The sequence below is a fragment of the Aquimarina spinulae genome (assembly GCF_943373825.1).
Taxonomy (GTDB): Bacteria; Bacteroidota; Bacteroidia; order Flavobacteriales; family Flavobacteriaceae; genus Aquimarina; species Aquimarina spinulae.
This window is the reverse complement of record NZ_CALSBP010000001.1, coordinates 173,015-230,685: the sequence shown is the minus strand read 5'-3', so window position 1 is coordinate 230,685 and position 57,671 is coordinate 173,015. Positions and strand designations below refer to the sequence as shown.

The window sequence follows — 57,671 nt, the reverse complement described above, 5'->3', positions numbered from 1 at the left end:
TTGTAGATTCACTTTCTCATAAATCAAAAGGAATCTTATCAATGGCTAATTCTGGCCCAAATACCAATGGTAGTCAGTTTTTTATTACACTAAAAGAAACTCCATGGTTAAATGGAAAACATACTGTTTTTGGAGAAATTGTTTTAGGACAAGACATTATTGATAGTATTGGTGTTGCAAAAACAGGTGCTGGAGATAAGCCAGAAGCAGAAGTAAAAATGATGGAAGTAAACATCATTCGTAAAGGTTCGGATGCTAAAGCTTTTAATACAGAAACTGCGTTTACAGACAAGATAAAAGTTCTTGAAGAAGAAAAAGCCGAAAAAGAACGATTAGAAAAGGAACGTAATGAAGCTATTGCTGCAAAGTTTACTGAACTAAAAAGTACAGCAACAAAACTAGAAAGCGGTCTTGAAATTATACACACAAATCAGGGAGATGGACAACAACCTAAGCCGGGAGAAATGGTAGGTGTAAATTATGCAGGATATTTTACAGATGGAAGAGTCTTTGATACTAATATTGCAGAAAAGGCAAAAGAACTTGGGGTTTTTAATAAAGGTAGAGCTGACGATCCAAGAGGATATGCTCCTGCTCCAATGCCATATTCTGCAGAAGCAAAAATGATTGCTGGTTTTAGAGAAGGTATATTACAACTAAAAAATGTTGGTTCCAAAGCTATACTTTTTATTCCTTCTCATCTTGCTTATGGAGAAAGAGGTAATCGAGGAATTCCACCAAATACCGATCTTATTTTCGAGGTAGAATTAGCTAATATACAAGGGCAGACAGAAGAAAAAAAATAATTCTATAGCATCACACAATAGTTAAAACAAAAAGACATCCCGACTAATTCGGGATGTCTTTTTTGTTTTTGTATACTCTATAATCGGTTCGCAAGCATTTCTTCTCCACTCTCTATAAGAGTTAAACTTTCTACTTTTCCATCATCATTTTTATTAAATCTAATATTAGCATTTATTTTTTCTAGAAAGAATTTCTCATTTGATTCTGCAAACATTGGCATCGTATCTCGACCGGTTGGCCGAACAATTAGCTTACCATTTTTATACATTACTGTTAGTACAAACCCTGGTTTAAGCTCATATTTCCCCGTATAACTTTTTAGAATCGAATGATCAACAACAACTTCTTTTTTTGCTTTTACTTCAACCTTAATACCAAACTCTGCTAAAGAATTAATTGATGCAGTTAATGAAGGATCGAGTTTATATGCTTTTTGATATGCCTTAATTGCTTTTTCTTTATCCCCTTTTTTCTTATATCCATCTCCAAGAGAGTCCCAAAGGTTACCATTATCCGAAAATAATTGAACATTTAAACTAAATAACTCTATTGCCCAATCAGGATTTTCCTCTTGTCTTAATATCATATACCCCGTATCATTAAGAGCATCACCATTTCTTAAATCAGAGCTATACTCTTTTTTGATCATTGTTGTTAAAACATTTGACTTGTTTATTTTATTTTTCTTAATGAAGTCGAGTATAAAAAAGTTAAGGTTCTTTTTAATTGGTTTTGGCTGGTAATCTGCATTAAAAATCATTTTTTCTATAGGCCATGCAAGTTCTACCTCTCTACTGGTCGCATTTGTAAAAAATATAATTACCACATCTTCTTTTGGAAGCCATATAAAATCATGGAAAAATATACGATTTCCCCCATTATGGCTTACCATTTTTGTATTTCTATCTGAATTAAAAATTGCCCATCCATAAGCATAATGACTAGATCCGCTTTCCTGCTCTGGAGTATACGGTGTAGTTAATGTTTTTGTTAGTGATTTTGATAAAATCGTATTCGATTTTAGAGCCAAATACCATTTATACATATCTTCGGGTGTAGAGTGTATTCCTCCATTTCCTTTTAGAGTCCATGATACTTTATTACCCGCTTTATGAAACCGTTCAATCATCGTTCCTACAGGTATAATAGTATTCATATAACCACTTGCAATCATCTTTTTATCCCAGTCAGGGATAAAATATCCTGTTTGTTTCATGCCTGCAGGTTTAAACAAATACTCATTTAAAAAACGCTCATACTCCTGTCCAGAAACTAATTCGATAATTCGTGCCAGTATACTATAACCAGCATTAGAATACCTGTATTTTAAACCAGGTTTCTGAATTAATTCTGTTTCAAATAATGTCTTGAAAAACTGTTCTCTTGGGATATAATCAAAATCTCCCTTACCAATTACATCAATTAGCCCCGAAGTATGTGTTAATAGTTGATGAATGGTGATGTTTTTTTTATCATTTGGCAGGTCAGTAAAAAACGTACTAAGAGGATCGGTTACCTTTATGTTATTAAACTCTACTAATTTTAATATAGCAGTTGCTGTAAATTGCTTTGTTGTAGACCCTATTGTAGCAACTGTATTAGGTGAATACAAAATATCATCTTCTCTATTCGCCAAACCATACCCTTTATTAAGAATAATTTTTCCTTGTTTTGCTATCAAAACTGCTCCCGAAAACCCATTTGAAATGTTTTCATTTAAATAATTATCTATTTTTCTAACAATAAATTTATCTTTCTCTGCTTTTTGTGCACATGAAGTCGTTCCTCCAGATAATACAATGAGACTGATTAAGGTTAAAAATGCTTTTTTCATAATTGTATTAATTTTTTCTATGTTAATATTAGGACGTATTTATCCAAGCCCTTTTAGAGAGCCATATATAAACTTGCCGTTTTTTTGATTTTAGTTTCTAAAAAGTATTACTTATCAAATCGCTTTAAATACCAGAAGTAGAGTAAAAAGCTAATCGAAATACTGATCGCCATGATAGCAAAAGAATGTATTCCTAAAGGCAGTGTATAATTAACAATGAATAGCCCAATTCCTACACTCATCAAAATGGCAAACCATTTAATATTGATGTGATGATTATCTGATTTTTTTTGTAAAATAGAAGAGACGATATTTTCAGATATTCCTTTATCTATGATCTTATTTTTTAGTTTATGCTCTAGTATTTTTCTTATAATTAATAACGCAAACAGCATTACCAAAACAATGATAAAAATAAAGACACCCATTTTAATAAAATCTGGATCTATATATTGTGTGGGAGAAATAAATATTGAGTTCATAACCTGTATCTTTTTTATGTTTATATGGGATTAGACAACTACCCTTCTTAAATGTTGCAATCCTTTTGTTAATACTTCAACATATTTATTTTTTTATAGTAAGATCTATATATATCAAGGCCAAGAAACAATGAAATGAGAATCGTTATACTAACGACAAAATAGTTTGAGATCGTAATATTGGCACTAAATATATTATTGAATACGTCTCTAAAAATATAAATGGTAAAAAAAGTAATTCCTATACTCATTATGATTATAAAAGAGAGCATATAATTATAGATTGGCTCTTTTTTAGGTAAAGTTAACCGGTCTAAGACTAATTTTGTTAAATTAAATTCTAACACGGGTTCTGGTTGAGATTTAAGTTCTCCCGACAATAACAAATAACTTTCTGAAACCTTTTTACATACTTCACATGAATTAATATGTTCAATACTATCACTACTGCAATTTGATGTATCAAAAATATATTCCTGAATATCTTTATCACACGGGTGTTGTGTTTTCATAGTTCTTCTTTTTTATAATTAAGGGATAGGTTTTCTTTTAGTTTTTTTCTAGCTCTATACAAATAATTCTTTACGGTTCCTTCTGGTAAACCAGTAATATCTGTAATTTCTGAATAACTTAATTCTTCATTATGATAAAGTGTAATCAGGGTTTTGTATACTGGAGGTAGTTTCTCTATTGCTAAGGTCAATATTTGAGAACGTTCTTTTTTAAAAATGTCTGTTTCTATCTGATTATCAAAGCAATAGAACGTATTAGTACTTATCCTTTCCCAAAGTTCTTTTTCCTCATTTTTGTCTATATCCAGAATTGGTATTTTTTTCTTTTTCAGATAGTTTAAGCAAGTATTATATGTTATGGTTGCAATCCAGGTAGATAACTTAGAATTAAATCTAAACCCGCCTAACTTATCATAAACTTTTAAATATACTTCTTGTGCCAGATCTTTTCTGTCCTCATGGTTCCTAACCATTTTATAAATGATCTGGATAACCAATCCTTTAGTATTGGAAATAATAGCTTCAAAAGCACTAGAATCACCATCTAATACTCTTTTAATCAAGTCTCTATCTATTGTTCCTCTTTGTTCCATATAGTCCAATATCAAGATTAGACAGTCTATGTAAAAAAAGGTTGCACATTATCATGTGTTTTTTACGATGCTTCAAATATTATAAGAAATTATAGCCATTATTACTTCATTAATGACTTGCCAAAATGTTCTTTTATGTCTATATCGGTCATGGGTTGTAAAACTCCATATACTATTTCTTTATAAATTTTATTGGTTAAGGAATTGGGAGACAAAAATTTTGATCCCATTATATATCGTGCTTCATTAACAATTTCTTCAGAAAAATGTGTAGAGAAATACTTTGCTGCTACAGATGTTTCAAATATTTTTTCTAATGATATCTTATTTCCTTTTTCAAAATTTGCTATTGTAGTTCCCGCATTCTCACATAGCATATATCCCGTTTTATATTTTATCATTAACTCTCCAAGGTTATCAAGAAAATTATCTGACTCGCATATTTTTTTATCATTCTTGATTTTTTTTTGACTAAAAGCTTTTAAGTGCAAAATCACACAAAATGCCGCTCCAAGATAAGAAGCAGGTACTAATGCCTGAAACCACGATCTCTGATAAACCAAAAGTTCACACCTCTCTTCATCTGTGTTATCTAGTTTAATAATATTGGTACTACTCACTATTAAATTTTTGAAAACAACTGATTTTGTAAACGACCCTTTCATAGTATCCCCAAATGCAGCATCCTCGAATTCGATTTTATTATCATTTGCTGGTAGAAAAAATACTGCTTTAGTGCTTTTGGTTAATATTGCTGTGAATACTAAATAATCTGCCACACCAGATAATGACATGTATGGCGCCTGGCCATTTATTATATAAAAATCCTTTTCTTTTTGTGCCACTATACCTTTGTTACCAGAAGCCTCTTTAAAAGTGCGTACCGAGCCTGTATTGGCAATCAATATTTGTTCTTTTTCTATCTTTTTAAGCAGAGCTTCTCTTTTCCAATATTGTATGCTTTTTTTTGAAAAAGGGAAAGAAGATAATGATGCCAGAATGTAATAATGCATAGATAACGCTACAGACACGGGAATTGATATTTCGCCAATTCTATGCAAAATTCTGAAACATTCTTGATAAACTATTTCTGTATTTTTCTCATAACAAGGAATAAAAGGTAGTCTTGTTGTTTTTATAAAAGCATAGAATTCTTTATAGTTTTTAGTCTTCTCAACTTCATAGAGTTTATCACATACTTTTTCCAGTTCAGTTTTTTTGTTGATTTCTTGATTATCTATTATCATGTTCCGATTCTTCATTTCTAAATATTGATTAGTGATTACAGATGTACTTTAAATTCGAGGAAGCCACATCCCCATGGTAGCAGCAAAAATTCCTATGCCAGTTATAATAGTTAGAAAAAAAAGAAAAGTTGTCATCGCTATTTTACCCGAAGTGCTGCTTCGATCCTGCACCCTAAGGTAGAGTTCAAGAATAGCTAATGGCACTAGAAATTGACCAAAATCCAGGAATACAAGAAATGGTCCCCGAAATGTCTCTGGATCAAAACCGACTGGGCCACCATTAACAAAAAGCCAAAACATTAATCCAATACGAAAAAACCAAACGCCATTAGACGCCAAAAACAATCTAAGTGCCCATTGCCTGTGTTTATCAAAATCACGAGCAACTGCTGTTCGCCAGGACATAATAGCAAAAAACATAATCAAAAAAGCATTAATACTAACGCTTACTTGACCAACAAGCCCACCTATATTACCGCGAGTCCAAATCATATAAAGCCCATCAACACCAATCAATAGTGCAGTGAAGATATATATACGTCCATTCCATCGATGAAAAGTGCGGGCATAGGTACGAATCTGAGGAATAAATTGAAGTGGACCGCCTACCATGATAATAATTGCTAATACAATATGTAGAGCAACCGCCAAATTACCCATGGTTTCACCAGGAATATATCCATGAGGAAGAACTTCATTCCATTTTTCAAAATCTCCTTTTACTGCAGCACTACCGTAAAATAAAGTTACATAATACACAAATATCCATTGACCAATAACGGCTATTAGAAACCAAAATGCCACAGTGGCACTTAAAGCTTTATCTGCTCTCACGGCTTTAGGTTGTACAATATTTGCCCTACTATTTTCTGATTTCATTGTATTCGTTTTTTGATTGATGATGATATGATTAACACTTGTTTTTTTAATATTTAATATGAAAGACTTTCTTTGATTATAGAATAGCAGTCATTTGTTCTTTAATAATAAGTTCGTACTGTTAGAAATAATTGATTAAGACTATTGGAAGGAATTAAATCATTCTTATACTGCGGTCAAAAATTGCCAATAAGATTATTAACCGTGTTTGTAGGATCGGTTTCTTAATCTATTCCCTTTTCATTAAAGTTAGCTTGTTCTTACCTTTTTTGATACAAGGTATAAGATACCGCCTCTCACAAGTTTGTACGTAATTACAAATATAATAGTCAATAAAACTCCTATTCCTATTGGTAGAATTCCTCCGAAAGTGTATGTCATTCCAATGATAAAACCAAGTAGGTACTCAGACCTGTATAATGGAATGAAAAATGATATTAGAAATAATCCAATCATCATATACTTTGGAAAATCCATATCAAGCGTAAAAAAGAGAGAAATCAACATTCCAAATAAAAGAGCTCCAATAAATCTATAAAGGATATTAGTCATGTTTTGGTGCACTCTCAACTTTTCGTTATTAACTATTCTTCGATGAATGCGATATAACAGATACCAGATTAGTATAGGTAGAGCAATGATACTCCACCAATTTGATATACCTGGTAAATCCGCACGATGAAGAATATGATGGGTTGGCACTCCCCCATGATAATAGTCCCAAATTAAATGTGTTCCTACCAATAGAGTTATTATTCCAGTAAAATAGATTCGAATTTCTAACTTCTTTTTTTCATTTGATTTCATAACTATTCGTTTTCTGATTGATGATGATTGATGATTGATGATAAGTTCGGTATAGATTACCTAAATCTAAAAAGTTCTTTTATGTAGTTTCTAAACACATATCCCCAAGGGATAACGATAAGGTCAATAGGAATTGCCATAAGAAATGGTTTGAGAAATTCTTCTGAGGTCGAATCTAGTTGACCAGAAGACCATAAAGGATATGCAATACCTATGGCCCATACCGACTTATAAAATAATTGCAGTAATAGTAAAGGCAGCATTTTTAAAGGATATCGTATTCCTAAGCCCATCAAAGTAGCATACGCAGCCCAAAAACTATAGGTAACTCCATCATAAGGACCCCAAACTTCGCTAGGGTTAATAATTTCTGTCCATGTACTATGCCCCAAAGTAAAAAAGGTAAGGAGATAAATAGCTCTCATAGCATACATATAGAACTTTGGTACTTTTTTAATTTTCACAGACTCGTTTTCCAACGTGTTTGTGACAGCGTCTTTTGATTTCATAATTGTTCGTTTTTTGATTGATGATGATGATTTCTTAAAACTTAAAATATTCAGGTTTTAAAAATTTTATCTAGATATATGTATTTTAGCTGTTAGATACATACGTTGATTTGTCTTTTTTTGTGCCCATGATTAGTAGCCACAGACAAGAACCTATTTCTCCTATACTGGCAGGAAGCATAACAAAGGAGGGGATTTTGTAATTAGGAAAAAGTAATTCTCCACATACCGCTATCAAGTAACTAAAACAGCCGATCATCAACAAAATACCTAACGCTTTAGGAAGAAAACCTGATTTAAAAACCAGATACCCAAAAGGAAAGAGCCAAAGTCCCCAAAATACCTCAACAATAAGAATTCCATTATGATAAGACTCCAAAAGCAGCATTACCTGTGCTTGTAACTGTTCTGTGGTGTACACTTTCAGATATTCGGCATGACCAATTAAAGAAAGGATATCAACTTTGTTTTGTATATTCAAATAAGAAATAGGAACACTAATGATAGCAAATACTACCATTAATATTGCAGAATTTTTATGAACTGGTTTAAGCAATTTGTATAAAACTATCGGTAACATTATATAACATACATAGCTAATCAATCCACTTAAAATCCCCATTCGAAATAACAGTTCTGATGTAGTTATATTGTTAAATGTAATCGAGGCATCATCCCATACTATAAGTTTTGAGGGTACATACACTAGATTAAAGATTCCACTTAATACAACACTTAAATAAACTAGTCCTGCTATTCTTGCAGTCCTATTTTGTGCATGATAATCTTCGTTTTTTATTAAACTCATAATGTTTGTTTTTTGATTGATGATAATTGCCTTTTGAAAATATTGAGAACAAAATTCCTGTAGTAAAAAGTAATATCTATACTTAATACTGCTTATTTATATAGTTAGGTTATAGAATGAAATGTGTATTCTACATCTACATAACTACTTTGATTTATTATGTATGTTGTTTCTAAACTTCTTGCTTAGGCCATTTCAAGGCATAGCGAATGATTAATAAACTCAGAGCGATTTCTATTACCCCCAAAAACATATAGTATATTGTCCAGGGTGTAGGGTTTATCATCGTAAGAACCATTATAATAGTGTAAAGGCTACCAACAATGATATTTAACCAGCGATTTATGTTTGGTTTTAGTAATAGAGACAATGAAATCATCATTGCAGGAATAGCCATACTTATTGCAAAAGCTAGAATTATAGTAGGAGTTGTCTCACCAATAGGGGTGACTTTAGCTATCATGTCTTCTATTGCTCCTGGAACGAATAAAGAGAAAAAATCTCCATAAATATAACACACAACAAGTGAGGTCCACAAGGCAGAAAGTTTTAGTTTTATATTGATTTTGTAATCTTCTAATATTCTGTTTTTTTTGATTAAATCCATAATGTTCGTTTTTTGATTGATGATGATAATTTAATTTTCTTCTCTATTGATTAGTTAGAGAAATCGATTTGATTTGTATTTCCTTTTAATTTCACATTAGATCCAGGAGTAGCAGAGCATTTAACCGATTCGTACGACAATTCTAGATTCCCATTACTGTCATCTGTAAATTCGAGTATCAAATCTTTTCCAGAAACTGTACCTTTTGTTTCAAAATATGATTCTGAGGCTACTTGTAGTGAATCCAACTGGTGATTAGAAACAAATATCCTCACGGTATCCCCTTTTTCTTCTCTCTTTGTTTTTTCTATGATTAATTTATTATGCTTCACTTCGGTTTTGATATAAGCCATCAAATTTTCTGAGGCCTCTACTTTTACTTCTGCTAAGCTATCTTGTTTAAAAAAAACTTCAATACCATGAGTAACTGATATCTTGCTAAATGCAGAGACATTTCTTGTTTCGGATATCATATTCCCTGTATATTGAATTGCATTCTCTCGAAGTTCTCCTTTCCTCACATTATCATGTATAGAAAACTGGAAAGCCAGAAAAAAAAGAATAACAGCTCCTAATGCGCCTATTACAATCCAATTACTTGTTTTCATGATCTATATTATTTAGATATTGGTTAAATGAGTCTTTTACTTCTTCAAATTTTATATCAAGTAATCTCATTTTTTTAAATATATCGGGAAGAAGATCTTCCATAAATTCTTTTCTTTTAATATCGAGAACCTTATTATACCCATTTTCTGAAACAAAATACCCTATCCCTCTTTTATTATAGATTACCTCTTGTTCTTGTAAATAGGTAAAAGCTCTTATCGCGGTGTTAGGGTTTACCTCTACCATAACAGCAATCTCTCTCACAGAAGGTATTCTTTCGCCTTCCTGCCATTTTTTTACAAGTATATTCTCGTAGAAAACATCTACGATTTGTAAATAAATAGGTTTACTGTTATCAAAATCCATTCTTAAACTTCCTTTTCTACTATCTTAAAATAACTTGCCAATAGCATTAATGGGGCAAAAACGCCCATAAAAATTCCTTTTCCTATTCCAGAAAAACCTTGTCCAGTCTTATCAAATGCCTCTGAAGCTAGCCCTTCTCCCGAAAATACATCATACCCATAATTGAGCATCCCGAAAAGCATCATATTGAGTACTATCAACCCAAAAACAAGTAATACAACTACAAGTAATGTTTTTCCCACTCTATTTTTATTAAATGCAATAGCACCATAGAGAAATACCGGCTGTATAACAAAATACACCTTAACCAACTGCCAGTAGCTTTCTGAAAATATAGGTAACAGGTGAAAATTCGTTTCAGAAAACATACTGCCAAGTATAATTGCTATTTGCCCAACCAAAAAACCAAGGAATGAAAATGCAAGAGTATATACCACAAAAGTACTAAGCCAGGCTGCAGCTATTCTTTCATAAGATGAAACGGGTAATGAAAAATATAAATGGTTTGATTTTTGGTTATGCGCTTCTTTAAAAGTTGAAAAAATAAATAGTACTCCTAGCGCTACATAAAACTTACCGAATATGCTCATAAATTCGCCACTCGAAATCTGATGGTCCCCTCGTAAACTAAACAAAAAGACAATAAAAAAAATAGCACTGGCAACAGATAAAGTAGTAAGTATTGCTCCCTTAAGAAGTATGATATCTCTATATATGAAACTGCCTATTCTCTTAATGTTAAATTGTTCCATCATGAAATGTATTTAAGGCATTATTAATTCTATTAGATTCGCTTAAAACGGCATTAAATAATAATTCGAGATCCACTTCTGTCTCATCTCTATCTTCTCTAAAAAGCATAGCTTTTCCTCCAAAAGATGTTTCAGAATAAATAATAGACTCTTTTGCATCTCTCCTAGGTTTTCCAAACCATAAATGTTCAGAAACATTAGACAATGGCTGATTAAATACTACTTTGGATTGATCCAATATCACTACATGGTTTATCAAGCTATGTAAATCCCGAACCTGATGGGTAGAAATAATAATACATTTTCCCTCATCAACCGCCAGAGCCATAATCTTCCTAAATTGACTTTTTGATGGGATATCCAACCCGTTAGTTGGCTCATCCATAAGTAAGAGTTTCGTATTTGTTGCTATTCCAAAGGCGATAAGTACTTTCTTTTTATTCCCAAAAGAAAGAGTCGATATATTTTCGTCGGCAGAAAGCTTAAACTCTTCTATTAGCTTATAAAATTGATCTCTAGAAAACCCAGGATAAAAGGGAGAATTTACTTGTTCATAAGTAGAAATTTTAAGCCCTGGTAGCTCAAAATCTTCTGGCACCATAAAAATCTCCTGAAGACATTTTACATTTCTTCCAGAAATATCTTTACCCAAAACCCTATAATAACCTGCCTTTGGAAACAATAATCCAGTCATTATCTTCATTAATGTACTCTTTCCTTCTCCATTCTTACCAAAAAGCCCATAAATGTTTCCCGGGATAAAATCTAAAGTGATATTATCCAGGATTATTTTGCTTTTTGGGTAGTAGAACCGTAAGTCTTTAATTTGAATCATGGTTAGTGTATTAGTTATCTAGTACACTGCAAATATATCTAACATAAATCAATTAACCAAAGATTTTTTATTTTATTGATTATCTGCTAGTTAACTAAATAAAATTGAAGTAACGCCCAGACCAGATATAGTAAAGCTTTACGGAGTATTACATTTTTAGAATTGTAATCCTTAAAATTGACGTATTCTTAGTTCAACACCTTGATTGTGATAAAATTTTTAAAGTAAAAGAAGGTCACTTTACTGTATTATCGCGTTTTCTTTTTTCTATAAGCACTACTTCTTTTTCCATTTTTATAAATATTTTTTTCATAAAATATCGATGAAACGGTTTTACTAAAAAGAAATATATTTTCCCTAAGGTATTATGAATTTTTACTGTGGTAGCTAGTTCCATTATCTTGTCATCCCCTTCTTCATAACTAATAAAAGATAGTTTAAAATCCAGATGTTTATCTGTCTGTCCTGTTAACAATTCTATATCATTCTTGTCCAGCACATCAAATATTGCAATACTATCCCCAATATTACCTTCAAACTCGTTCAAATATGTTTCTCTTTCTACTTGAGTTAGTTTAGTTGCCGTTTTCAGCCCTAATTTTTTGGCTATTTTCTCTCTAGAGAGTAATAGTTTTGTAAAGAATGGTGAGAATGCTTTAAAGAATGCTATCATACAATCTTTTGGCTTGGGCACTTCTTTTAGCGATGTTGTTCTTAATTGAAAAACATCAGAGTAACTTATATCCTTACTTTGTTTAGTAATCAGGTATTCTTTATTGAGTTCAATCTCTGTTATTTTCATTTTTCAAAATCTAAAATCACACTTTTTTATCCATTGAGTATTGCAATAATTTCTACTATATCTTTTTATTTAAGATACAATATCTATGTTCATTCCAAATTTTACCATTCTTAACAATTGCTTTTTGGAATATTCCTTCTTTTTTAAATCCGCTTTTTTCGAGGACATTCATCGAAGCTGTATTATATTCAATAACTCCTGCGTATATTCTGATCAGGTTTAATTTTTCAAATCCATATTTGGTTATCTGGTCTACTGCCTTTGTAGTAATCCCTTTACCCCAATAGGGTTCTCCTAACCAATACCCAATTTCTGCCGATTTTCTATACATATCATCTTGTAGCATCAGTGATATAACTCCGCAAAGTTCTCCTCCAAACTCTATTCCGAAGCTTACTGTAGGATCCTGTTGTATTGTCATCTTAATAAAGGATTTAGCATCCTCTTCGTTATAAGGATTAGGAAAATAATCTCTTAAGTTATTTGATATATTATTATTGTTGGCAAGTTTTGCCAATTGTGATTTATCTGATTCTACAAGCTGCCTTATTTTAATTTCTTTGTTATCCATGATTCATTAAGATATTAATAAACCCAAGCAATGATATGGTAATCTATAGAGGTAGTTTTCATTCTTCACTTATTTTTTTGACATTAAATATTCTTTTAAACTACTTTTGATAAAGTATTCCCAGCCTCCTATACAGCTCTCTCGTGTAAATTCTGGAATGCTTGATGGAAAACTGTGTATTATTTCGGTTATTAACCTAAGTTTAACGTGACTCTTGTTTTCAAACAATTCGAATGTTACAAATGAATCTCCGTTATATTCTTTATATCTCCAATTATATTTTATCTTTTGATTTGGTATAACTTCTGTTATCTTCCAGAGGTGAGTAAATTTTCGGTTTTCGACCTCGACAACAAATTGTGTTTCAAATCCTTCTTTAGCTTCAAACGATTCAATTTGTTCAAAAAACCATTTTTTCATTTGGTCTAATTCTGTTATGGCTTTCCAAACATTTTCTAGAGTCGTCATATAAGTTTCTTCTACTACAATTGGTGCGTCTGTATCTTTCATATGACAAAATATTTCGATTGTGCTTTTTATTTTCTTCTCTATCGAGGAGTTTTTATTTTTCGTTTTATTTTCTAATAAAATAAAGCATCCCAATTAAAAGGTTAATTACATCTAGATTCTTTAACTGTAGTCCCGGTACATACCCATTGATCCTCATAGATCGATTCGTAACATATTTTCATTTCAAAATTACTTTTGTTTACTTTTGCATAAAGAAGTTCTGCCCATATTGGGTCAACAACTTTTATCATATTTATTGATTCTCCTGCAGGTAAGACTCGATTTTGAACTTCTGCTGTCAGGTGTGGAAATTGAGTGGTTCCGAGAAGTTTAGAAAATAAGGAATCTAACACTGGAACAGATTTATTATTCAATTTTATAGCTGCTTTGTTAATTATTGCAGGACCAACGCCATTGTTACGAACTTTCAACACTACCCCATCATCCTGGTTATAAATAATTCTCCATTCTAAATAAGGCCATACCGAAGCATGTTGTTCTTTTTGCATTAGATTTGTTTGGTAGATATAAACTGCAACTGTAATAATATTAATAGTAATAGCTATAAGTCCCACTTTTACGCCACTACTTATTTTTTTATTTTTTTTCATACTATCTTTTCGTCTAGTGCATTATGATTTGTAGTTTTTATGATTTTCGTGTCTTCATAAATACGTACCTATGACAGGTTGTTATCATTTTAAACATCCTACTTTTCTATTAATGTTGGAAAATTATCAAGATCTATATCCGATAGCTTACCATTACAATTCTTTATTATTTTTCCAAGTAAATAAGGGCCCGTTTCTTTTTCGTATCCAAGTCGAATATACGTATAACAATCACTTTCTCTCTGCTCAGAAAATTCTGTTACAAAATAACTAACTCCGGTTTTCTCACTTTCATCAGATTCGTCACCAAAATAGAAACTCGAAGCTATGTCGGCTTTTCCTTTTTGGGTATGATTTGATTTTCCAAATTCTGTTATCTCAATTTTATAATCGACTGTAGTATAATTAAATCGTTTAATTGTAACCGCAATAGCAAGATTACCCTTTTTACCTGTTAATGTTATTCGACGATTTATTTTTGGAGTTTCTGGAAAATAAATTGTATCTGTATCATTTAAAATCAACAGATTATCTGAAAGTGTAATTTTCTCCTCTCCTAATTTTTTGAGTCCTTCGATGAAATTTTCTGAATAATCAGACTTATTTTTAATACTAATTTCGGTTTTCCTTTCATCGATGTTATGTCGCTTATCATTAGAAAGGTTTACTTTCTTATTAGGATATGAGTTATCTATAGCTATTGTTTTTGTTGTATCTACAAGAACCGAATGTGCTTTTTTATTGGTTTGTGAGTTACCACACCCCGACATACTCATTATAATTAGAACTACTACTAATTTTTTTATCATTATCATTTTAAGGTAACGCACAGCTATTTTATGCTAATTATATAATTAAAAAAAGACTAGAGTCGATTTCTACTGTAGTTTAAAAGTAATTAATTCAAGTGAATATGATAAGAAAATTCTACAACAATGAATTATGGAGTTATTATAGAGTGCTTTTAATGTATACTTCTATAAAACGAAAGACCTACCTTACTTATACGAGATATCATATTCTGGTATAAGTAAGATAGGTCTACATACTATCAATTTTTCAATTAACAGTTATAGTCAAAAGATGATTACTATTTATTTCTTTGGAGTTTCTTTTAAGATTTCTTTTACGAATTTCCAATATTTCTGTACCGATGAGATGCTTGTTCTTTCATCTGGTGAATGTGCTCCTAAGATTGTTGGGCCAAATGATATCATATCCATATCTGGATAATTCTGCCCCAGGATACCGCACTCTAATCCTGCATGACAGGCAGCTACATGTGCTTTTTCACCATTAAGGTTTTGATACAATTCGTCCATTACTTTTAAAATTGGAGAATTCATATTAGGCGCCCAACCAGGATAATCACCACTAGTAGTTACTTCACATCCTATTAACTCAAAAGTAGCTCTTAACTTGTTTGCAAGATCTAGCTTAGAAGATTCTACACTACTACGGGTTAGACATTCGATAGTGATATCTCCTTGTCCTATTGTTATTTTGGCAATATTATTAGAAGTTTCTACCAGATCAGGGATTGAAGCACTCATGGTATACACCCCATTATGTGCAGCATATAACGCCTTTATTACCCCTTCCTGAACACCTAACTCCATTACTTGTGCTGGCAGATCGGTAGTATTAATTTCTATGGTAAGATCAGGATCAGCAATAGAAAGCTCATTCTGGATTGTTTTTGACAACTCACCTATTTCGAATTCAAAAGCTTTTGCCTGTACTGCATCTACTACAACTATCGCAAAGCTCTCTCTTGGGATTGCGTTGCGTAGGCTTCCTCCTTTTACTTCACTAATTTGTAAACCAAAATTCTCAAAACCATCAAACAACAGTCTATTCATTATTTTATTAGCATTCCCTAATCCTTTATGAATATCCATTCCAGAATGCCCACCACTAAGTCCTGTAATAGCAATTGTATATCCTACTTTACCCTCTGCAACTGGTTCTTCTTTGTAATTTCTTTTTGCTGTAACATCAATTCCACCAGCACAACCAACTCCTATTTCATCATCTTCTTCGGTATCCAGGTTTAGCAATATATCTCCTTGTAACCATCCTCCTTCTAATCCCATAGCACCTGTCATCCCAGTTTCTTCATCTATGGTAAGTAATGCCTCGATAGCAGGATGTGCTATATCTGTAGATTCGAGAACTGCCATAATAGTAGCTACTCCTAATCCATTATCGGCACCAAGAGTTGTTCCTTTGGCTCTAACCCAATCTTCATCGATATACATTTCTATACCTTGGGTATCAAAATCAAAATCGGTATCTGCATTTTTTTGATGTACCATATCCAAATGGGACTGCATCACCACTACTTTTCGATCTTCCATTCCCGGAGTAGCTGGTTTTCTTATTAGAACATTACCAACCTTATCTATTTCGGTAGTTAACCCCAATGATTCTCCAAAATTTTTCATAAACGCAATAACACGTTCTTCTTTTTTTGAAGGTCTGGGAACTGCATTAAGATCTGCAAATTTATTCCATATCACTTTAGGCTCAAGGCTTCTTATTTCTGAATTCATAATTGATGTTTAAATATTGACAGCTTTATATTATAGATATCCAGCAAAATTCTAAATTTTAAATCAAGTATCAAAGCATAGTGCTATCAAAGTCTCAAAGTTTCTAGAATCAAACGAATAGATACTAAAAAACTCTTAATTCTTCATTCTAAATTGAGAATTGTAAATATCTTTATCCCATGCAATCTAAGACAAAACTTTATCTCACCGTATTACTTCCTGTTCAAATCATTCTGATTCAAATTCTTTCTTTTTTCCCCGAAGTTATAGAACGATTTTATAGTAACGGCTTGTTTGTTTATATCTCTAAGGCTTTGCGATATGTATTTGGATGGCTTCCATTTTCTTTTGGTGACATTTTATATTGTGTTTTGATTATTATGCTTATACGTTTTTTATTTAAAAAAGTATTTAAGAAGCGTTTGTTGTGGAAAGAAGTAGTATTGGATATTGGCGCTACTTTATCTATTGTGTATGCTTGTTTTCATATTCTTTGGGGAATGAATTACTATAGATTACCCTTACATGAGATATTAGGATTAGATGATGAATATACTGAAGAAGAGCTGATTACCGTTTCAGAAAAATTAATAATTCAAGCCAATTCTTTGCATTTGCAACTAGAATCTAACGATTCTCTACCGATACACATCCCCTATTCTAAAGAAGAAATATTTCAAAAAACAGTTCCTGCATACGATCAGTTGCATCAAATACTTCCTGTATTACAATATCACCCTAAAAGTATTAAAACGTCTATATTAAGTCTTCCTCTTACCTATATGGGTTTTAGCGGGTATTTAAACCCTATTACCAATGAAGCACAAGTAAATGGACTAATACTCAATTACAAGGCACCTACTACTAGTTGTCACGAAGAAGCACATCAATTAGGGTTTGCCAAAGAAAATGAAGCCAATTTTATAGCGGCATTGACTACAATGAATTATGATGATATATATTTTAATTATAGTGGGACTACCTTTGCCTTAAAGTTTTGCCTAAACGATCTTTATCTTCGTAATGAAGAAAAAGCAATCTGTCTTATCGAAAAGTTAAGACCTGGTATTAGAAGAAATTATATCGAAGTAAACGAGTTCTGGGAATCTTTTGAAAATCCCCTGGAACCCATTTTTAAAAGTACTTACGATAGTTATTTAAAAGCTAATAACCAACCTGATGGTATGGAGACCTATAGTTATGTTGTAGCTTTATTAGTTAATTATTATAAGACAAAGTTGTAATCATAATAATGTATTATAGTAATTTATAATTTTAACTAAATCTGATTCTTTTTTAAATTTCAATTTCTTTGAAGCAGCAAACTTTTCAAGCTCTTCTTTTTTATCTTTTAAGACACCTAAAACATCTTTCTTTTTAAGTTTTATCCTTGTTAAATCCCCTGCTCTATTTTTTATAAAATACTTATAATCTTTAATAAAACTTGGAGGAACATAATTTCCAAAACCTGATTTAGGCTCAACTGCTTCTTTGATTTTCTTTTTTGCCTTTAGGACCAGAGAAGTTTCTTTATTTTTATTAAAAATTATAAAATAACCAGTATTCCCTTTTTGATCTAATCTCTGATATTCATAGTCCTTTAAAATAGTCTTAATACCATCTCCTTTTGACAACACATATTTTTTATCGTTTGCTGCAACCTCTATTTCATCAGAATATGCGTCATACCTAACAGCACATTTATGAATTTTTTTATTATCAAGATATACTTCAGCAATCATATACTCTTCTTCGTGGTATTTACTCCCCGTAATAGATTCTTCAGAATAATTTGTTACAATAGGTTTCGCATATGCGCTTAAGACAGTAGAAGTACCATCAGAATTTAATTCAGTATTAACCTGAACTTCCTGACTAAAAAGAAAAAGATGAAAAAATAAACCAAGAACAACAACATTTTTTTTCATAAGAAATATAATTTTAATTCAATTAGATAAAGTAAATATTAAGTCTACAAGAAAAAAAAACTTACCTGTTAAATAAACCTTAATTAACAACCTTTGTTATATCAATTGTTGCTTTGCATATGATACCCCGATCAAATTGAGATTTCTGATGTATATACTCTGTCTCTATTAGAAGTTAAAAATGGAAACAATAATGGAGGGCACCTATATAATTATATAGTTTTTAAATAGTACCAAGCAAGATTCTAATAGCACTACAATGTATTGTAGTAATCTATAATTTTAATTAAATCTGCTTCTTTTTTAAACTTCAATTTCTTTGAAGAGGCAAATTTTTCAAGTTCTTCTTTTTTATCTTTCAAAGCAGTAAGAATATTATTCTTTTTTAGTCTTACTTTCTTTAAATCACTTGAATTGTTTTTTATAAAATAAGAATAATCTCTATAAAAAGCCGGTGGTTTATATTTCTCAAAACCTGATTGAGGTTTTTTGGCATCCTCAATTTTTTTTCTTGCTTTTAATACTAATGAAGTTTCTTTGTTCTTATTAAAAATAATAAAATACTCTTCTACTCCTTTTTTATTTAATAATACCCCATATTCATAACCTTTCAAAACCACTCGGATTTTATTTTCTTTAGAAAGCACAAATTTTTTATCATTTTCTATAACCTCAATTTGATCATGATAGGCATCATAACGAATAGCATATTTATGAATCATCCTATCATTAACATAAATCTCTGCTATTTTATACTCCTCATCATAATATTTATGCCCTTTTATCGATTTTTCGGTATAACTATTTCCGGTAGGGCTACTATATACGTTAAGTACTTTTGTAGTATCATATGCCAAGTTATTACTAGAATTAAAGTCGTTGTTTATATTGGTTTGACCAATCATCAAAGTATTACCAATCCATAAAAAAAGAATAAAAAAACTTTTCATTATTATACATTCTATTGTTAATCAATACAGTTATAACTCTAAAAATACAAATTTAATAGGGTAATAGCTAATGTTAAAACAATCTTAATTAACAACCTCTTTTTATTTCAACCATTATCTTTAAATCTGATTCAATTTACTTTTACACTACATTTATGAAAAAACTTCTATTATCACTTACGGTGATATTCGGAATTTTAAATTCTTACTCTCAAGATTATTTTCCAAAAAATGATGGGGTTAACACTACCAATTCTAATTACACCGTATTTAAAAACGCAACGATTCACACAACACCTGATACTGAGATCAAAAATGGAACTCTAGTTATCCAAAAGGGTAAGATTGTACAGGTAGGAAATACCATTTCAGCCCCTGCGAATAGTGTGATAATTGACCTAAAGGGAAAGCATATCTATGCTTCTTTTATTGATCTGTTTACCAATTTTGGTATCAAAAAACCTAAACGAAAAGGAGGAAGTCCTTTTAGTGGTAATCCTCAATACGAAGCTTCCCGAGAAGGGTACTACTGGAACGATCACATTCGTCCCGAAACGAATGCTTTAACATCATTTAAATATGACGCCAAAAAAGCGACAGAATATGTAAAAGAAGGGTTTGGAGTACTTAATACACATATGCCCGACGGTATTGTAAGAGGAACGGGACTATTGGTGGCTCTAAATAATGAAGGTACAGAAGGGGATCGATTATTAAGTGATCGTTCATCACAATTCTTATCTTTTTCTAAGAGTAATAAAAGTAAACAAATATACCCTACATCACTTATGGGGGCTATGGCACTTCTAAGACAAATGTATCACGATGCCGATTGGTATGCTGGTGGTAATGCAACCAACAAAGATCTATCATTAGAAGCCTTAAACAGAAATAAAAACCTCCCTCAAATTTTTGAAGCTGAAAGCCGAATAAACGGGTTTAGAGCTGATAAGGTTGGGGATCAATTTAAGACACAATATATACTTGTTGGTGGTGGAGATGAATATGCCAGAATCGACAAAGTAAAAGCTACCAATGCCAAGTATATCATTCCTCTGGATTTTCCTGAAGCCTATGATGTTTCAGATCCTTTTATGACTAATTTGGTAAGCCTCGGAGATATGAGACATTGGAACCAGGCCCCGACAAACCCTTCGGTATTATCAAAAAATGGAATTACCTTTTCTTTGACTACACATAAATTAAAAAAGATAGCAGATCTTAATGATAGAATCATAAAAGCTATTGAGTATGGTCTGGATAAAAAAACTGCCATTGCTGCTCTAACAACAGTACCTGCACAGATTTTGGGAAAGAGTAATCTTTTAGGAAGTATAAAAAAAGGAAGTTATGCCAACTTTCTAATCACTAAAAGCGAATTATTTTCAGAAGACAATATCATTTATGAAAACTGGGTACAGGGTCGTAAAAATATAGTGAATGATATGAATGTTATCGATATTAACGGTAACTATACGCTAACCGTTGCCGGAAAGACTTATGATATGTCTATTTCTGGAAAGCCCACAAAACCTAAAACCGAAATAAAACTTGGTGAAACAAAATTAGGATCCAAAATAAATTATAAAAATGATTGGGTAACTATCACTTTTACCGATACCGACACTACTAAGACCCAATATACAAGAATTGTATCCAGTATTGCTGGTACTCCTAATTTTTGGAGTGGTAAAGCTATTCTTCCTAATGGAGCACAAACTTCTTTTTCTGTAAAAAAGAAACCCGAAGAGTCTTCAGAAAAAAAGGATAAAAAATCAACCGACAAAAAAGAAAAACCCGAAGTTCTTCCTGTGGTGTATCCTAATATAGCATATGGGAACTCTCAATTACCAAAGTCAGAGTCGTTACTATTTAAAAATGCAACAGTTTGGACTAATGAAACCGACGGAATTTTAACAGAGACCGATGTATTAGTCAAAAATGGTAAAATCACTGCTATTGGTAAAAACCTTAATGATAGTAGCGCCAAAATAATAGATGCTACAGGAAAACATCTTACTTCTGGTATTGTTGACGAGCATTCTCATATCGCTGCGGCAGCAATTAATGAAGCTGGACATAATTCTTCTGCCGAAGTAACTATCGAAGATGTTGTTTCTCCAGATGACATCGATATTTATAGAAACCTGGCCGGTGGTGTAACCTCAATTCAGATACTTCACGGTTCTGCCAATCCGATCGGAGGGCGCTCTGCAATCATAAAATTAAAATGGGGAGAGAGTGCTCATAATCTTATCTATCCAAATTCGCCTAAATTTATCAAATTCGCGTTAGGTGAGAATGTAAAACAAAGTAACTGGCAAAGTTTTAGCCGTTTCCCACAATCAAGAATGGGAGTCGAACAATTGTATATAGATTACTTTTCTCGTGCAAAAGAATATCATAAACGTAAAACCAGTGGCAAACCCTATCGCAAGGATACCGAAATGGAAACCCTGGCAGAGATCATAAACGGTCAACGTTATATCAGCTGTCATTCTTATGTGCAAAGTGAGATCAATATGCTAATGAAGGTTGCCGAAAAATTTAATTTTAGAATTAACACTTTTACTCATATCCTAGAAGGATATAAATTAGCAGATAAAATGGTAGCGCATGGTGTTGGAGGGTCTACCTTTTCTGATTGGTGGGCGTACAAATACGAAGTTAATGATGCGATCCCCTATAATGCTGCAATTATGCATAAACAAGGGGTAGTTACTGCAATTAATAGTGATGACGGAGAAATGTCTCGCCGTCTTAATCAGGAAGCTGCAAAATCTGTAAAATACGGTGGTGTAAGCGAAGAAGATGCTTTGAAATTTGTAACTCTTAATCCTGCTAAACTTTTACATATCGATGACAAGGTAGGAAGTATTAAAATAGGTAAAGATGCAGATTTGGTGCTGTGGACAGATCATCCACTATCGATATATGCCAAAGCAGAAAAAACCATAATTGAAGGAGCCGTTTATTTTGACCTTGAAAAAGACAAGGCAATGAGAAAATCTATTGCTACAGAAAGAAACAAACTTTCTACTATGATGCTAAAAGCAAAAAACAGTGGCCTTAAAACCCAACCTGCCAAGAAAAAGGAAAAGCAGCATTTCGAATGTGAAACTTTAGAAACTATTAATTAAAAAGATATGTACACAAAACTTGTCCAGAATCAATTCAAGCAGCACTTCGACAGACTCAGTGTGACAAGAAAATTATACAAAACAGATATGAAAAAAATAGTATTCATAATAGCACTGTGTACCATTTTCTTTGGAAAAGTAACAGCGCAGCAAACCCCAGCAAAAGCTCAAAGCGAAGCAATAACAATTACTGGTGCTACGGCACACATAGGCAATGGAGAAGTTATTGAAAACAGCATTCTCATTTTCGAAAAAGGAAAGATAACAGCAATAGGTGCTAATGGAAGTGCTTCTGCAAAAGGAACCGTAATCGATGCTTCTGGTAAACATGTCTATCCCGGTTTTATAGCTCCAAATTCTACATTAGGATTAGTAGAAATAGGTGCTGTTCGTGCCACAGATGACGATAGCGAGATTGGAAATTACAACCCACATATTCGGAGTATTATTGCCTACAATGCAGAAAGTAAAATTGTTGAAAGCATGCGCCCTAATGGTGTTTTAATGGCACAGATTACTCCCCGTGGTGGTAGAATTTCGGGAACATCATCGATTGTACAATTAGATGCCTGGAATTGGGAAGATGCAACTATAAAAGTAGATGATGGTATCCATATCAATTGGCCAAGTTCCTTTACCAGGGGTCGTTGGTGGCTTGGTGAAGAACCAGGATATAAACCAAATAAAAAATATGTAGAACAAATAACCGAATTGGTAGATTTCATACATCAATCCAAAGCTTCTATTAAGTCAAATACAACAACAGGAAACCTTCCTCATCTTGCAATGAAAGGCATTTTTGATGGATCAAAGACTTTGTTTATACATGTAAATACCGAAAAAGAAATTTTGGACGTACTTAATTTTTCTAAAGAAAATAATATTAAGAAAATAGTTTTAGTAGGTGCCTATGAAGCTTATAAAGTTGCAGCACAGCTAAAACAAAACAATGTTCCTGTATTAACTACAAGAACACACTCTACTCCCAGACAAGAAGATGAAGATTATGATTTACCCTATAAAAATGCAAAATTATTGATGGATGCTGGAGTGCTGGTTGCATTACAGAATAGCGGGCAAATGGAGCGTGCTAATGCACGTAATTTACCGTTTCAGGCAGGAACTGTTGCTGCACATGGATTAGATAAAGAAAAGGCCTTACAACTCATTACTGGTAATAGTGCTAAAATTTTAGGTATAGATAATAGTACCGGAACTCTTGAAATTGGTAAAGATGCTACTTTATTTATAAGTATTGGTGATGCTCTGGATATGCGCACAAATCAATTAGAGAAAGCTTTTATTCAAGGACGTGATATTAGCTTAGAAAGCCATCAGACTAAGTTATGGAAACGATATAGTGAAAAATATACTAAATAATAGTTCTAAATACTCTTATTAAAGAAGTAACGCCTTTTTAGCTAAAAAGGCGTTACTTCTTTAAAAAAATATGTCCCCGATATAGGCTAATGTATACTTACTAAGAAAATACAATTAACATTAAGGTAATATTACTTTATAAATCAATTTGGGCAATATTCATCAATAATTGCTATCGATTCTATATCCCCTAATTTTACCAACTTTTTAATATCTTCACAGAAATCCGTATCTCCTTTAGCCATTTTTGCTCCTACTCTTGTTTTTAAAGCTTTTACATAGTTAGGAAAAATTAGTATTGCTTCGGTGGTATAAAAAATTGCTTTGTCATAGTTCCTTTTCTTATAATATATATCTCCCAAATTATTATATGCCATATATGAATCTTTGTTGATTTCTATACATTTTTCGTAATATATTATTGCTTTATCGTAGTCTTTTTTATCACCATACAAATTACCAAATCGAAAGAAAGCGAGACTCCAATTTGGGTACAATTTTAGAGCCATATCCAAATCTTCTTTTGCAGCATCAAAATTTTTAAGTTTTGTATAAATCTGGGCTCTATCTAACCAAGCCATTTCAAAATCTGGTCTTAGTTCGATAACTTTTGAAAAATCATCTCTTGATCCTTCTAAATCATCTAATCTTTCTTTCACACCTCCTCTAACATAATATGAAATCATTGTATTAGGGCTAAACTCAATTGATTTATCCAAATCTGATAATGCTGATTTCCACTCATGTATTACTGCTTTATATTTACCTCTTTTATAATAATGCTCGGCATCGGGCCATCTCTTTATAAAACGGGTTTCCATTTTAATTTGTTTTCTCACTGATTCCCAAGATGAAGTATCAGGTAATTTCGCAGTATTCGGAATTTCCTGTGCCTGAACAAAATTATTTGTACCAAAAGTTAAAACTAAAATTATAGTAATGAATCTGAAATGTAATGTCATATTCTCTTAATCTTATTTGATTTTAAAACTTATTTTCAATTAAGTTTTCTGGCATTACAACATACATTATTTACAAAGTCTTACTTTCTTCAATAACGGTTTTTTTGAATAATGAACCAAAAACTTTTTTCTTATTTATTTTAGCATTTACAAAATTCATTTCGCTTTTAACCTCTCCTACTACACCATCTTTATACGCTCTCCATTTAAGAGTTGCAGGAAGTAATATTCCATTTACATCATTCCAGGAAGTATATTCTATCAGGCTTATTTTTTCGCTGGATTCTTTACTAAAAAATGTAACCGTATATCCCAGAAACTTCATCTTTCCAGATACTTTATCATAATAAAGGAAATAATTGTCTTTAGGTGAATCTCCTACACCATCTCCGTAAGATATTTTATAACCAGCGTACGAAACGTCATCTATGTTAAGATCATCTACCTTTTGATATGAAATTCCGTCATCACCCAAAACAAAAGGCATTGCATAAAAATAGAACATCAAATTATGGTAGAAACGAGGATTTCCTTTAAAATAAGTAGAATCCTGCTCTAACCAGGCTTCTTTACCATCAAACCCCAAAACAAATTTATCTGTTTCTACTCGTGCATGACGAGTTTTAAGATCTATAGTATGTTTTTCGTTTCCTTCGGGTTTGGCAATCTCAAAAATCATACTATTCATTTGATCAAACACGTTGATACCTCCATGAGCTTTAAAAACAGTAGCAATATCTTCAGGAAAATCTCCAGATCTATCTGGTGTAACCTCTTCTTTTTGTTCTTCGCGAACCTTGATTTCTTTTTCTGGTTTTACTTCTTGCTTGCAAGAAATAATAGTTACAATCAAGAGTAATACTGGGATAAGGTTTTTCATGTTTAAGTTTTATAAATAAGTTAATTCTAGACAATGTAGTCGTAGTACTTAAATTACCTTACACTATTGTATCACCAGCTTTTTGATTTTTTTAAAACCTCTCCAGATTCATAAATATAGTTTTTGTCTGAAAAAGTGTAGTTTCTACTATTATATTTAAAAGTTTTAGGATCTGCACCTTTAACAATTTCTCCAAGAAAAAAAACATGATTGATATCTTTTGTGTATCCATATTCGACTTCTTCAAAAGTATCGGCATCTGCTTCTTTTAAGGGTGTTGTTTCATAATAGATCATATCATCTATTTTGATTATTTTATTACTATCAAAAAACGTTATTCTTTCAGCATTCTTAAAAGGTATACTAACTACTTCATCAACGCTTTCTCCATTTCTTCTACTGGTATGAAGGTATATATATTTATCATCACGAATACAATATTGATTTAATACAGTTACTTCTGATAGATTCGTTTCAATTTTACGCAAAGGTTCATGATATAAATAATAGTACACCCCTTTGTTATCTCTGCAAAACTCTTCATTAAGTATTTCAAAAGATGAATAGTCTACTTCTGTTAGCTTTTCATTATCCCTAAATATGTAATTCTTGTCTTTTGCAAAACTAAAATTTAACTGTTCATATGTAGCAGGGTCTGCATCTTCTAAAATTTTAAAACCTCCTCCATCTTCTAAATCATATCGATCATACAAAATGTATACATGGTTTTTATCCATAGGGATATTGTAATTAAACTTAACAGTAAAGGAAGGAACATCGATATCAAAATCTAGAAGTTTTGCTCCATAATATACATGGTTTTGATCTTTTGCATACTCTCTTCCTAAAACTTGAAAAGTATCAAAATCAACATTCATTTCGGTTTTACCTAATGAAAACCAATTCCCCATGGGACTGTGTATAATTTTATCACCATCTCGTGTATAAAAGTAAGATTCTGATTTCTCCTTATTTACTAATTCCCCAAATGGATTTAAAAAACGATACACTCCATAAATACCTAGTGTAATTAGTAATAGAAAAATCGCGGCTAAAATCATTAATACTTTTTTTATCATTTTATTTATGTCTGCTTCATCTTATCATGAATCAAAAACAAAATTATAAAAAGTAATATGTAAATTTATCCCTGTAAACCGTGATTAGGAGTACAATATTGCTATTAAGTTTTCTGCTTTTTCTTTTTTGCAGCCGGAAAGAGTACGTTGTTTAGAATTAGTCGATATCCTGGTGAGTTAGGATGTAGTTCTAGCTCTGTCTTTGGGTCACCCACCCTATGCGTATAATCTTCGGGATCGTGCCCTCCGTAAAATGTAAAGAATCCTTTTCCTTTAATCCCATGTATATAACGAGCTTCTGAATTGGTTTTATTTTCGCCCAACACTAATACATTAGATTTAATTTCATTAGGATTATATGCTGTAGTTTGTCCCATAAATCCTTTGACCAAAGCCGTATGATTTTGGCAAAGCATAGTTGGGATAGGATCCCATTTTGCAGAGAAATCCATCAGTGTAAAATAATCTGTTGTTTTAGGGATACGACGCTTTCTGGTCATATCGATTGAAGAAAACTCATATACATTTGGGCTACGTTCTAATGTAAAGTTTTTAAACGCAAAAGTTTTATTATAATCTATTTTGGACTGATATCCCGGTTCACTCGGATCTCCATCAAACATGGGTTCACAAATATCAACTCCTTCTGAAGCTATGGCAATCTCAAAACTATCAGTAGCACTGCACATAGCAAACATAAATCCGCCACCAACAACGTAGTCTCTAATTTTTAAGGCCACTGCCAGTTTCTCTTGAGAAACTTTTGAGTATCCAAGTTCATTAGCTAGTTTTTCTGCAGCGGCTTTTTCTCTAATATACCATGGAGCAGCTCTATACGAAGCATAAAACTTACCATATTGTCCGGTAAAATCTTCGTGATGCAAATGCAACCAATCATATAAGATCAGGTTATCTTCAAGAACTTCTTTATCATAAATGGTTTTGTAAGGAATTTCTGCAAATGTTAATACCATTGTAACCGCATCATCCCAAGGTTGATTCCCTTTAGGAGAATATACTGCTATTTTTGGTGCTTTTTCTAACACTACGGCTTCCATATTCTGTGAAGGACTACTAATTTCTTCTAAAATCTCATTAGTTTCTGCATCGCTAAGTACTTCGTACGAAACACCTCTAATGGTGCATTCTTTTCTAATATATTCTGTATCCGGTAATAAAAAAGATCCTCCTCTGTAGTTTAACAACCATTTTACTTTTAGATCTTTACTTAATGTCCAGTATGTAATCCCATAGGCTTTCAGGTGATTTTGCTGGCCATCTGCATCCATCGGAATTAACACATAAGATGCATAAGATTGAAATGCAAATAAAAAAACCAACGTAACTACACCAGATCGAAACCATCTTTGATGTAGTAAGAAAGATCTCAATATTTGTATTATTTTAGAAAGGTACTTCATCGTCATCATCGCTTGAGTCATTTATGCTACTCCCAAAGGCTTCATCTGCGCTAGGAAGATGACTCGTACTAAGCGGTTCATCTTCACTACCATCATTCATTTTAGAATGAAACTCAAAAGGAGTGCTAAAATCATCTAAGTTATCAAATTTACCTAAGTGACCAATAAATTTTAACCTAATATTTTCTAAACCACCATTACGGTGCTTTGCAACTATGAATTCTCCTTGTCCTTGAGTAGGTGATCTTTCATCATCATCCCACTCATCAATCTTATAATATTCTGGTCTGTAGATAAAAGATACAATATCTGCATCCTGTTCTATTGCTCCAGATTCACGAAGGTCACTAAGCAGTGGCCTTTTACTTCCTCCACGAGTTTCTACCGCCCTTGATAACTGCGATAATGCAATTACTGGTACACTTAATTCTTTTGCCAGAGCTTTCAGGTTACGAGAAATTGTAGAAATTTCTTGTTCCCTATTTCCATTTTTCCCGGTACCTCCTGCGGTCATTAGCTGCAAATAATCAATAACGATCATTTTTATACCATGCTGAGATGAAAGACGACGTGCTTTTGCCCTAAGGTCAAAAATTGAAAGAGATGGAGTATCATCGATAAACAATGGTGCTTTTTCAAGATCTTTTACTTTTACATTAAGCTGTTCCCATTCGTGTTTTTCTAACTTACCGGTACGTAATTTTTCTGAAGAGAGACCAGTTTCAGAAGATATTAAACGTGTAATGAGCTGTACCGAAGACATCTCTAATGAGAAGAATGCTACAGGAATATTCTGTCCTACAGCCATATTTCTGGCCATAGAAAGGGTTAATGCTGTTTTTCCCATACCCGGACGGGCAGCCACAATGATTAAATCACTTGGCTGCCAACCCGAAGTTAATTTATCTAGCTTATCAAAGCCAGACGGGATTCCACTTAATCCTTCTTTGTTTGAAATTTCCTGTATTTTTTTCTTTGCCTGTATAACCAGATTTTGTGCGGTCTCTGTAGAACGTTTTATATTTCCTTGTGTTACTTCATACAATCTGGATTCTGCCATATCGAGAAGGTCAAAAACGTCTGTAGTCTCATCGTAAGATTCTTCAATAATTTCATTCGAAATTTTAATCAAACTTCGCTGTATATATTTCTGAAGAATTATTCTGGCATGAAACTCTATATGCGCAGAGGAGGCTACTTTTTGGGTTAATTGTACCAAATAATAATCCCCTCCGGCCAATTCTAATTTCGAATCCTTCTTTAATTGGCTAGAAACCGTTAATAAGTCTATTGGCTCAGAGTTTTCGAATAGCTTGTATATTGCTTCAAAGATGTATTGATGTGCTTCTTTATAAAAAACATCGGGATTTAGTATATCTATAATTTCATCGACCCCTTTCTTATCAATCATCATTGCCCCAAGCACAACTTCCTCTAAATCAAGTGCTTGAGGAGGTATTTTTCCTTTTTCAAGCGAAATTACGTTCCCCCGATCGTAATTTATTTGCTTAGCTTGCTGTACTTTTTCCATGACTACGAATGTAAAAAAATTGTAAAAAGATGTACCTAAATACAAAGATACGAATGTCCACTAGTCTTCAACAAATGAACTGTTAATAACTTAAATTTATTGTTAATAAGCATAAAAAAATCTGAAGCTTACAACTTCAGATTCAGGTAGTAAGTGATTCCTTTAGGGGTTAGTCTTTGAAGACTCCCATATTTGCATATTTTTCCATTCGCTTTTCAACCAATTCTTCTGGTGATAAGTTTTTTAATTCTTCAAAAGATGCTAATATTTTATCCCGTACTGTTTTAAAGGTTGTTTCTCGATCACTATGTGCACCACCAAGTGGCTCTTTAATGATTTCATCAACCACCTTAAGTTTAACACTATCTTTGGCTGTAAGCTTTAAAGCTTCTGCAGCTTGTTCTTTCTGATCCCAGCTTCTCCATAAAATAGAAGAGCAATTTTCTGGAGAAATTACAGAATACCATGCGTTTTCGAGCATCAACACTTTATTTCCTACTCCTATTCCTAATGCTCCTCCACTGGCTCCTTCTCCTATAATCACTACAATAACTGGTACTTTAAGACGAGTCATTTCTAGTATATTACGAGCAATTGCCTCTCCTTGTCCACGTTCTTCTGCTTCTAATCCAGGATAAGCACCAGGAGTATCAATAAAAGTAACCACCGGAATATTAAATTTTTCTGCACTTTTCATTAAGCGTAGTGCTTTACGATACCCTTCTGGGTTTGCCATTCCAAAATTACGGTATTGTCGGGTCTTGGTATTGTATCCTTTTTGTTGACCAACAAACATAAAACTCTGGTCTCCAATTTTTCCTAAACCACCAATCATGGCTTTATCATCCTTTACATTTCGATCACCATGTAGTTCTAAAAAGGATTCACCACAGATAGCATCTATATAATCTAATGTATATGGCCTAGAAGGATGCCTTGACAGCTGAACTCGTTGCCACGGCGTAAGGTTTTTATATATTTCTTTTTTAGTTTCTTTTAGCTTTTTTTCAATTTGCTTACACGTATCAGTAACATCAACTTCGCTCTCTTCACCGATGGCACAAGCTTTCTCAAATTGTTCTTCGAGTTCCTTAATGGGGAGTTCAAATTCTAAATATTCCATATCAAGAATATATTTTATATTAACTAGGGTTAGCCGACAAATATAAAAACTTTACTTCGTAATGTTATGCAAAGTTCCCTCTCTTTTTCTTTTTTTAGCATTTTTAAATATTCCATTTAAAACAACTGTACCCAGAATAATTGCCGCACCGTAGTAGAATTGGGGATTCATCTTTTCTGCTTCTCCAAAAATTAAGAAAGCTAATAGTATCCCATATACAGGTTCTAAGTTCGTTGTTAACATTACTGTATACGGAGTTAAATATTTCATTACCTGTACAGAGCCTATAAAAGCATAAGCTGTACACACCGACGCTAATAACAACATAAACATCCAATCCGAGGTTGATAATTGAAAAAACGAAACTGTAAATCCTTCGGTTGTTGTACCAAATATTGTTATTCCTAATAAATATACAGTTACAACCCCCACACCACTTAATAATTCATAAAAAGAAATTACCGATGGGTTGTATTGCTGTGCTACTTTTCCATTTATTAAAGAAAAAACCGAAGATAAAAAAGCAGAACACAATGCATAAACAATACCTATAAAGTAATCTCCTTCAACTTTAAAAATAATATACAATCCTGTAATGACTAAAAGTCCGAAAAGAATTTCATACCATATTACCTTTCTTTTATAAAAAATAGGCTCTAAAATTGAAGTAAAAAAAGCTCCTGTAGACATCATGGATAGTGTTATAGATACGTTAGAAACTTTGATTGCTGCAAAAAAAGTAATCCAGTGTAATGCTATGACAATTCCTGCTAAAAAAAGTGTAAAAAATAATTTTCTGGAAACCGCTAATGGTAATTTTTTGAAATAAATGTAAACATAAATAAACACTGAAGCCAGAAGCATTCTATACCAAACCAGTGGTAGTGCTTCGATAGATATTAATTCTCCAAGGATAGCTGTAAACCCCCATATAAATACTATAAAATGTAAATGAAGGTAATTAAAAAGTTTAGCGTTTGGCATTATATAAAAGATAAATGGCTAAGATTCCAAAAGATATATTAGGAAACCATACAGCAACAATTGGTGGAAAATCAGATTGATTGGCCAATGTACCTAATACTTTATCAAAAAAGATAAAAACAAATGCTAATGAAATACCAACAGCCAGATTAACCCCCATCCCTCCTCTTCTTTTCATAGAAGAAACGGCTACGCCAATAATGGTAAGAATAAATGCAGATACTGGTATACTCCACCTTTTATACGCTACAACTTTATATCTATTGATATCAGATGATCCTCTTTTACTTTCTTTTTTGATAAACTTACTTAACTCTGTATAGTTAAGAGTTTCTGCCACATACGTAACCGGGGTAAATTCATCTATATTAAACGGCAAGACAGTATCCTTAGTTGTAGCTTTTTCAATAATATCTTTATTTTCTAATACAGTTCGTTTTACATAGTCTCTCAATTCATAAATACTATCTTTAAATACAATTCTTCTTGCAGATATTTTTATCTTTAATCTATTACCGTCAAAATATTCTATTGTAAAATTAGTAGCAGATTTCTCTAAAGGTTTAAAGTTATTTGCGTACAAAAACATACTATCATTAAGTTGTCGATATACGTTTTTAGTTTCTTGTACTTTTTTACCTTTTTTAAGGTAAGAGTATTTAAATTCATTAAATCCTTGACTAGCTTTTGGAGCCAAAAACAATCCCATAGCTAATGCACCGAAACAAATGATAACCGCACCTATCATATAGGGTCTAAGAAATCTCCAGAATGAAACTCCGGAACTTAAAAAAGCTATAATTTCTGTTTTATTAGCAAGCTTAGAGGTAAACCAAATTACAGATAAGAATACAAAGAGAGGAAATAGTAAATTGGCAAAATAAACGGTAAAGTCGAGGTAATATCCTACAACAGCATCAAGAGGAACCTGATGTTCTAGCATATTATCAATTTTTTCTGAAAGGTCTACTATTATTCCTATAGGGATAAAAAGCAGAATCATTGTAAAAAATGTCCCCAGATATCTTTTAAGTATGTACCAGTCTAGTATTTTCAATCTATAATCTTTTATCCATTTGTTTAACCATTATATTTTTCCAGGAACTAAAATCACCGGCTAAGATATGTTTTCTAGCTTCGCGAACCAACCACAAATAAAAACCTAAATTATGTATTGTTGCTATTTGTTTTCCTAATAATTCATTTACCGAAAAAAGATGTCTTAAATACGCCTTAGAATACTCGGTATCTACAAAAGTGATAGCCATTTCATCTATTGGTGAAAAATCATCTTCCCATTTCTTATTTTTTATATTAATAGTTCCATGTGCTGTAAACAACATCCCATTACGTGCATTACGTGTAGGCATTACACAATCAAACATATCTACACCAAGGGCAATATTTTCTAAAATATTAATAGGTGTTCCTACTCCCATTAAATATCTTGGTTTATCTTCTGGCAAAATATCTGTTACTACTTCTGTCATCGCATACATTTCTTCTGCCGGTTCTCCTACAGACAATCCTCCAATTGCATTACCAACGGCTCCAGCATTCGCAATATATTCTGCCGATTGTTTTCTAAGATCCTTATAGGTACTTCCCTGTACTATTGGAAAAAAAGCCTGATCATATCCATATTTAACCGGAATTTTTTCTAAATGTTGCATACAACGATCTAACCATCTGTGAGTCATATGCATACTTCTTTTTGCATATCGATAATCACAAGGGTAAGGTGTACACTCATCAAATGCCATTATGATATCGGCTCCAATGGTTCGTTGGATCTCCATCACATTCTCTGGGGTAAACACATGATATGATCCATCAATATGAGATTTAAACTTTACGCCTTCTTCTTTTATTTTACGATTAGCAGATAAAGAATACACCTGGTAACCTCCACTATCGGTAAGGATATTTCGGTCCCAGTTCATAAATTTATGTAACCCTCCTGCTTTTTCTAAAATAGGAGTCTGAGGCCTTAGATATAAATGGTATGTATTTCCTAAAATAATATCGGGATTAATATCATTTTTTAATTCTCTTTGGTGTACTCCTTTTACGGTAGCAACTGTTCCTACCGGCATAAAAATCGGAGTTTCTATAACACCGTGATCTGTACTTATTTTACCTGCTCTCGCTTTACTTAGAGAGTCTTTGGACAAAAGGTCAAATTGCATAATTCCTGTTTGGTGGAGCGCAAAGATAGCTAACTAAAATCACATTGATCAATTTAGGTTTTCTAAAACTTTTTGTTATTAACATTAGTTTCTTAATTAAAAGCAGTCTATACATTTTGTCACCGCATACAAAACCAGTACTTTTGAAGCTTTATTATCAAGAAATCAGCAATATAATGCCAAAAACAAAACAATTAGAGGATTTTGCAACACAAGTACGTAGAGATATTTTACGACAAGTACACAAAGTAAATTCTGGTCATCCAGGAGGATCTTTGGGCTGTACAGAATTTTTTGTTGCCCTGTTTCAAGAAGTTTTAGATCGAAAAGATGATTTTGATATGGATGGTATCGATGAAGATATCTTCTTCTTATCTAATGGTCATATTTCGCCAGTCTATTATAGTGTATTAGCGCGAAGTGGGTATTTCCCTGTAGAAGAGCTAAACACGTTTAGGCTAATTAACAGTAGGTTGCAAGGACACCCAACAACTCATGAAGGGCTTCCTGGTATTCGTATTGCTTCTGGATCATTGGGACAAGGGATGTCTGTAGCCTTGGGTGCTGCACAAGCAAAAAAGTTAAATAATGATTCTCACCTGGTATACAGTCTTCATGGTGATGGAGAGCTTCAGGAAGGGCAAATTTGGGAAGCAGCTATGTATGCTTCCGGAAAAAAAGTAGATAATCTTATTGCTACCATCGATTATAATGGTAAACAAATAGATGGTGCTACAGATGATGTTCTTCCACTAGGAGATCTAAAAGCAAAATTTGAAGCTTTTGGCTGGGATGTTATGGAAATTAAGGACGGCAACAATATTTCTACTGTTATTGAAGGCTTAAAAGAAGCAAAAAGCAGAACAGGTAAAGGAAAACCCGTATGTATACTAATGCATACTGTAATGGGTAATGGAGTCGATTTTATGATGCATACACATGCATGGCATGGCAAAGCTCCTAACGATGAACAACTAGAAATCGGATTAGCACAAAATCCCGAAACTCTGGGAGATTATTAAAGACCATAAAATGAAAATAGCTAAACTAGCATTCTTTGTATTCTTTGTATTAACATCTGTTTCTTCTTTTAGTCAAAAAATAGTAATCGATTATTTTGTTGATTATGAAATTGAAACTAAAAATAAGAAAGATACTATTACTATCGGGTTTAGTAAAAATGGTGATTATTTGTACACCGACTCTGATGCTCTGGTAGAAAGTTTTCAAAGATCAGTATTTAAAAGTCGAAATGCCGATATTAAAAATTCTGAAATGCATATTGTTTTTGATATCAAAAAACAGTTTGTCTATTTTCTAATGACTTTTGATAAAAATGAGTTCTTTATGAAAATGAATGTTAATGATTTTATCCCTTCTGTAAAAGATAAATCTCCATTTGATGGGGTATCACAATTTATTTTTGAAAAAACAGAAGATAACATTCAAATTGAAAATAAAGACTACAATATTCACCAATTGTATCCTGATAATGAACCGGAAGAAAAAATTAAAATTGTCTGTTCAAAAGATATGAAATTTAACAATTCTATACTTTTGAATTCAATTTACAAAATGATGTCGGGTTCTAACATATCAGAAGATATTAAAACACCAAAAATAAATGGGGTTATATTATATCTTGCCAATAAAAATAAAACTTTAATTAAGGCAGTAAAAACGGATAGTAATCCCAAAACTTTAGATATTAACTTTAGTTATAAAATAACAGAATGAAAAAATATATAGACACAGGAAAAAAAGATACTCGTTCTGGTTTTGGAGCCGGTTTAGAAGAATTAGGTAAGACTAATGAAAATGTAGTGGCATTATGTGCTGATTTGATCGGTTCTTTAAAAATGGATGCTTTTATTGCGAATCATCCAGAGCGTTTTTTCCAGATTGGTATTGCTGAAGCAAATATGATGGGAATCGCTGCGGGATTAACTATAGGTGGTAAAATCCCTTTTACAGGAACGTTTGCGAATTTCTCTACAGGACGTGTTTATGATCAAATTCGTCAATCTATAGCGTATAGTGATAAAAATGTGAAAATTTGCGCTTCGCATGCAGGTTTAACACTAGGAGAAGATGGAGCAACACACCAAATTCTGGAAGATATTGGTCTAATGAAAATGCTACCAGGAATGACAGTAATCAACACATGTGATTACAATCAAACTAAAGCTGCTACTATAGCAATAGCAGATTATCAAGGCCCTGTTTATTTAAGATTTGGAAGACCAAAAGTTGCCAATTTCACCCCAGAAGATCAAAACTTCGAAATCGGAAAAGCAGTATTATTACAAGAAGGAACCGATGTTACTATAGTTGCTACCGGCCATCTAGTATGGGAAGCTTTACAAGCTGCAGAATCACTACACGAGCAAGGAATCAGCGCAGAAGTCATTAATATACATACGATAAAACCTCTTGATGACGAAGCAATTCTAAATTCGGTAAAGAAAACAGGATGTATTGTTACTGCAGAAGAACATAATTTTTTAGGTGGTTTAGGAGAAAGCGTTTCAAGGGTTTTAACGCAGCACAATCCTGTTCCTCAAGAGTTTATTGCAACAAATGATACTTTTGGAGAAAGCGGAACACCAGATCAGCTAATGGAAAAATATGGCTTAAATGCAGAAGCTATAAACAAAGCCGTGTTAAAAGTTGTAAAAAGAAAATAATAGTATTTTTAAAATATTAAGAAAACCTTCTGATTTATTTCAGAAGGTTTTTTGTTTTTATAAAAAATAAAACAGAAAGACATTCGTTCTTGATAGACTAGCCTTTATACCAAAATCACTCAAATTATTTATTAATCTTTAAATCTGGATTACATAATAGATAATCTATTACAGTTTGAAGTAGTTTTAAATCCTGATGACATTATGCTATGTTTTTTTAGTGTAAACGTAGTGCACCATGCAAAAACCCAAAAAACATCAGGTTGTATTGCTTTTTGAACCTTCCTAATAAAGCTCTATTAGATAATCCTGATTGAAGCAAAATTATTTTATAATGAAAAATGTATTTATTTTTTTTATGCTATTTACTTCTTGTGCCATACTTGCTCAGGAAAAAAGAGTAACTTTTGGAGTAAAAGGAGGGCTTAATTATGGAGATAATGGTAAAATTGAAATTACCGATGTTACAAGAACAACAGCAGATGATCGGGTTGGGTATCACCTAGGGGTGTTTTTAAGAGGAAAACTAACTGATAATATTTATCTCAAACCAGAATTACAATACACTGTGAACAACAGTTCCTACAAGCTTGTGAATACAGAGCTTGATTACACTATAAAAAAGTTAGATCTACCCATTCTTTTAGGAATTTCTGTTTTGGGGCCAATACATATTTTTGGAGGCCCTGCATTACAGTATATTGTAGAAACAGACCTAGAGGATGTACGACTTGGTGATGTTAAAAATGAGTTTACTGTTGGGGTACAATTTGGAGCAGGCGTACAATTTGGCAGACTTACAGCAGATATACGCTATGAACGTGGGCTTAGTAAAAATACTGCAGAATCAATAGATAAGAGTATACGAGTAGATTCTAGACCGAATCAGCTCATTATAGGCCTTTCTCTGGACTTATAGATTTAAACCCGGATATGCAGTAGAACTTTGTTATAAAAAAAACTCCGATTTTTCAATCGGAGTTTTTTTTTTATTCGTTTTTTAAATCTCTATCATCGGCATCCAAATGATTTTTTATACCATCACCATCATCATCATAAAATGTAATTTCATCCAAGGTAATAAACCCATCATTATTACTGTCGTTAACAGTTATCTCATCTTTGGTTAATGTACCGTCTCCATCATCATCATTATCTACATAATTTGGTGCATTATTTCCATCTGTATTATCATCTACATCTAAAACCAAACGATCACCATCTATATCTTCTAAATAAGACGGCAAACCATCTCTATCGTGATCAGCTTGATTGACCTTATACAATTGAATGTTAAAAATTAATGGAGAATATGCAGGAATATCACCTCTTTTTTCATTAAAATAAGCTAAACCAGAGGGCATAAACACAACCAGGTCTCCATAACCTGTATACGTAACTGTACCATCGCTATTCTCAACAAAACTCGAGGCTCCTTTATAATCCACCAATGACTCTCTAAAACCCTCTACAACAGACACCAAATCAAACCACACAGGATTTAGTGCACTATCAAATACTTTATCATCGGTATCTAATAATTTCACTCTATAGGTCACCAGAGTAGAATCTGCAAAAGTTGGCTGATGTGTACCTTCTCCTTTGTTAAAGTTTAAAATATACAATGTATATTCAACATCGTTTCTCGTAATTTTTTTAGTTGCTAAAAGAGGAGAATCCAAAATCGATTGTTCATTCTCATTAGGTATTGCTATGGTATCAAAGTTTACTACTTGATACTCGACAGTAGTATCACCATTTATAAACACATCCTCCATAGTATAAAAATGTGTTCTCAAATAATCCTGAAGCGCCGCATCATCTTTTATTTGTTGCTCTCCTCTATCTTCAGGAGGAGTGACAGTGCCACCATTATCATCATCGTCTTTTTTACAAGCATATAAAACCACCAAAGCCAGCACAATGGCACAACTATATTTTATTACATTCATGTATTTACTTTTTTGAAGGCGCAAGATACGATTTTCTTGTACTTTTGTTTCACAATTATTTAATATAAAAACGCATTTTAATTATTTTTTTATGCGAGTTGACAAATATTTATGGTGTATTCGATACTTTAAAACTCGAAGTATTGCTACAAAAGCGTGTAAAGATGGTAAAATTCGTGTTAACGGAGATATCATCAAACCTTCTAGAGATGTCTATCCTATGGATAAAATCACTGTTCGTAAAAATCAAATTAATTATGAACTTGTGGTACTCGATACACCAGATAGTCGAATTGGAGCTAAACTCGTCGATATCTATCGTAAAGACACCACTCCGAAGGAAGCGTTGCAAAAATTAGATCTTTTAAAATATTCTAAAGATTATTATCGAAAAAAAGGTACCGGCAGGCCTACCAAAAAAGACCGAAGAGATATCGATGATTGGTATTCTGATGGTGAAGTAAATGATGGCGAAATAAATGATAGTGAAGAATGATCCCGGATAAAGAATATTGGAAATATCGTTATCAAAATAAACAAACAGGATGGGATATTGGTTTTGCGTCTCCTCCTATCATCAATTATTTTGATCAGTTAACCGATCGTGATCTTAAAATCCTTATTCCTGGTTGCGGCAATGCCTACGAAGCAGAATATTTATTTAATCAAGGGTTTAAGAATATTTATATATTAGATCTTGTTGAAGATGTATTACAAAGTTTTAAACAACGATTACCTGAGTTTCCTTCAGAAAAATTAATATGTGGTGATTTTTTCAGTTACCAGGACAAATTTGATTTGATTATAGAACAAACTTTTTTTTGCGCATTACCACCTAAACGACGCCAAGACTATATTAATAAGGCTTCAAGCCTTCTTTCTAAAAAAGGAAAACTTGTAGGGCTCCTATTTGATAAAGAATTTAAACATGATGGACCTCCTTTCGGAGGGAGTAAAAAAGAGTATGAACTTCTGTTTTCTCAATCTTTTACTATAAAAAAATTAGAAAACTGTTATAATTCTATAGAACCACGCATGGGTAACGAACTCTTTTTTATATTTGAAAACCCATTATAAATTTTTTATAAAACCCCATTTATAATTAAAACAATCATTAGTAATAGTTTATTTATATCATTATAAATAGCAATCAACAATTCTGAAGCATGCAAACCGACAACAATATAATTCTTACTCACGAACAAATACAACACAAAATAAAACGTATTGCTTACCAGATTTACGAAACTAATGTTGATGAAAAAGAGATTGTAATTGCTGGAATAGCAGAAAACGGATATATATTTGCCCAACGGTTAAAAGTTATAATAGAAAGCATCTCTAACCTAAAAGTGACGTTATGTGAGGTTACCATGAATAAAAAATCCCCTCACAATACCGTTAAGACTTCGATAGAAGCGACTGAGTATCAAAACAAGCCTATAATTCTTGCAGATGATGTACTTAATTCTGGTACCGCTCTTATTTATGGTGTAAAACATTTTCTTGATGTTCCTCTTACCAGATTTAAGACTGCGGTTTTGGTTAATCGAAATCATAAGAAATACCCAATTAAGGCTGATTTTAAAGGAATCTCTTTATCTACCTCTTTACATGAGCATATCATTGTTAAATTTGGGGATGAGGATCTCGCTATTCTAAAATAAAAAAGTTTTAATTTCTTTACTTATTTGATCCTCACTTTTTTGATCAGTGATTACTTTGTAATCAGCTTGATTATAGTAAAACGATCGCTCAAACAAATGTTTACGAACAAAATCTTTAAGTTCGTTTGATGAAGTAATATGAGAAATCAATGGTCGTTTGCTTCGTTCTGCAAATAACCTTTTTGTTAATTCATCTAATGAAGTTTGTAGATATATACTTTTTGCATTTTCATTATTTGCTATAGTTTCCAGGTTACCTGCAAAACAAGGAGTACCTCCTCCAAGAGAAATAATGGTGTTTTTATAAGTCTCTAACACCTCTTTAAGGTATAAAGATTCTTTTTTTCTAAAATATATTTCCCCCTGATCGTCAAAAATCTTTCTAATTGATTTTTTTTCTTGATTTTCTATAAAATCATCCAAATCCAGATAATTCAATTTCATTTTAGCAGCCAAATCTCTGCCTACCAGGGATTTTCCGCTTCCCATATACCCCATTAAAACTATATTCATACCGTAAAAATTAAATAGATATTGCTCAAAAAAAACATCATTTTAAATAAAACGCAAATTTATATCAATTTCTTCTTGAAAAATAAATTAATGATAGTATATTTGCACCCGCATTCAAGGAAAAAAGAATGTATGACCTGGTAGCTCAGTTGGTAGAGCATCTCCCTTTTAAGGAGAGGGTCCTGGGTTCGAGCCCCAGCCCGGTCACAATAAATAAATAGTAATTTATAGAATAACTATTGTTTATTTAAAAAAATTAGAAGTGATGTTGGCGAGAAGTATATCCTGAGCATAGTCGAAGGAAGTCCCAGCCCGGTCACAATAAATAAATAGTAATTTATTATTTATTCAGTTCTTAAAAATATTTGATAATGAAATTATCAATGACCTGGTAGCTCAGTTGGTAGAGCATCTCCCTTTTAAGGAGAGGGTCCTGGGTTCGAGCCCCAGCCCGGTCACTAAAAAGTATCGTAATTTTTACGATACTTTTTTAGTTTTATGTTATATTGTAGTATTCATACTGCCCAGGTGCTGGAACTGGTAGACAGGCATGGTTGAGGGCCATGTGTCCATTAGGGCGTGCGGGTTCGACTCCCGCTCTGGGCACAATTAATTGTATAACGTGTGTCTGTAAAGATGACACACACACGATATTCTTCCTTTCTTAGAAAATCACATTCTACAAAATTACCCATACTCTTTTTTCAACTGATCAAAATATCCAATCCCAAGAAAATCTTTCTTTTTAGTTTACATACTTCAATAAAAAATTACGTATTTCCACGTATTTGGAAAGACAACAACTCTAATTACCTTTGATTCATAAGGTTATGATTTAAACTCATAACAATAACCAATTAAATATTCAACACTAAAAAAATATATTATGAATCCTTTTAAAACCAAAATCAAATTTAACATTAGAGTAGTTTTTAATTTTTTATCAAGTCTTCCCGGAGCCTGTAGTCACGCCATTCATAGATAAAGATGTGTTACTTATAAAAAATAGTTTTTCCACATTTCATTTGTACAACCCTTAAAACCGAACAACCATGAGAACTAATATAAAAATCAATGATTATTTTTTTGCAAAACTCTGTTTATTATTTAGTGCAGCCTCACTTATTGCAGTTATAATGATGATTTAAAAAAAACAGGCAAGGATAAATAAGATTTTTATCAATTTTAAATTAGATCATAATACAAACTCAACTATACGCTAAAATCGATCCTTGTAAAGTAAGAATCTTATGGCACATTCTAATTGTGATGTTCTTCGGAAACACGCCAATTAATTTCTGGTAATTACGAATTTCTATCTTAATATTAATGTAATAAGTATTCTAAACATCTTTATAATTCCTAGCTTTTCCCTTGTTACATGAAGCTTTCAGAGCTTTATTACTATAAAAATAGTAATAAAACTATAATTTTAGTAATATTACTAAAATTATAGTTACATTTGCTATATGAGAGATTTAACAAAAGCAGAAGAGCAAATAATGCAATACCTCTGGAAACTGGAAAAAGCATTCCTAAAAGATATAGTTGAGGAGTTTCCTGAACCTAAACCAGCCTACACAACAATATCAACAGTTATAAGAACTTTGGTCACAAAAAAATTTATAAACTTTAATTCATATGGCAGAGTTCGTGAATATTTCCCTCTGGTGTCGAAAGAAGTATATTTTAAGAATCATTTTAAGCACGTAGTTGGTAACTTTTTTAGTGGCTCTATAAGCAAATTTGCACTTCATTTTGCCAATGATGAAGATTTAAACTTATCTGAACTAGAAAAAATGAAGTCATTAATTGAAGAAAAAATAGACAAATTAAAAAAAGAAAATGAATAATTATTTAATACACTTACTAGAAGTAAGCTTCTGTTTTTCGGTTTTATACATTGTATTTTATTTGTTTTTGAGAAAACTAACTTTTCATAAAGTTAATAGGGTTATACTATTAATTTTATTACCTCTTTCATTAATTCTTCCTGTTTTAAACGAAGTAGAGTTACCTTTCAAAAAAGATCCTATTAACATTTCTGGTTTTGATGAATTTATATCAATAGATCATCTAACAATAACAAATCATAAAGACAAAATTGTTACTCCCGGGAGCAACAGGAATATCATTGATTATATATGGATATTTTACTGTATTGGTTTTGTAATATATATAATTCGATTGTTGGCACCTATAATACGATTATATACTATAAAGAGAAAGTCTAGAACCTATATCAAAGAAGGTTATCATTTTATCATTGCAGATGTACCCGCAATATTTTCTTTTTTTAATTGGATTTTTATTCCGGAGAGTAAAATAAGTGATTACGAACAACCCATCATTGATCATGAAAAAGTTCATAGTAAATCTCTACATACTATAGATTTAATTTTTACTGAAATTTATATCGCTTTACACTGGTTTAATCCTTTTGTATATTTTTTCAAAAAATCAATTATTGCTGTCCACGAATTTCAGGCAGATCAGGCTGTAATCAATACACAAATTAAAAAATCATATTATCTAGAACTCTTATTTAAAAACATAACAGCAAAGCAATCTATCAAATTATATAGTTATTTCAATCAATCAATTATCAAAAAACGAATAGACATGATCACAAAAAACCATTCTACTAAAACAAACATTATACGATATGCTGTACTAATTCCTGTTCTTCTTTTTCTTCTAATGGCTTTTACAAAACCTGTACATGAACCAGAAGACAAATTTGATTATACTAGTATACCGTCTATGAGTACTGAAATAGACAAAAAAGATCCTCCTTCCATTTTTCCTGTAAAAAATGGTTCTACTAATGATATCACAGCATCTTTTGGCAAAAGTTTTACACATCCTATTGAGAAGAAAAAAATAATTCACGGAGGTATTGACATTAGAGCAAAAGAAGGTGTTCCTGTTTTAGCAACAGCAGACGGTATGATTGCAAATACTTCTTCAGAAGATGACTGGGGTAATTTAATAGTAATATCTCATGCAAATGGTTACGAAACCTGGTATGCACACTTACAAGGTTTCAACATTAAAAATGGAGAAAGAGTTAAAAAAGGTCAGATTATTGGATATGTAGGAAGTACTGGTAAATCAACAGGATTTCATCTTCATTACGAAGTACGATTAAACAAAGAAAGAGTAAACCCTATGGATTACTTTAAAAAATAAGATACCGACTATAGTAGATTGCTTAAAAGATAGACAGGGATACATGTATCCCTGTCTATTATTGTACTAAACTAATAATACAAACTCAACTATAGGCTAAAATAAATTCTTGCAAATAAGAATCTTCCTGAATATCCAAATTGTGATGTTCTTCGGGAATACACAAACTGATCCCCTGCAGTTCCTCCTGCTCTATTTTCATCTGGATATATATCTAACAAATTATTGGCTCCTATGGTGACATTAAGGTTTTCAAAAATCTTTGCAGAAACGGAAAGATCGGTTACGATTTTCCCTCCATAAACAGCATCATCACTAACCACAGTTCCTTCAACTCTTGGATCTCCATTAAAATCATCTGGGTCGGTTACTTCTCCAAAGAATACGTTTCTTAATAACACATTATATCTTCCGATAGACAATGCATTGGTAAGGCTTACCTTTGCTCTGGGTTGCGCCAACGTTAAAAAAGCTTCTTCCTGTGCATCAAAGAAGTTTCCTCCCTGACCCGCATTAGCAATTCTGGCAGGGACTCTAATCTCCTCTACTTCAGTTTCGGCAAAGGTTGCCGATAAATCATTTTTCAGTGTTGCATTTTCTCCAAAATTAGCTTTGTGAGAAACCACAACATCTATACCTTGAGATTTGGTATCAATTGCATTCACAAAGAAACGTGCGCTGGTAGCTCCTGCATCCTCAAATATCTGGGTAAGCTCTGCATCTCCTCCATTCCCGAAACTACCGCTATATACAATTCTATCGTCTATATTAATTAGATAGGCATCTGCAGTAATTGTAAAATTCTGGATTTTTGCCGTAAGTCCAATACTATAACTATCAGAGGTTTCTTCTTTCAATTTTGCAATCCCAATTAAAGTTGCTGCCCTACTATCATTAGTAAACGTACCTTGTTCGAAAGGTTGATTATCTACAAATACTGTACTGGTTCTACTAAAAAATTGCTGATGTAATGATGGCGCTCTAAATCCTGTACTATTGGCTCCTCTAACCGAAAAATTATTCGATATCTTGTATCGGGTGGCTAGTTTATAGTTAAACGTATCTCCAAAATCAGAGTAATTCTCATATCTTCCTGCTAAACTAACTAACCATTGCTTTGTAAAATCAACTTCGAGATCAATATAACCGGCAATACTATTTCTATATTTATCGGTTTCGTTATTCGGGTCATATCCTCTAAATACTTGTGAACCTCCACCAAGTACAGCTCCCGTAAAATTATTTCGAACTAATTGATTATCGGGAGTAGTACTGGTTACGGGGTTTCCGTTAATATCATAGCTGGTATATGAAGCTTCTTCTCCTGCTGTAATCGAGTAGTTTTCTACTTTGTACTCTGCTCCCATTGCCACATTAAATCCTTCAAAAACATCTTCATGAAACTTACTAATATCCAGGTTAGTCGTATTCTGCATAAAACTTAATGCCCCTGCATCAAAGGTTCTGGGTGTTGCAACGCCCAAAGTTCCATTACTAGAATTACCAACAGTGATGTCAAAAGTATTGATCCCATATGTATTCGAGAAATCTACACTCCAATCCTTAATTTTACCTTTAATTCCAAGAGCGATTGATTTGTCAACAATATCTGTTCCTATATTAGGTAAGAACCCATTGGGAAATGCTGGTGTATTAGCCCTACCATCTCCTTGTGCTGGTCTTCTGTAAAATCCAGATGCCAGCCCTTGTCGGTAGCTAATCCCACCAAAACTATAAATTTCGGCATCATCACTTAGAGGGATAGACATATTGGCAAAGAATTTTCCTTCTCTCAATTTAGCTGTACCTACTTTAAATCTAAAATCTGAACGTGTTAATCCACGAGCTGTCAATTCTGCCTCATCAACATCGATATCCAATAATCCTCTGAAGGTATCTACATCTGCAGGATTATTTACATCTAAAGCAGCAATCTGATCCTTTACACTCTGATCCAGATATGAGATTCCTTGAGCAGCAGTTTGATAATCTGCCAGTGTCATTTCTGATACATTTCCTCCTCCTGCAGCAAAAACACGTTCTGCACCATGAAATCCTTTAAAAATATCTCCTTGATAGTCACGATTACGTAATGCCGGTTCTCTGGTAGAAAGTGATCCTGTAAAATTGATAAATCCTCCATTTTCTCCTAATGCCAATCCGTAATTTGCTTCCAGTTTTACTTTCTCTCCATCACTGCCTCCATCAAACTGATTAGAGTTTTCACTAAAATTAGCTCCAGTGGTAAGGGTTAAATCTAATTTTCCGGTTGCTTTTTTCAGTACAATATTAATCACGCCAGCAATCGCATCAGAACCATATTGAGCTGCAGCTCCATCTCGTAAGACTTCAATTCTTTGAATAGCAGCAGTAGGTATTGCATTCATATCTGTACCTACACTACCCGCTCCTACTGTACCATTTACATTAACCAATGAAGTATTGTGCCTTCTTTTTCCGTTAATTAATACCAAAACCTGATCAGGTCCTAAACCACGTAAAGAAGCCGGATCGATATGATCTGTCCCATCAGAAACAGTTTGGGTTTGCGATGTAAACGAAGGGGCTGCATAATTTAAAATTTCATTAATCGTTGTTTGTGGTCCCTGGGTAGCCATCTGAGTGATATCAATAACATCAATTGGCACGGCAGTCTCTGTAGCAGTACGACTAGGGTTTCTGGATCCTACAAGAATTACATCATCTAATTGTGCCGCTGCATCTTTTAATACTATCTCTATAAAATCTTTAGCTGTTACATCTACTTCTGTAGTTTCAAAACCAATATAAGAAACAATCAATGTATTGTTTTCTCCTGATACATTAATTGCAAAATTACCGTCAAAATCTGTTTGGGCTCCGATCGTGGTTCCTTTTACCAATACATTTGCTCCTGGTAATGGATTTCCATTAGAATCTTTGACATTTCCCTTAATTTCGCGTTGTAGCTTTATCTGCTCATTGAGTACATGAGTTTTTTTCAGTATTACTTGTTTTCCGATAATAGAATATGAGATATCTGTATTGTCAAACAAAAGTTCAAGAACTTTATCCAGAGTTTCTTTATTAACCTGGATTGTAGCCCTTTGATTTAAATTTACCTCATCATTAATGTAAAAAAACTTATATGATGTTTGACTTTTAATTTCTTCGAGAACCTCTAATAACGGTGTTTCCTCGAAATCAAGTTCTATTTTGCCTTGTGAAAAGCCAGAAGTTGCCATCATTTGAAAGATGGAAAAACTAAACAGAACTAGTGTGAGTTTCATTTTTAATACAATTGATTGGCACGCTAGGTGTGAAAATAGCGCACGATTACCCATTTTTTTCATATTTTTGAAAAGTTTTGATTGTTAAGTACTCAGTTAAATAATAATCGAATCAGTAAGGGAAGTGTAGCAGCACTTCCTTTTTTTTTACGGATTGATTATAATGTCCTTACCTTTTATTTCATATGTAAATTTTAAAGTTTCTGAAAATGTTCTCAGGATTTCTTCGATATTCTCTACATCAAATTCTCCTGTAAAACGTGTATTGTTTAATCTTTTGTTATGACTTGTTATCGAGACATCATAGCTGCGTTCTATCCTTTTAAATGCATCTATAAAAGGTTCGTTTTGCAGTATAATCTTTTTATCCATCCACGAAGTATATAATGATGTATTTACCTTTTGTTTATGCATAACCATTTTATCCTTGCTAAAAATTGCCTGATCGTTAGGTACTAGCTGTAATGAGTTTGTATTCTCATTTTGATCATTAACAACTACAGCACCTTCTACCAAAGTTGTTTTCACTGTGGTATCTTCGGCATAAGACGATACATTAAACTGGGTTCCTAAAACTTCTACATCTATAGTTTCTGTTTTTACGATAAACGGTTGTGCTTTATTTTTGGTAACATCAAAAAAAGCTTCTCCTTTTAGATATACCATTCTGTTTTCTTTTGTAGATGTAAAATGTTGTGGAAATTTTAGACTACTAGCCGCATTTAACCATACTTTGGTTCCGTCGGATAATGTGAGTTGAAACAATTTTCCTTTGGGGATAGAGATTTCTATATATCTGGTTTCGGTTATCTCGCTCTCTGGCTGGACAATAAATTGATCCTGATCTTTTTTACCAATCAAATTACCTTTTGCATTTATAATATCTGCTTTATCATTAAAATCTGTATACGTGACTGTACCATCTGCCTGAACAATTTTAATTTTATCTACAGGCAAAGGATTAGCTTCGACAACACCAGAATTTGTTGTAACAGTAGAAACACTCTGCGTAGTATAATAATACCCCCCAAGAAGTACTCCTCCCAAAACCGCTGCATATTTTACTATCCTAGACCATGATTTTGGTTTAATTACTTTAGCTTCTTTTTTATCAATAGCATGTAAGAAACGATTATACGCAAAATTTGGATCTGCCGGCAGCTCTTCGTTTGTCACATACCAATTCTTTATTTCTTGCTTAAAAAGGATTTCATGTTCAGGGTCTTGGGTCAGCCATTGTTGCAATGCTTCTCTATCTGATGGCGAAATATCTCCTTCCAGGTATTTTTTAATTACTGTTAAATAATTATCCATTCTTCATTTTTTCTATTTAAAAGATGCAGAAAACCTATAAATCCCCTACTTTATTTTATTTTTTTTAATTTAGTCCGTGATTTTTATAATGAAAAAAGATAGTCAAAACATAGAAAAATTACTGATTCAGGGGCTTACAGACGGAAATCAAGACAGCTACAAAATAATATTTAATCAATATTATTCCTGGTTGTATAATTACGTTTATAAGCTTTCTAATAATTCGTCGTTATCCGAGGATCTGGTACAAAATGTTTTGCTTAGACTTTGGGAAAAAAAATCAACTTTACGAATTACTTCATCCTTAAAGAATTATCTTTTCAGAGCTTGTCATAATGAATTTCTAATGCATTTACGGCAACAAAAAAAAGAATACGATGCTTTAGATTCTCTAAGATGGGAAGCTATATTTGAGATGTATAACAGTGAAGAAGAAAATCAATTAGACTCTGATTGGTTAAAACTCGAAAAGGCTATCGAACAACTTCCTAAAAAATGCAGAGAAGTATTTAAACTCAGTCGTTTAGAGCAAAAAAAGCACAAGGAAATAGCTGATATTCTAGGCATTTCTACTAAAACTGTCGAAATTCACATTAGCAAGGCTTTACGTTTCTTAAAAACTAATGTTTCTATTTTTTTCTTTTAAACCTTCTTACCGCAGAACAGAAGTAACATTATGTAAGTAAGATTTACAATGAATTAAATACCACAAAACTATGGTAATATTATACTATTAGTTCCTAGTTATTATTAACACATTGCTAAAAATCGTTAGTTTTTTAACGATTAAAGGTACTATTTTAACAAATTTTGAAAAAAAAAGTGCTTTCTTTTGCTTAGTTTTGTTTAACAATTTACAAAAAAAAGTGAACAATATTAAACAAACATTCAGTATTAAAGATTTAGAGAATCTTTGTGGTGTAAAAGCACACACTATAAGAATATGGGAAAAAAGATATAATCTACTTTCTCCTGATCGTACTGATACCAACATAAGGACATACAATTTAAAAAACCTTCAAAAATTACTTAATGTTACTTATTTGGTAAACAGTGGGTACAAAATATCCAGAATTTCTAAATTAGATACAGAAGAAATTAATGAATATGTAAGAAGTATAGTATCTGACAATAGCGTTAAAAATCAAGCTATAAACTCCTTTAAAATTGCAATGTTAAATTATGATCTCGGATTATTTTTAGAGACATATTCTCAACTAGAAAGTAAAAGAAATTTTAAAGAAATTTTTGTTGATGTTTTTATTCCTTTATTAAAAGAAATAGGATTATTATGGCAGACAAATACCATTAGTCCTGCACATGAGCATTTTGTTTCTAATTTAATAAAGCAGAAGCTATTACTAAATATTGAAAAGCTTCAATATTCTAAACCTACCAAAACCGATAGGGCTTTTATTTTGTTTCTTCCAGAAAATGAAATACATGAATTAGGCTTGTTATATATTAATTACGAAATACTATTGCATGGATATAAGGCTATCTACCTGGGTCCAAGCATTCCTTTAGATAGTTTACCTAATATGCTTTCTTTTCATGATGATGTTGTGTTCATATCGTATTTTACTATTAGACCAGAAAAAGACAATATCAAAAAATACCTTGAAGATTTTAATACAATTGTATGCGCCAATAGAGTCAATGAGCTATGGATGTTAGGCAAACAAATCATGCATATTTCTAATCATACGGGGCACAACCATCGCTATTTTGAATCGATTAGCTCATTAATTTCTGAGCTTTAATTTTATAATTGTTTCAGTTATGTCTAAAAAGATAGTAATCATCGGTTCTGGGTTTTCATCGCTTTCTGCATCGTGCTATCTAGCTAAATCAGGATATGATGTAACTATTTTTGAAAAAAATGCAACGATTGGTGGTAGAGCCGGGCAATTAAAAAAAGAAGGGTTTACATTCGATACTGGTCCCTCCTGGTATTGGATGCCTGATGTATTTGAACGTTTTTTTAAGGATTTTGATAAGTCTGCCTCTGATTATTATACGATAGATAAATTACATCCTGCCTACAAAGTTTTTTTTAAGAATAATGAAAGTATTACGATTGGTGATTCTTTAGAAAAAATATACGAAACCTTTGAAACTGAAGAAAAAGGAAGTTCGGTTAAACTACAAAAATTCATCAAAACTGCACAGAATAATTATGAGATTGCAATTAAAGATTTGGTGTATCGGCCAGGAGTTTCTTTATTAGAACTTGTTACAAAAGAAACACTTTTAAAGGTAGGTCAATTTTTTAGTACCATTTCTAAAGAGATTCGTAAAGATTTTAAAAGTAAAAAGTTAGTCCAAATTCTAGAGTTCCCTGTATTATTCTTAGGTGCCAAACCCAGTGATACTCCAGCTTTTTATAGTTTTATGAACTATGCAGATTTTGGACTGGGAACCTGGCATCCCAGAGGTGGAATGTATAGTGTAATAGAAGGGATTGAAGAATTGGCCAGATCACTAGGTGTCACCATTCGTACCAATGCAACTGTCGAAAAAATAGTAACCGAAAACAATTGCGCTAAAGGTATTATTGTAAATGCCGAAAAAATAGATGCTGATATTGTATTATGCGGAGCAGATTATCATCACGGAGAAACATTATTAGCACCAGAGTATCGACAATATTCTGAAAAATATTGGGAGCGCAAAACTTTTGCTCCTTCTTCTCTCCTCTTCTACGTGGGATTTGATAAAAAATTACAAAATATTAACCATCATAATTTATTTTTTGATACCGATTTTGAACAACATACCAAAGATATTTATGACACTCCCAAATGGACTGAAGACCCTTTGTTTTATGCTAATTTCACTTCTTTAACAGATCCAAAATCTGCTCCCGAAGGTAAAGAAAATGGGTTTTTCCTTATCCCATTAGCTCCAGGAATAGAAGATACCAATGAACTAAGAGAGCGTTATTTTGATAAAATTATAGCTCGTTTTGAAGCACTTACAAATCAAAATGTTAGGAATAACATTATCTTTAAAGAGTCCTTTTGTATTAAAGACTTTATAAAGAAGTATAATTCCTACAAAGGAAATGCATACGGGATGGCCAATACACTTTTACAAACTGCTTTCCTTAGACCTAAATTAAAAAGTAAAAAAGTACAAGATCTATTTTTTACCGGGCAACTTACTGTTCCTGGTCCGGGTGTACCCCCATCTTTGATTTCGGGAAAACTGGTTGCAGGATTAATCCAGAATCATTACCAGTACGATAAAAAGTTAAAACACGGTATACCAACATAACAAACTTAATTAAACCATAAACTCTATTCTATGAAGTCTATTTTTGATACTGTATCGCAAAGTTGTAGCAAAATTGTTACGAATTCGTATAGTACATCATTTTCGCTTGCTTCAAAAATGTTATCAGGCTCTATACGACAGGATATATACAATATTTATGGTTTTGTGAGATTTGCAGATGAAATTGTAGATACATTTCATGAGTATGATAAAGAGAAATTATTTAATGATTTTGAAGAAGAAATGTACAAAGCAATCAAAAATAGGATTAGCTTAAATCCTATTCTTAATTCTTTTCAAAAGACGGTTCATCAATATAACATTAATCCAGAGCTATATGAAGCATTCATGAAAAGTATGCGACTAGATTTACATAAAACCAAATATTTAACAGATCAGGAATACAAAGATTATATTTATGGATCGGCAGATGTAGTTGGATTAATGTGTTTGAAAGTTTTTGTGAATGGAGATGCCGAAAAGTATGCTAATTTAAAGCAAAGCGCAATGCATTTGGGTTCTGCTTTTCAGAAGGTTAATTTTTTACGGGATCTAAAAGCAGATTTTGAAGATCTTAATAGAACCTATTTTCCGAATCTAAATTTAAACGAACTCGATGAAGATTCTAAGCTTAAAATTATTAAAGAAATAGAAGAGGATTTTAATAAAGCGTTACAAGGTATCCTAAAGCTTCCTGTTGAAGCAAAACTTGGGGTATATACTGCATTCGTTTATTATAAAAAATTATTAAATAAGCTTAAAAAAACCCCTTCTTTAGAAATAAAAAGCACACGTATACGAGTGTCTAATTATCAAAAATTTGGATTATTAGCAAAATCGTATTTCGACTATCGATTAAACTTAATTTAGCCGTATTTTTGTATAAAACCTATGTTGTGAAAATTTTTATCCAAATATTAGTTTTTCTTGCTGCCTTCTCTATTATGGAGTTTATGGCCTGGTTTACTCACAAATATGTAATGCATGGTTTTTTGTGGTCCTTACATAAGGATCATCATCATAAGGATCATGACAGTTGGTGGGAACGCAATGATTTATTCTTTGTATTCTATGCTATTGTTAGTATGTCTTGTATTTTATTTCACGACGCCCAAACATTTTGGGTAGGCAGAGCGATAGGCCTGGGTATTCTAGCTTATGGTATTGCTTATTTTGTTGTACATGATATTTTTATACATCAACGTTTCAAACTATTCAGAAATACGAAGAGTTGGTACGCCAAAGGAGTAAGAAGAGCTCATAAAATGCATCATAAAAATATAAAAAAAGAAAAAGGAGAATGTTTTGGTATGTTGGTGGTTCCTTTTAAATATTTTAAAAATTAGATTCTATTCGGCTAATAGATTATCGATAGTTTCTCTTACTTTGGTACTGTTCCAGTCTGCTGCACCAACTTTATCAATAATAATGTTTCCTTTTTTATCCAACAGGTAAGTTGCAGGTATTGTTTTACTCACAAAAGGTTTTGGGTGTTCTGATAATGATCTATAGATAGGATAACTATAGTTTTTATTCTTCATAAACTTATTTAATTCTGGATCATCGTCTGTAGTTACAAAGAGAAATACTACTTCATCTTTATAATCATTATATAATTTTTGCAAAGAAGGCATTTCTGCTATACAAGGAGGGCACCATGTAGCCCAATAATTAATTAAAACGACTTTATCTTTAGCTATATTAAAATTAGTAGATTCAGTATTTACTCCATGTAATTTCCAATCATATGATGCTACCTGTGCTCTTTCTTCTACTTTTACTATCCCCGGGCTGAAAGAGAAAATTCTGGTTAAAAATATCTGCATCATTCCCCTGGTATTAGGAATAAAAAATAATACCAATATGATTGCAAAAATCACATTGGAGATGTTCTTTTTATTAAACTTCATCTATCTAAATCTTTTGTTTATCAGAATTCATATCATGAACTCGTTTGATTTTTTCCTCTATTGTCACCAATATTTTGATTAGTAACAAATTCTTGAGTCACCTTACAAAGTTATATAAATTAATGGCACTACATCTAAGCTATGATACAGACTTTATTTTTAAAAAATACAGGCTTATCTTAAAATTAATAAAGCGCAATCTTTGATTGCGCTTTAAAACTAACAAAAAATAACAATGAACTATTATCTTGTTACACTTCCCGAAGGAAATGAAGCACTATTAAGCTCAAAGGTATAACTAGTAGGTGCGGTATCTGTACCTGCTGTACCCACCAAAGGTTTCAATAAAAATGGTGCTGCTGCATTGTCTGGAAATGGCTCTACAGAAATCACAACTGTTTTTCCTCTAACATCTAATGGAAATGTTACTCCGTCTGGAGCATTTCTAAAAAAGTCTTCTCCTGGTAATTGTGGTCCATTAGAAGCAGTCTCACTAAATCCGGTAAGATCTCCTGCATTATCATCTGCAGTATTATTCATCGTGAATGTTCCGGTAGAAAGTGGTACTCCATCTGCTACTACCCATCCTTCATATTTCCATCCTGCATCGAGAACTGGTAAAGTTAAATTCGCTGCTGGTGGCATCCCTGGAGTACCAAACCATACTCCAAATTGATCATTCCCGTTATTAGCAGTTCCTGAAGCCTCATCTGTTGGGGTTCTTAAGAAAAATCCTCCTGCCGAAGCTGAAAAATCTCCTTCTCCTACAGGTCCTAACCCTACTGTTGCTGTATTACCGGTTCCAAAATCGCCTTTTAATAGTTTTGTATCTGCTGGTGCTGGGTTTGGATCGGGGTTAGGCTCTATTGTTAATACAAAAGCTGCCGCTGCCTTAAGTGATTCTGTATTTACCATGAAAGAAGTACTAGATAATTCTCCTGCGCTATTTACAGAAAATGTTCCTGTAGAAACCGGAGCTTCATTAACGATAATCCATCCTTCATAAAGGTAATCGTTTCCTAAGTCTTCTAATCCACTAAGATTAAGGGTTATATTCGATTCTGTAGGTACATTACCAGAATCATCATCATTGTTACAGGAAGAAAAAATACATCCGATAACCAGAGTACCTATAATTGCTTTTTTAAACATCGCTTTTTTTTTATGATTATTAGATCATAAAATTAGCGACATTGAAGTTTTTAAAATGTTAGCCACCTAACATTAAGCAACATTTTTTAATCGAATCTCTTTTCTATTAAAATCTATGACGTTAGATTCCTTTAATTCGTTTAGGATAATATTTAGGGTTGGTCTCGATGTACCGATAAGGTGAGCTATGTCTTTTTGGGTATAAGGGTGTTCTATTACCATATCTCCTGTATATGGGCAACAGTGTCCGTAGTCTTCTTTAAGCTCATTTAAGAACTCTAATAATCTTGTTTTGGTATCTTTAAAGAGTAGTAACTGTAATCTTCTTTCTAAGCGTTTAAATCGCATACCTATAAATTTATAGATTCTAAGGCTAAAAGATTGATTCTCGCGCATGAGTCCGTGCATGGTTTCTACACCAATGGGACAAATAGAAGTTGTATTATCGACAGATTGCGCAAATTCTGTTCTTTTATTCTCTCCAAGAATTGCTTTTTCACCAAAAATCTCTCCTCGGGTAAGAATAGCTTTTATTACCTCGTATCCATCTTCTGCATAGTATCCAATTTTTACTTTTCCTTTTTCTATAAGATATACTTTGTTTGCAGAATCTTCTTCAAAATAAATGTAGTCGTTCTTTCGGTAAGCATCAAAATCGTGATCTTTTTTATACCTTTTAAACTTATGAGGGCATAATACCTTAAAGAGATCTGAATCCTCAAAAAACCAGATTGCACTCATGATGATTATGTTTTATGATGTTAGTTTATCTACTTATGTCGTAAAACACTCAAATCCCTTACATTATTGTATCAGAAACCCCTTAAAACATTAATTTTAAGGAGTTTTGCGAATTTTATGATATAAACTTGATTTATTGAGCAATTCTTTTACGAATCGTAGACAAATTATCTTCTATTAGTAATGCTCCATCTTTAAAAACAGTTTTTAACAATCCTTGATTTTCTTCGTGTTCAGAAACTTGATCTTTGTACACTATTTTTCCTTGTTCTTTATATAATTGAATACGTCCTTTTGCAGATTTTTTAGTACCATCATCTGTTATTGGGTCTTTAAATATTTCTCTTCCTTCGCCCTTCACTTCGACATATGTAGCTTTCATTGCAAATCCAAAAGTGTCTCGGGTATTGTATTGATATGTAAAACTTCCTATTCCCAGAACCACATTAGTAGAAGCAAAACCTTTAGCTTTTAACTTTTTACAAATCTGGGTTGCTCTTTCGATAGTAATACTATCTCCGTAGATAGCTCCAATCTTTGGATTCAACACTTTGTATCCCTGATCATTTACGGTTCCTCCAAATTCATCCCAAAGCAATTCTATAACACCTTTTGCAACTATTGGGTTCTTATGATCACAACCACAAATAATATCTACAGGATCGCCAGAATCTGGTCGAATAACAAGTTTGCCTTCTCTTTCGAGAATTTCATTTTTCAGCTTAGGTAAATATTCTGTTAACACTTTCCAAAGATCCCAGGTATCAGATACTACAGATAATATTCCTGTAGGATATGTTTCTAATAACCTTCTAAACGTTCCTATTTCATCATCCTTACTTCCTGCGCACATCACGCTATGTTCTGTAGCATTTACACTACCGATAACTAATTCTTTGGTAACATCTGCATTATAATATGTTTCAAAAGCTTTTGCCACAGGTAATGTATCGCTCCCCGAAAATGATAAGGCATGTCCCATACCGCTAAGAATTGAAGATTCTGTACCCGACATTCCTCGCATCGAGAAATCATGACCTTGCCAGGTGATAAACGCTATATTATCACGATCTGTTTCTAATGCAAAAGAGGATAAAATACTTTGATATTGTTTTGCAATAGTAGCAGAAGTACAAGGTTGCCAAATAATATTAGACAATAAAGTTTCTAGATAATTGGTGAGCCAGAAAAATTCTGGTTTGGTATTCATTACTGTAAACATTGGTACTCGAATAGGAACTTCTGTTCCTTCTGGTAAAGCTTTAATTTGAATAGGTAAATATCCTAAATCGTGTAATTCTTCGATATGTGTAATATCATAATCTATACCCAGATAATGATCTACATATTTTTTATATTCTGCAGTCACTTCTTCTTTGGGAAGATTGAAAAACTGTTCGTTGAATTGTTTGATTAAATATTCTTTAATAAAATACTGTAACCCAAAAAACACTACATTATCAATTCCTGCTATTCTACTTTTTCTAGGTGTCCAGTTAGAATACACAAAAGTAGTTCCGTTTGGATATTGCTCTTTATGTCCTAATTTATAACCGTCTGTTAATAGTAATGGATTCATCTTTATTTTATTTTGCGTTATTTATACGCAAATATAAATCATTTTTAATTATCTCCAAAGTTATTTGTGATTTTTCTATTCTATTTGTTTAACAAGATCTGCTAATTTACATAGTATAGGCAGTACAAAAATCAAGAATATTAAATCTAATGA

The 57,671-nt window shown here is 32.5% G+C and carries 57 protein-coding genes and 3 tRNA genes (1 of these 60 cut by a window edge); 21 read left to right on the top strand and 39 right to left on the bottom strand.

Features of this window, described 5'->3' with window-relative positions:
- On the top strand, positions 1 to 806 hold the 3' portion of the coding sequence (locus NNH57_RS01080) for a peptidylprolyl isomerase (RefSeq protein WP_108808507.1). Its footprint begins 337 nt before the window's first position; the window shows 806 of its 1,143 coding nt (coding positions 338-1,143); the start codon falls outside the window, past its left edge; the stop codon is at positions 804 to 806.
- 77 nt (positions 807 to 883) lie between these two features.
- Here the strand turns inward: NNH57_RS01080 and NNH57_RS01075 are convergent, their stop codons facing one another.
- The 20 genes from NNH57_RS01075 to NNH57_RS00980 form a co-directional block, all read right to left on the bottom strand.
- On the bottom strand, positions 884 to 2,641 hold the full coding sequence (locus tag NNH57_RS01075; RefSeq protein WP_074408031.1) for a serine hydrolase: 1,758 nt from the start codon (positions 2,639 to 2,641) through the stop codon (positions 884 to 886).
- A gap of 107 nt (positions 2,642 to 2,748) precedes the next feature.
- Positions 2,749 to 3,123 (bottom strand): hypothetical protein, encoded by a 375-nt coding sequence (locus NNH57_RS01070; RefSeq protein ID WP_074408032.1) that lies wholly within the window; start codon positions 3,121 to 3,123, stop codon positions 2,749 to 2,751.
- A gap of 68 nt (positions 3,124 to 3,191) precedes the next feature.
- Positions 3,192 to 3,635: a hypothetical protein gene (locus NNH57_RS01065; RefSeq protein WP_108808506.1), complete on the bottom strand. Its 444-nt coding sequence runs from the start codon at positions 3,633 to 3,635 to the stop codon at positions 3,192 to 3,194.
- Positions 3,632 to 4,228: an RNA polymerase sigma factor gene (locus NNH57_RS01060; protein ID WP_108808505.1), complete on the bottom strand. Its 597-nt coding sequence runs from the start codon at positions 4,226 to 4,228 to the stop codon at positions 3,632 to 3,634. The genes NNH57_RS01065 and NNH57_RS01060 overlap by 4 nt, the downstream gene beginning before the upstream one ends.
- 101 nt (positions 4,229 to 4,329) lie before the next feature.
- Positions 4,330 to 5,490 (bottom strand): acyl-CoA dehydrogenase family protein, encoded by a 1,161-nt coding sequence (locus tag NNH57_RS01055; RefSeq protein ID WP_108808504.1) that lies wholly within the window; start codon positions 5,488 to 5,490, stop codon positions 4,330 to 4,332.
- Between the two features lie 33 nt (positions 5,491 to 5,523).
- A complete protein-coding gene (locus tag NNH57_RS01050; protein ID WP_108808503.1) occupies positions 5,524 to 6,354 on the bottom strand; it encodes a DUF2306 domain-containing protein in 831 nt (276 codons plus the stop codon).
- Between the two features lie 249 nt (positions 6,355 to 6,603).
- A complete protein-coding gene (locus NNH57_RS01045) occupies positions 6,604 to 7,161 on the bottom strand; it encodes a hypothetical protein (RefSeq protein WP_074408037.1) in 558 nt (185 codons plus the stop codon).
- A 56-nt stretch (positions 7,162 to 7,217) separates the two neighbouring features.
- Positions 7,218 to 7,670, bottom strand: coding sequence for a hypothetical protein (locus NNH57_RS01040; protein ID WP_082994883.1), 453 nt, complete (start codon positions 7,668 to 7,670; stop codon positions 7,218 to 7,220).
- Positions 7,671 to 7,755: 85 nt separating this feature from the next.
- Positions 7,756 to 8,478 carry a DUF4386 domain-containing protein gene (locus NNH57_RS01035; protein ID WP_074408038.1) on the bottom strand — a complete coding sequence of 241 codons (723 nt, stop codon included), beginning with the start codon at positions 8,476 to 8,478 and terminating at the stop codon, positions 7,756 to 7,758.
- 172 nt (positions 8,479 to 8,650) lie between these two features.
- On the bottom strand, positions 8,651 to 9,085 hold the full coding sequence (locus NNH57_RS01030) for a DUF6326 family protein (RefSeq protein ID WP_074408039.1): 435 nt from the start codon (positions 9,083 to 9,085) through the stop codon (positions 8,651 to 8,653).
- Between the two features lie 50 nt (positions 9,086 to 9,135).
- The gene (locus NNH57_RS01025) at positions 9,136 to 9,693 is read right to left on the bottom strand and encodes a GIN domain-containing protein (protein ID WP_108808502.1); all 558 of its coding nucleotides are present in this window, start codon (positions 9,691 to 9,693) and stop codon (positions 9,136 to 9,138) included.
- On the bottom strand, positions 9,680 to 10,060 hold the full coding sequence (locus tag NNH57_RS01020; protein ID WP_025666259.1) for a GntR family transcriptional regulator: 381 nt from the start codon (positions 10,058 to 10,060) through the stop codon (positions 9,680 to 9,682). The genes NNH57_RS01025 and NNH57_RS01020 overlap by 14 nt, the downstream gene beginning before the upstream one ends.
- Positions 10,061 to 10,062: 2 nt before the next feature.
- On the bottom strand, positions 10,063 to 10,815 hold the full coding sequence (locus NNH57_RS01015; RefSeq protein WP_132065804.1) for a hypothetical protein: 753 nt from the start codon (positions 10,813 to 10,815) through the stop codon (positions 10,063 to 10,065).
- A complete protein-coding gene (locus tag NNH57_RS01010; protein ID WP_108808500.1) occupies positions 10,799 to 11,647 on the bottom strand; it encodes an ABC transporter ATP-binding protein in 849 nt (282 codons plus the stop codon). The genes NNH57_RS01015 and NNH57_RS01010 overlap by 17 nt, the downstream gene beginning before the upstream one ends.
- Before the next feature lie 235 nt (positions 11,648 to 11,882).
- Positions 11,883 to 12,449, bottom strand: coding sequence for a DUF2867 domain-containing protein (locus tag NNH57_RS01005; RefSeq protein WP_074408043.1), 567 nt, complete (start codon positions 12,447 to 12,449; stop codon positions 11,883 to 11,885).
- Positions 12,450 to 12,504: 55 nt separating this feature from the next.
- Positions 12,505 to 13,020 (bottom strand): GNAT family N-acetyltransferase, encoded by a 516-nt coding sequence (locus NNH57_RS01000; RefSeq protein ID WP_108808499.1) that lies wholly within the window; start codon positions 13,018 to 13,020, stop codon positions 12,505 to 12,507.
- 69 nt (positions 13,021 to 13,089) lie between these two features.
- Positions 13,090 to 13,530 (bottom strand): SRPBCC family protein, encoded by a 441-nt coding sequence (locus NNH57_RS00995; RefSeq protein WP_074408044.1) that lies wholly within the window; start codon positions 13,528 to 13,530, stop codon positions 13,090 to 13,092.
- Positions 13,531 to 13,631: 101 nt separating this feature from the next.
- Entirely contained in the window at positions 13,632 to 14,141 is a 510-nt protein-coding gene (locus tag NNH57_RS00990; RefSeq protein ID WP_074408045.1) for a hypothetical protein, read from the bottom strand.
- Positions 14,142 to 14,239: 98 nt separating this feature from the next.
- On the bottom strand, positions 14,240 to 14,950 hold the full coding sequence (locus NNH57_RS00985; protein ID WP_108808498.1) for a hypothetical protein: 711 nt from the start codon (positions 14,948 to 14,950) through the stop codon (positions 14,240 to 14,242).
- A gap of 285 nt (positions 14,951 to 15,235) precedes the next feature.
- Entirely contained in the window at positions 15,236 to 16,696 is a 1,461-nt protein-coding gene (locus tag NNH57_RS00980; RefSeq protein ID WP_074408047.1) for an aminoacyl-histidine dipeptidase, read from the bottom strand.
- 179 nt (positions 16,697 to 16,875) lie between these two features.
- On the opposite strand from NNH57_RS00980, the gene NNH57_RS00975 reads away from it, so the two are divergent.
- The gene (locus NNH57_RS00975; RefSeq protein ID WP_108808497.1) at positions 16,876 to 17,940 is read left to right on the top strand and encodes a DUF3810 domain-containing protein; all 1,065 of its coding nucleotides are present in this window, start codon (positions 16,876 to 16,878) and stop codon (positions 17,938 to 17,940) included.
- On the opposite strand, the gene NNH57_RS00970 is transcribed toward NNH57_RS00975, so the two are convergent.
- Positions 17,941 to 18,624 carry a hypothetical protein gene (locus NNH57_RS00970; protein WP_108808496.1) on the bottom strand — a complete coding sequence of 228 codons (684 nt, stop codon included), beginning with the start codon at positions 18,622 to 18,624 and terminating at the stop codon, positions 17,941 to 17,943. It lies immediately after the preceding gene.
- Positions 18,625 to 18,878: 254 nt separating this feature from the next.
- A complete protein-coding gene (locus tag NNH57_RS00965; protein ID WP_074408050.1) occupies positions 18,879 to 19,574 on the bottom strand; it encodes a hypothetical protein in 696 nt (231 codons plus the stop codon).
- 155 nt (positions 19,575 to 19,729) lie between these two features.
- Between NNH57_RS00965 and NNH57_RS00960 the strand changes: the two genes are divergently transcribed.
- Both NNH57_RS00960 and NNH57_RS00955 read left to right on the top strand, forming a co-directional pair.
- On the top strand, positions 19,730 to 22,714 hold the full coding sequence (locus NNH57_RS00960) for an amidohydrolase family protein (RefSeq protein WP_074408051.1): 2,985 nt from the start codon (positions 19,730 to 19,732) through the stop codon (positions 22,712 to 22,714).
- Between the two features lie 87 nt (positions 22,715 to 22,801).
- Entirely contained in the window at positions 22,802 to 24,094 is a 1,293-nt protein-coding gene (locus NNH57_RS00955) for an amidohydrolase family protein (RefSeq protein ID WP_108808495.1), read from the top strand.
- 143 nt (positions 24,095 to 24,237) lie between these two features.
- On the opposite strand, the gene NNH57_RS00950 is transcribed toward NNH57_RS00955, so the two are convergent.
- The 9 genes from NNH57_RS00950 to tgt all read right to left on the bottom strand — a co-directional run bounded on the left by NNH57_RS00950 (position 24,238) and on the right by tgt (position 34,263).
- On the bottom strand, positions 24,238 to 25,056 hold the full coding sequence (locus NNH57_RS00950) for a tetratricopeptide repeat protein (RefSeq protein WP_074408053.1): 819 nt from the start codon (positions 25,054 to 25,056) through the stop codon (positions 24,238 to 24,240).
- A gap of 70 nt (positions 25,057 to 25,126) precedes the next feature.
- A complete protein-coding gene (locus NNH57_RS00945) occupies positions 25,127 to 25,936 on the bottom strand; it encodes a DUF6503 family protein (protein WP_108808494.1) in 810 nt (269 codons plus the stop codon).
- A gap of 71 nt (positions 25,937 to 26,007) precedes the next feature.
- Positions 26,008 to 27,015: a DKNYY domain-containing protein gene (locus tag NNH57_RS00940; protein WP_108808493.1), complete on the bottom strand. Its 1,008-nt coding sequence runs from the start codon at positions 27,013 to 27,015 to the stop codon at positions 26,008 to 26,010.
- A 104-nt stretch (positions 27,016 to 27,119) separates the two neighbouring features.
- A complete protein-coding gene (locus NNH57_RS00935; protein WP_074408570.1) occupies positions 27,120 to 28,304 on the bottom strand; it encodes an asparagine synthetase B in 1,185 nt (394 codons plus the stop codon).
- A gap of 115 nt (positions 28,305 to 28,419) precedes the next feature.
- On the bottom strand, positions 28,420 to 29,967 hold the full coding sequence (gene dnaB / locus NNH57_RS00930) for a replicative DNA helicase (protein ID WP_074408056.1): 1,548 nt from the start codon (positions 29,965 to 29,967) through the stop codon (positions 28,420 to 28,422).
- Between the two features lie 169 nt (positions 29,968 to 30,136).
- A complete protein-coding gene (locus tag NNH57_RS00925) occupies positions 30,137 to 31,090 on the bottom strand; it encodes an acetyl-CoA carboxylase carboxyltransferase subunit alpha (protein ID WP_074408057.1) in 954 nt (317 codons plus the stop codon).
- Between the two features lie 51 nt (positions 31,091 to 31,141).
- Positions 31,142 to 32,074 (bottom strand): DMT family transporter, encoded by a 933-nt coding sequence (locus tag NNH57_RS00920; protein WP_074408058.1) that lies wholly within the window; start codon positions 32,072 to 32,074, stop codon positions 31,142 to 31,144.
- Positions 32,061 to 33,131 (bottom strand): LptF/LptG family permease, encoded by a 1,071-nt coding sequence (locus NNH57_RS00915; RefSeq protein WP_074408059.1) that lies wholly within the window; start codon positions 33,129 to 33,131, stop codon positions 32,061 to 32,063. The genes NNH57_RS00920 and NNH57_RS00915 overlap by 14 nt, the downstream gene beginning before the upstream one ends.
- 1 nt (position 33,132) lies before the next feature.
- Positions 33,133 to 34,263, bottom strand: coding sequence for a tRNA guanosine(34) transglycosylase Tgt (tgt, locus tag NNH57_RS00910; protein WP_108808492.1), 1,131 nt, complete (start codon positions 34,261 to 34,263; stop codon positions 33,133 to 33,135).
- A gap of 176 nt (positions 34,264 to 34,439) precedes the next feature.
- Here tgt and NNH57_RS00905 point away from each other — a divergent pair, with 176 nt between their 5' ends.
- From NNH57_RS00905 to NNH57_RS00890, 4 genes are all read left to right on the top strand, one after another.
- Positions 34,440 to 35,285 (top strand): transketolase, encoded by an 846-nt coding sequence (locus NNH57_RS00905; protein ID WP_074408061.1) that lies wholly within the window; start codon positions 34,440 to 34,442, stop codon positions 35,283 to 35,285.
- Positions 35,286 to 35,295: 10 nt separating this feature from the next.
- The gene (locus NNH57_RS00900; RefSeq protein ID WP_074408062.1) at positions 35,296 to 36,000 is read left to right on the top strand and encodes a hypothetical protein; all 705 of its coding nucleotides are present in this window, start codon (positions 35,296 to 35,298) and stop codon (positions 35,998 to 36,000) included.
- Positions 35,997 to 36,950: a transketolase family protein gene (locus NNH57_RS00895; protein WP_074408063.1), complete on the top strand. Its 954-nt coding sequence runs from the start codon at positions 35,997 to 35,999 to the stop codon at positions 36,948 to 36,950. Before NNH57_RS00900 ends, NNH57_RS00895 begins: the two co-directional genes overlap by 4 nt.
- A 334-nt stretch (positions 36,951 to 37,284) precedes the next feature.
- The gene (locus NNH57_RS00890; protein WP_074408064.1) at positions 37,285 to 37,869 is read left to right on the top strand and encodes a porin family protein; all 585 of its coding nucleotides are present in this window, start codon (positions 37,285 to 37,287) and stop codon (positions 37,867 to 37,869) included.
- A gap of 70 nt (positions 37,870 to 37,939) precedes the next feature.
- Here NNH57_RS00890 and NNH57_RS00885 read toward each other — a convergent pair whose 3' ends face one another.
- A complete protein-coding gene (locus NNH57_RS00885) occupies positions 37,940 to 38,902 on the bottom strand; it encodes an FKBP-type peptidyl-prolyl cis-trans isomerase (RefSeq protein WP_074408065.1) in 963 nt (320 codons plus the stop codon).
- Positions 38,903 to 38,993: 91 nt separating this feature from the next.
- On the opposite strand from NNH57_RS00885, the gene NNH57_RS00880 reads away from it, so the two are divergent.
- The 3 genes from NNH57_RS00880 (at position 38,994) to NNH57_RS00870 (ending at position 40,569) form a co-directional block, all read left to right on the top strand.
- Positions 38,994 to 39,398 (top strand): RNA-binding S4 domain-containing protein, encoded by a 405-nt coding sequence (locus NNH57_RS00880; RefSeq protein WP_074408066.1) that lies wholly within the window; start codon positions 38,994 to 38,996, stop codon positions 39,396 to 39,398.
- A complete protein-coding gene (locus tag NNH57_RS00875) occupies positions 39,395 to 39,979 on the top strand; it encodes a methyltransferase domain-containing protein (protein WP_108808491.1) in 585 nt (194 codons plus the stop codon). The genes NNH57_RS00880 and NNH57_RS00875 overlap by 4 nt, the downstream gene beginning before the upstream one ends.
- Before the next feature lie 89 nt (positions 39,980 to 40,068).
- On the top strand, positions 40,069 to 40,569 hold the full coding sequence (locus NNH57_RS00870) for a phosphoribosyltransferase family protein (RefSeq protein ID WP_074408068.1): 501 nt from the start codon (positions 40,069 to 40,071) through the stop codon (positions 40,567 to 40,569).
- Here the strand turns inward: NNH57_RS00870 and NNH57_RS00865 are convergent.
- Complete coding sequence (locus NNH57_RS00865) at positions 40,561 to 41,082, bottom strand: shikimate kinase (protein WP_074408069.1); 522 nt, start codon at positions 41,080 to 41,082, stop codon at positions 40,561 to 40,563. The two genes, NNH57_RS00870 and NNH57_RS00865, sit on opposite strands and share 9 nt — an antisense overlap.
- Before the next feature lie 134 nt (positions 41,083 to 41,216).
- Here NNH57_RS00865 and NNH57_RS00860 point away from each other — a divergent pair.
- The 5 genes from NNH57_RS00860 (at position 41,217) to NNH57_RS26485 (ending at position 44,274) form a co-directional block, all read left to right on the top strand.
- A tRNA-Lys gene (locus NNH57_RS00860) sits at positions 41,217 to 41,289 on the top strand.
- A 178-nt stretch (positions 41,290 to 41,467) separates the two neighbouring features.
- A tRNA-Lys gene (locus NNH57_RS00855) sits at positions 41,468 to 41,540 on the top strand.
- A gap of 64 nt (positions 41,541 to 41,604) precedes the next feature.
- Positions 41,605 to 41,688: transfer RNA gene (locus tag NNH57_RS00850), tRNA-Leu, on the top strand.
- Between the two features lie 863 nt (positions 41,689 to 42,551).
- Positions 42,552 to 42,935, top strand: a complete 384-nt coding sequence (locus NNH57_RS00845; RefSeq protein WP_074408070.1) for a BlaI/MecI/CopY family transcriptional regulator — start codon at positions 42,552 to 42,554, stop codon at positions 42,933 to 42,935.
- Entirely contained in the window at positions 42,928 to 44,274 is a 1,347-nt protein-coding gene (locus tag NNH57_RS26485) for a M23/M56 family metallopeptidase (RefSeq protein WP_159099272.1), read from the top strand. The genes NNH57_RS00845 and NNH57_RS26485 overlap by 8 nt, the downstream gene beginning before the upstream one ends.
- Positions 44,275 to 44,363: 89 nt before the next feature.
- Here the strand turns inward: NNH57_RS26485 and NNH57_RS00830 are convergent, their stop codons facing one another.
- Positions 44,364 to 47,543: a TonB-dependent receptor gene (locus tag NNH57_RS00830; protein ID WP_159099271.1), complete on the bottom strand. Its 3,180-nt coding sequence runs from the start codon at positions 47,541 to 47,543 to the stop codon at positions 44,364 to 44,366.
- Positions 47,544 to 47,690: 147 nt separating this feature from the next.
- Positions 47,691 to 48,857 (bottom strand): FecR domain-containing protein, encoded by a 1,167-nt coding sequence (locus NNH57_RS00825; RefSeq protein WP_074408072.1) that lies wholly within the window; start codon positions 48,855 to 48,857, stop codon positions 47,691 to 47,693.
- 88 nt (positions 48,858 to 48,945) lie between these two features.
- Here NNH57_RS00825 and NNH57_RS00820 point away from each other — a divergent pair, with 88 nt between their 5' ends.
- From NNH57_RS00820 to NNH57_RS00800, 5 genes are all read left to right on the top strand, one after another.
- A complete protein-coding gene (locus NNH57_RS00820) occupies positions 48,946 to 49,503 on the top strand; it encodes an RNA polymerase sigma factor (protein WP_074408073.1) in 558 nt (185 codons plus the stop codon).
- A gap of 220 nt (positions 49,504 to 49,723) precedes the next feature.
- Positions 49,724 to 50,620, top strand: a complete 897-nt coding sequence (locus tag NNH57_RS00815) for a MerR family transcriptional regulator (protein ID WP_074408572.1) — start codon at positions 49,724 to 49,726, stop codon at positions 50,618 to 50,620.
- Positions 50,621 to 50,639: 19 nt separating this feature from the next.
- A complete protein-coding gene (locus tag NNH57_RS00810) occupies positions 50,640 to 52,136 on the top strand; it encodes a phytoene desaturase family protein (protein WP_108808489.1) in 1,497 nt (498 codons plus the stop codon).
- 30 nt (positions 52,137 to 52,166) lie between these two features.
- On the top strand, positions 52,167 to 53,006 hold the full coding sequence (locus tag NNH57_RS00805; protein WP_074408075.1) for a phytoene/squalene synthase family protein: 840 nt from the start codon (positions 52,167 to 52,169) through the stop codon (positions 53,004 to 53,006).
- 26 nt (positions 53,007 to 53,032) lie between these two features.
- Complete coding sequence (locus NNH57_RS00800) at positions 53,033 to 53,482, top strand: sterol desaturase family protein (protein WP_074408076.1); 450 nt, start codon at positions 53,033 to 53,035, stop codon at positions 53,480 to 53,482.
- Between the two features lie 3 nt (positions 53,483 to 53,485).
- On the opposite strand, the gene NNH57_RS00795 is transcribed toward NNH57_RS00800, so the two are convergent.
- The 4 genes from NNH57_RS00795 to NNH57_RS00780 all read right to left on the bottom strand — a co-directional run bounded on the left by NNH57_RS00795 (position 53,486) and on the right by NNH57_RS00780 (position 57,518).
- Positions 53,486 to 54,046 (bottom strand): TlpA family protein disulfide reductase, encoded by a 561-nt coding sequence (locus tag NNH57_RS00795; protein ID WP_074408077.1) that lies wholly within the window; start codon positions 54,044 to 54,046, stop codon positions 53,486 to 53,488.
- 243 nt (positions 54,047 to 54,289) lie between these two features.
- Complete coding sequence (locus NNH57_RS00790) at positions 54,290 to 55,198, bottom strand: hypothetical protein (RefSeq protein WP_074408078.1); 909 nt, start codon at positions 55,196 to 55,198, stop codon at positions 54,290 to 54,292.
- 72 nt (positions 55,199 to 55,270) lie between these two features.
- Positions 55,271 to 55,939 carry a Crp/Fnr family transcriptional regulator gene (locus NNH57_RS00785; RefSeq protein WP_024768743.1) on the bottom strand — a complete coding sequence of 223 codons (669 nt, stop codon included), beginning with the start codon at positions 55,937 to 55,939 and terminating at the stop codon, positions 55,271 to 55,273.
- A gap of 133 nt (positions 55,940 to 56,072) precedes the next feature.
- A complete protein-coding gene (locus tag NNH57_RS00780) occupies positions 56,073 to 57,518 on the bottom strand; it encodes a nicotinate phosphoribosyltransferase (protein ID WP_074408079.1) in 1,446 nt (481 codons plus the stop codon).
- Between the last annotated feature and the right edge of the window lie 153 nt (positions 57,519 to 57,671).

Coding starts and splice junctions, on each gene's coding strand:
- NNH57_RS01075 (WP_074408031.1), bottom strand. CDS start 2,641: ATGAAAAAAGCATTTTTAACCTTAATCAGTCTCATTGTATTATCTGGA.
- NNH57_RS01070 (WP_074408032.1), bottom strand. CDS start 3,123: ATGAACTCAATATTTATTTCTCCCACACAATATATAGATCCAGATTTT.
- NNH57_RS01065 (WP_108808506.1), bottom strand. CDS start 3,635: ATGAAAACACAACACCCGTGTGATAAAGATATTCAGGAATATATTTTT.
- NNH57_RS01060 (WP_108808505.1), bottom strand. CDS start 4,228: ATGGAACAAAGAGGAACAATAGATAGAGACTTGATTAAAAGAGTATTA.
- NNH57_RS01055 (WP_108808504.1), bottom strand. CDS start 5,490: ATGAAGAATCGGAACATGATAATAGATAATCAAGAAATCAACAAAAAA.
- NNH57_RS01050 (WP_108808503.1), bottom strand. CDS start 6,354: ATGAAATCAGAAAATAGTAGGGCAAATATTGTACAACCTAAAGCCGTG.
- NNH57_RS01045 (WP_074408037.1), bottom strand. CDS start 7,161: ATGAAATCAAATGAAAAAAAGAAGTTAGAAATTCGAATCTATTTTACT.
- NNH57_RS01040 (WP_082994883.1), bottom strand. CDS start 7,670: ATGAAATCAAAAGACGCTGTCACAAACACGTTGGAAAACGAGTCTGTG.
- NNH57_RS01035 (WP_074408038.1), bottom strand. CDS start 8,478: ATGAGTTTAATAAAAAACGAAGATTATCATGCACAAAATAGGACTGCA.
- NNH57_RS01030 (WP_074408039.1), bottom strand. CDS start 9,085: ATGGATTTAATCAAAAAAAACAGAATATTAGAAGATTACAAAATCAAT.
- NNH57_RS01025 (WP_108808502.1), bottom strand. CDS start 9,693: ATGAAAACAAGTAATTGGATTGTAATAGGCGCATTAGGAGCTGTTATT.
- NNH57_RS01020 (WP_025666259.1), bottom strand. CDS start 10,060: ATGGATTTTGATAACAGTAAACCTATTTATTTACAAATCGTAGATGTT.
- NNH57_RS01015 (WP_132065804.1), bottom strand. CDS start 10,815: ATGATGGAACAATTTAACATTAAGAGAATAGGCAGTTTCATATATAGA.
- NNH57_RS01010 (WP_108808500.1), bottom strand. CDS start 11,647: ATGATTCAAATTAAAGACTTACGGTTCTACTACCCAAAAAGCAAAATA.
- NNH57_RS01005 (WP_074408043.1), bottom strand. CDS start 12,449: ATGAAAATAACAGAGATTGAACTCAATAAAGAATACCTGATTACTAAA.
- NNH57_RS01000 (WP_108808499.1), bottom strand. CDS start 13,020: ATGGATAACAAAGAAATTAAAATAAGGCAGCTTGTAGAATCAGATAAA.
- NNH57_RS00995 (WP_074408044.1), bottom strand. CDS start 13,530: ATGAAAGATACAGACGCACCAATTGTAGTAGAAGAAACTTATATGACG.
- NNH57_RS00990 (WP_074408045.1), bottom strand. CDS start 14,141: ATGAAAAAAAATAAAAAAATAAGTAGTGGCGTAAAAGTGGGACTTATA.
- NNH57_RS00985 (WP_108808498.1), bottom strand. CDS start 14,950: ATGATAAAAAAATTAGTAGTAGTTCTAATTATAATGAGTATGTCGGGG.
- NNH57_RS00980 (WP_074408047.1), bottom strand. CDS start 16,696: ATGAATTCAGAAATAAGAAGCCTTGAGCCTAAAGTGATATGGAATAAA.
- NNH57_RS00975 (WP_108808497.1), top strand. CDS start 16,876: ATGCAATCTAAGACAAAACTTTATCTCACCGTATTACTTCCTGTTCAA.
- NNH57_RS00970 (WP_108808496.1), bottom strand. CDS start 18,624: ATGAAAAAAAATGTTGTTGTTCTTGGTTTATTTTTTCATCTTTTTCTT.
- NNH57_RS00965 (WP_074408050.1), bottom strand. CDS start 19,574: ATGAAAAGTTTTTTTATTCTTTTTTTATGGATTGGTAATACTTTGATG.
- NNH57_RS00960 (WP_074408051.1), top strand. CDS start 19,730: ATGAAAAAACTTCTATTATCACTTACGGTGATATTCGGAATTTTAAAT.
- NNH57_RS00955 (WP_108808495.1), top strand. CDS start 22,802: ATGAAAAAAATAGTATTCATAATAGCACTGTGTACCATTTTCTTTGGA.
- NNH57_RS00950 (WP_074408053.1), bottom strand. CDS start 25,056: ATGACATTACATTTCAGATTCATTACTATAATTTTAGTTTTAACTTTT.
- NNH57_RS00945 (WP_108808494.1), bottom strand. CDS start 25,936: ATGAAAAACCTTATCCCAGTATTACTCTTGATTGTAACTATTATTTCT.
- NNH57_RS00940 (WP_108808493.1), bottom strand. CDS start 27,015: ATGATAAAAAAAGTATTAATGATTTTAGCCGCGATTTTTCTATTACTA.
- NNH57_RS00935 (WP_074408570.1), bottom strand. CDS start 28,304: ATGGATGCAGATGGCCAGCAAAATCACCTGAAAGCCTATGGGATTACA.
- dnaB (WP_074408056.1), bottom strand. CDS start 29,967: ATGGAAAAAGTACAGCAAGCTAAGCAAATAAATTACGATCGGGGGAAC.
- NNH57_RS00925 (WP_074408057.1), bottom strand. CDS start 31,090: ATGGAATATTTAGAATTTGAACTCCCCATTAAGGAACTCGAAGAACAA.
- NNH57_RS00920 (WP_074408058.1), bottom strand. CDS start 32,074: ATGCCAAACGCTAAACTTTTTAATTACCTTCATTTACATTTTATAGTA.
- tgt (WP_108808492.1), bottom strand. CDS start 34,263: ATGCAATTTGACCTTTTGTCCAAAGACTCTCTAAGTAAAGCGAGAGCA.
- NNH57_RS00905 (WP_074408061.1), top strand. CDS start 34,440: ATGCCAAAAACAAAACAATTAGAGGATTTTGCAACACAAGTACGTAGA.
- NNH57_RS00900 (WP_074408062.1), top strand. CDS start 35,296: ATGAAAATAGCTAAACTAGCATTCTTTGTATTCTTTGTATTAACATCT.
- NNH57_RS00895 (WP_074408063.1), top strand. CDS start 35,997: ATGAAAAAATATATAGACACAGGAAAAAAAGATACTCGTTCTGGTTTT.
- NNH57_RS00890 (WP_074408064.1), top strand. CDS start 37,285: ATGAAAAATGTATTTATTTTTTTTATGCTATTTACTTCTTGTGCCATA.
- NNH57_RS00885 (WP_074408065.1), bottom strand. CDS start 38,902: ATGAATGTAATAAAATATAGTTGTGCCATTGTGCTGGCTTTGGTGGTT.
- NNH57_RS00880 (WP_074408066.1), top strand. CDS start 38,994: ATGCGAGTTGACAAATATTTATGGTGTATTCGATACTTTAAAACTCGA.
- NNH57_RS00875 (WP_108808491.1), top strand. CDS start 39,395: ATGATCCCGGATAAAGAATATTGGAAATATCGTTATCAAAATAAACAA.
- NNH57_RS00870 (WP_074408068.1), top strand. CDS start 40,069: ATGCAAACCGACAACAATATAATTCTTACTCACGAACAAATACAACAC.
- NNH57_RS00865 (WP_074408069.1), bottom strand. CDS start 41,082: ATGAATATAGTTTTAATGGGGTATATGGGAAGCGGAAAATCCCTGGTA.
- NNH57_RS00845 (WP_074408070.1), top strand. CDS start 42,552: ATGAGAGATTTAACAAAAGCAGAAGAGCAAATAATGCAATACCTCTGG.
- NNH57_RS26485 (WP_159099272.1), top strand. CDS start 42,928: ATGAATAATTATTTAATACACTTACTAGAAGTAAGCTTCTGTTTTTCG.
- NNH57_RS00830 (WP_159099271.1), bottom strand. CDS start 47,543: ATGAAACTCACACTAGTTCTGTTTAGTTTTTCCATCTTTCAAATGATG.
- NNH57_RS00825 (WP_074408072.1), bottom strand. CDS start 48,857: ATGGATAATTATTTAACAGTAATTAAAAAATACCTGGAAGGAGATATT.
- NNH57_RS00820 (WP_074408073.1), top strand. CDS start 48,946: ATGAAAAAAGATAGTCAAAACATAGAAAAATTACTGATTCAGGGGCTT.
- NNH57_RS00810 (WP_108808489.1), top strand. CDS start 50,640: ATGTCTAAAAAGATAGTAATCATCGGTTCTGGGTTTTCATCGCTTTCT.
- NNH57_RS00805 (WP_074408075.1), top strand. CDS start 52,167: ATGAAGTCTATTTTTGATACTGTATCGCAAAGTTGTAGCAAAATTGTT.
- NNH57_RS00795 (WP_074408077.1), bottom strand. CDS start 54,046: ATGAAGTTTAATAAAAAGAACATCTCCAATGTGATTTTTGCAATCATA.
- NNH57_RS00790 (WP_074408078.1), bottom strand. CDS start 55,198: ATGTTTAAAAAAGCAATTATAGGTACTCTGGTTATCGGATGTATTTTT.
- NNH57_RS00785 (WP_024768743.1), bottom strand. CDS start 55,939: ATGAGTGCAATCTGGTTTTTTGAGGATTCAGATCTCTTTAAGGTATTA.
- NNH57_RS00780 (WP_074408079.1), bottom strand. CDS start 57,518: ATGAATCCATTACTATTAACAGACGGTTATAAATTAGGACATAAAGAG.